Annotated in this window: 40 protein-coding genes, 1 tRNA gene and 1 rRNA gene (1 of these 42 cut by a window edge); 23 read left to right on the top strand and 19 right to left on the bottom strand. The window is 37.6% G+C overall.

Annotated elements, in window-relative coordinates; translation table 11 throughout:
• Positions 1 to 75 (top strand): 5S ribosomal RNA (gene rrf, locus HCH28_RS25560); the annotation flags it as partial.
• A gap of 44 nt (positions 76 to 119) precedes the next feature.
• Here rrf and HCH28_RS21630 read toward each other — a convergent pair.
• The 5 genes from HCH28_RS21630 to HCH28_RS21610 all read right to left on the bottom strand — a co-directional run bounded on the left by HCH28_RS21630 (position 120) and on the right by HCH28_RS21610 (position 5534).
• Positions 120 to 1574 carry an alanine/glycine:cation symporter family protein gene (locus HCH28_RS21630; protein ID WP_216486224.1) on the bottom strand — a complete coding sequence of 485 codons (1455 nt, stop codon included), beginning with the start codon at positions 1572 to 1574 and terminating at the stop codon, positions 120 to 122.
• A 282-nt stretch (positions 1575 to 1856) separates the two neighbouring features.
• A complete protein-coding gene (locus HCH28_RS21625; RefSeq protein WP_221683033.1) occupies positions 1857 to 3074 on the bottom strand; it encodes an NAD(P)/FAD-dependent oxidoreductase in 1218 nt (405 codons plus the stop codon).
• Entirely contained in the window at positions 3064 to 3405 is a 342-nt protein-coding gene (locus HCH28_RS21620) for a (2Fe-2S)-binding protein (RefSeq protein ID WP_221683032.1), read from the bottom strand. The genes HCH28_RS21625 and HCH28_RS21620 overlap by 11 nt, the downstream gene beginning before the upstream one ends.
• The gene (locus HCH28_RS21615; protein WP_004224294.1) at positions 3402 to 3671 is read right to left on the bottom strand and encodes a (2Fe-2S)-binding protein; all 270 of its coding nucleotides are present in this window, start codon (positions 3669 to 3671) and stop codon (positions 3402 to 3404) included. The genes HCH28_RS21620 and HCH28_RS21615 overlap by 4 nt, the downstream gene beginning before the upstream one ends.
• Before the next feature lie 150 nt (positions 3672 to 3821).
• Entirely contained in the window at positions 3822 to 5534 is a 1713-nt protein-coding gene (locus HCH28_RS21610; RefSeq protein WP_255601719.1) for a sigma-54 interaction domain-containing protein, read from the bottom strand.
• Between the two features lie 154 nt (positions 5535 to 5688).
• Here HCH28_RS21610 and HCH28_RS21605 point away from each other — a divergent pair, with 154 nt between their 5' ends.
• From HCH28_RS21605 to HCH28_RS21585, 5 genes are read left to right on the top strand one after another with little or no spacing between them, the layout of a single operon-like run.
• Positions 5689 to 6870 (top strand): NAD(P)/FAD-dependent oxidoreductase, encoded by a 1182-nt coding sequence (locus HCH28_RS21605; RefSeq protein WP_202342874.1) that lies wholly within the window; start codon positions 5689 to 5691, stop codon positions 6868 to 6870.
• A complete protein-coding gene (locus tag HCH28_RS21600) occupies positions 6867 to 7886 on the top strand; it encodes a proline racemase family protein (protein ID WP_004224302.1) in 1020 nt (339 codons plus the stop codon). The genes HCH28_RS21605 and HCH28_RS21600 overlap by 4 nt, the downstream gene beginning before the upstream one ends.
• 12 nt (positions 7887 to 7898) lie before the next feature.
• Complete coding sequence (locus HCH28_RS21595) at positions 7899 to 8771, top strand: proline racemase family protein (protein ID WP_221683031.1); 873 nt, start codon at positions 7899 to 7901, stop codon at positions 8769 to 8771.
• A gap of 26 nt (positions 8772 to 8797) precedes the next feature.
• Positions 8798 to 9700, top strand: a complete 903-nt coding sequence (gene dapA / locus HCH28_RS21590; protein WP_202342876.1) for a 4-hydroxy-tetrahydrodipicolinate synthase — start codon at positions 8798 to 8800, stop codon at positions 9698 to 9700.
• 17 nt (positions 9701 to 9717) lie between these two features.
• Complete coding sequence (locus HCH28_RS21585) at positions 9718 to 11202, top strand: aldehyde dehydrogenase family protein (RefSeq protein ID WP_221683030.1); 1485 nt, start codon at positions 9718 to 9720, stop codon at positions 11200 to 11202.
• Positions 11203 to 11269: 67 nt separating this feature from the next.
• On the opposite strand, the gene rpoN is transcribed toward HCH28_RS21585, so the two are convergent.
• Together rpoN and HCH28_RS21575 are read right to left on the bottom strand one after the other, a co-directional pair.
• On the bottom strand, positions 11270 to 12556 hold the full coding sequence (gene rpoN, locus HCH28_RS21580; protein ID WP_221683029.1) for an RNA polymerase factor sigma-54: 1287 nt from the start codon (positions 12554 to 12556) through the stop codon (positions 11270 to 11272).
• Positions 12557 to 12802: 246 nt separating this feature from the next.
• Positions 12803 to 13867 (bottom strand): M24 family metallopeptidase, encoded by a 1065-nt coding sequence (locus tag HCH28_RS21575; protein WP_221683028.1) that lies wholly within the window; start codon positions 13865 to 13867, stop codon positions 12803 to 12805.
• A 138-nt stretch (positions 13868 to 14005) separates the two neighbouring features.
• Between HCH28_RS21575 and HCH28_RS21570 the strand changes: the two genes are divergently transcribed.
• Positions 14006 to 15688, top strand: coding sequence for a peptide ABC transporter substrate-binding protein (locus HCH28_RS21570; protein WP_221683027.1), 1683 nt, complete (start codon positions 14006 to 14008; stop codon positions 15686 to 15688).
• Between the two features lie 512 nt (positions 15689 to 16200).
• Here the strand turns inward: HCH28_RS21570 and HCH28_RS21565 are convergent.
• The 5 genes from HCH28_RS21565 to HCH28_RS21545 form a co-directional block, all read right to left on the bottom strand.
• Positions 16201 to 16563 (bottom strand): DUF3899 domain-containing protein, encoded by a 363-nt coding sequence (locus HCH28_RS21565; protein WP_009374130.1) that lies wholly within the window; start codon positions 16561 to 16563, stop codon positions 16201 to 16203.
• Positions 16560 to 18548 (bottom strand): ABC transporter ATP-binding protein, encoded by a 1989-nt coding sequence (locus HCH28_RS21560; protein ID WP_221683026.1) that lies wholly within the window; start codon positions 18546 to 18548, stop codon positions 16560 to 16562. The genes HCH28_RS21565 and HCH28_RS21560 overlap by 4 nt, the downstream gene beginning before the upstream one ends.
• Before the next feature lie 13 nt (positions 18549 to 18561).
• Positions 18562 to 19590: an oligopeptide ABC transporter permease gene (gene opp3C, locus HCH28_RS21555; RefSeq protein WP_221683025.1), complete on the bottom strand. Its 1029-nt coding sequence runs from the start codon at positions 19588 to 19590 to the stop codon at positions 18562 to 18564.
• Positions 19591 to 19593: 3 nt separating this feature from the next.
• Positions 19594 to 20517, bottom strand: a complete 924-nt coding sequence (gene opp3b / locus HCH28_RS21550; RefSeq protein WP_004224327.1) for an oligopeptide ABC transporter permease — start codon at positions 20515 to 20517, stop codon at positions 19594 to 19596.
• Positions 20518 to 20632: 115 nt separating this feature from the next.
• Complete coding sequence (locus HCH28_RS21545; RefSeq protein ID WP_004224330.1) at positions 20633 to 21724, bottom strand: aminopeptidase P family protein; 1092 nt, start codon at positions 21722 to 21724, stop codon at positions 20633 to 20635.
• Positions 21725 to 21867: 143 nt separating this feature from the next.
• Here HCH28_RS21545 and HCH28_RS21540 point away from each other — a divergent pair.
• From HCH28_RS21540 to tsaD, 6 genes are all read left to right on the top strand, one after another.
• A tRNA-Asp gene (locus HCH28_RS21540) sits at positions 21868 to 21943 on the top strand.
• A gap of 468 nt (positions 21944 to 22411) precedes the next feature.
• A complete protein-coding gene (locus HCH28_RS21535) occupies positions 22412 to 22750 on the top strand; it encodes a hypothetical protein (protein WP_221683024.1) in 339 nt (112 codons plus the stop codon).
• Positions 22751 to 22924: 174 nt separating this feature from the next.
• On the top strand, positions 22925 to 23374 hold the full coding sequence (gene tsaE, locus HCH28_RS21530; protein ID WP_221683023.1) for a tRNA (adenosine(37)-N6)-threonylcarbamoyltransferase complex ATPase subunit type 1 TsaE: 450 nt from the start codon (positions 22925 to 22927) through the stop codon (positions 23372 to 23374).
• Positions 23371 to 24078: a tRNA (adenosine(37)-N6)-threonylcarbamoyltransferase complex dimerization subunit type 1 TsaB gene (gene tsaB, locus HCH28_RS21525; protein WP_221683022.1), complete on the top strand. Its 708-nt coding sequence runs from the start codon at positions 23371 to 23373 to the stop codon at positions 24076 to 24078. The genes tsaE and tsaB overlap by 4 nt, the downstream gene beginning before the upstream one ends.
• Positions 24071 to 24523, top strand: a complete 453-nt coding sequence (gene rimI, locus HCH28_RS21520; protein ID WP_202342881.1) for a ribosomal protein S18-alanine N-acetyltransferase — start codon at positions 24071 to 24073, stop codon at positions 24521 to 24523. Before tsaB ends, rimI begins: the two co-directional genes overlap by 8 nt.
• Positions 24523 to 25539, top strand: coding sequence for a tRNA (adenosine(37)-N6)-threonylcarbamoyltransferase complex transferase subunit TsaD (gene tsaD / locus HCH28_RS21515; protein WP_221683021.1), 1017 nt, complete (start codon positions 24523 to 24525; stop codon positions 25537 to 25539). Before rimI ends, tsaD begins: the two co-directional genes overlap by 1 nt.
• Before the next feature lie 434 nt (positions 25540 to 25973).
• Here tsaD and HCH28_RS21510 read toward each other — a convergent pair whose 3' ends face one another.
• Complete coding sequence (locus HCH28_RS21510) at positions 25974 to 27917, bottom strand: ABC transporter ATP-binding protein (RefSeq protein ID WP_221683020.1); 1944 nt, start codon at positions 27915 to 27917, stop codon at positions 25974 to 25976.
• Between the two features lie 253 nt (positions 27918 to 28170).
• Here HCH28_RS21510 and HCH28_RS21505 point away from each other — a divergent pair, with 253 nt between their 5' ends.
• The 3 genes from HCH28_RS21505 (at position 28171) to tatC (ending at position 29971) form a co-directional block, all read left to right on the top strand.
• Positions 28171 to 28806, top strand: coding sequence for a redox-sensing transcriptional repressor Rex (locus HCH28_RS21505; RefSeq protein WP_004224350.1), 636 nt, complete (start codon positions 28171 to 28173; stop codon positions 28804 to 28806).
• Positions 28807 to 28931: 125 nt separating this feature from the next.
• Positions 28932 to 29126 carry a twin-arginine translocase TatA/TatE family subunit gene (tatA, locus tag HCH28_RS21500; protein ID WP_004224351.1) on the top strand — a complete coding sequence of 65 codons (195 nt, stop codon included), beginning with the start codon at positions 28932 to 28934 and terminating at the stop codon, positions 29124 to 29126.
• A 20-nt stretch (positions 29127 to 29146) separates the two neighbouring features.
• Positions 29147 to 29971 carry a twin-arginine translocase subunit TatC gene (gene tatC / locus HCH28_RS21495; protein ID WP_221683019.1) on the top strand — a complete coding sequence of 275 codons (825 nt, stop codon included), beginning with the start codon at positions 29147 to 29149 and terminating at the stop codon, positions 29969 to 29971.
• Between the two features lie 77 nt (positions 29972 to 30048).
• Here tatC and HCH28_RS21490 read toward each other — a convergent pair whose 3' ends face one another.
• Positions 30049 to 30813: a CPBP family intramembrane glutamic endopeptidase gene (locus HCH28_RS21490; protein WP_221683018.1), complete on the bottom strand. Its 765-nt coding sequence runs from the start codon at positions 30811 to 30813 to the stop codon at positions 30049 to 30051.
• A 171-nt stretch (positions 30814 to 30984) separates the two neighbouring features.
• On the opposite strand from HCH28_RS21490, the gene groES reads away from it, so the two are divergent.
• The 5 genes from groES (at position 30985) to HCH28_RS21465 (ending at position 36208) form a co-directional block, all read left to right on the top strand.
• A complete protein-coding gene (gene groES / locus HCH28_RS21485) occupies positions 30985 to 31269 on the top strand; it encodes a co-chaperone GroES (RefSeq protein ID WP_004224358.1) in 285 nt (94 codons plus the stop codon).
• Between the two features lie 129 nt (positions 31270 to 31398).
• A complete protein-coding gene (gene groL, locus HCH28_RS21480) occupies positions 31399 to 33030 on the top strand; it encodes a chaperonin GroEL (protein WP_004224361.1) in 1632 nt (543 codons plus the stop codon).
• A gap of 311 nt (positions 33031 to 33341) precedes the next feature.
• Positions 33342 to 34421 (top strand): FecCD family ABC transporter permease, encoded by a 1080-nt coding sequence (locus HCH28_RS21475; protein ID WP_221683017.1) that lies wholly within the window; start codon positions 33342 to 33344, stop codon positions 34419 to 34421.
• Positions 34422 to 34425: 4 nt separating this feature from the next.
• A complete protein-coding gene (locus HCH28_RS21470; RefSeq protein ID WP_221683016.1) occupies positions 34426 to 35187 on the top strand; it encodes an ABC transporter ATP-binding protein in 762 nt (253 codons plus the stop codon).
• Positions 35188 to 35197: 10 nt separating this feature from the next.
• Positions 35198 to 36208, top strand: a complete 1011-nt coding sequence (locus HCH28_RS21465) for an ABC transporter substrate-binding protein (protein ID WP_221683015.1) — start codon at positions 35198 to 35200, stop codon at positions 36206 to 36208.
• Between the two features lie 78 nt (positions 36209 to 36286).
• Here HCH28_RS21465 and HCH28_RS21460 read toward each other — a convergent pair whose 3' ends face one another.
• The 4 genes from HCH28_RS21460 to HCH28_RS21445 all read right to left on the bottom strand — a co-directional run bounded on the left by HCH28_RS21460 (position 36287) and on the right by HCH28_RS21445 (position 42937).
• Positions 36287 to 36943 carry a 4'-phosphopantetheinyl transferase family protein gene (locus tag HCH28_RS21460; protein WP_221683014.1) on the bottom strand — a complete coding sequence of 219 codons (657 nt, stop codon included), beginning with the start codon at positions 36941 to 36943 and terminating at the stop codon, positions 36287 to 36289.
• Positions 36940 to 40110, bottom strand: coding sequence for a non-ribosomal peptide synthetase family protein (locus HCH28_RS21455; protein WP_221683013.1), 3171 nt, complete (start codon positions 40108 to 40110; stop codon positions 36940 to 36942). Before HCH28_RS21455 ends, HCH28_RS21460 begins: the two co-directional genes overlap by 4 nt.
• A gap of 136 nt (positions 40111 to 40246) precedes the next feature.
• On the bottom strand, positions 40247 to 41995 hold the full coding sequence (locus HCH28_RS21450) for a methyl-accepting chemotaxis protein (RefSeq protein WP_004224372.1): 1749 nt from the start codon (positions 41993 to 41995) through the stop codon (positions 40247 to 40249).
• 525 nt (positions 41996 to 42520) lie between these two features.
• The gene (locus HCH28_RS21445; RefSeq protein ID WP_221683012.1) at positions 42521 to 42937 is read right to left on the bottom strand and encodes a hypothetical protein; all 417 of its coding nucleotides are present in this window, start codon (positions 42935 to 42937) and stop codon (positions 42521 to 42523) included.
• Between the two features lie 149 nt (positions 42938 to 43086).
• Between HCH28_RS21445 and HCH28_RS21440 the strand changes: the two genes are divergently transcribed.
• Positions 43087 to 44424 (top strand): AAA family ATPase, encoded by a 1338-nt coding sequence (locus HCH28_RS21440; RefSeq protein ID WP_221683011.1) that lies wholly within the window; start codon positions 43087 to 43089, stop codon positions 44422 to 44424.
• Entirely contained in the window at positions 44417 to 45148 is a 732-nt protein-coding gene (locus HCH28_RS21435; protein WP_221683010.1) for a hypothetical protein, read from the top strand. The genes HCH28_RS21440 and HCH28_RS21435 overlap by 8 nt, the downstream gene beginning before the upstream one ends.
• Positions 45149 to 45191: 43 nt before the next feature.
• On the opposite strand, the gene HCH28_RS21430 is transcribed toward HCH28_RS21435, so the two are convergent.
• Positions 45192 to 48684: the 3' portion of a DUF4132 domain-containing protein gene (locus tag HCH28_RS21430; protein WP_221683009.1), read on the bottom strand. 1601 nt of this gene lie beyond the right edge of the window; only the last 3493 of its 5094 coding nucleotides appear in the window; the start codon falls outside the window, past its right edge; its stop codon occupies positions 45192 to 45194.

The following is a 48684-nucleotide window of genomic DNA, read 5'->3' as shown; positions in this document are numbered from 1 at the left end:
GAACACGGAAGTTAAGCTCTTTAGCGCCGATGGTAGTTGGGGGCTTCCCCCTGTGAGAGTAGGACGTCGCTAGGCAACAAAAACAGTCAGCTGAGTGCTGACTGTTTTTTATTTCATACTTATTTCTTCTTTTTAAATCTATCACTGTATGCAATCCAAAAATCGGCGTTTTCAATGCCAACCTCACGTGGATCGAAAATAGGATCCAGGCCTGCCTTCTTTTGACGATCATAATCACGCAAAACTTTAATAGCAGGTTTTGATAATAAAACGATTACAATAAAGTTTAAATAGCTCATACTTCCGAATCCAATATCCCCCAATCCCCACATAAGGCTCACAGATTGAATGCTTCCGATGTAAACGACTATTAAAAAAACTATTTTTAAAACGAATTTTAATATTGGATATTGTAATTTCTTATCTAGATATACAATTGTCGTTTCTGCTATATAATAGTATGCCATTAAAGTTGTAAAGGCAAAAAGGAAAATGGCAATGGCTACAAAACTACTTCCAAGATTATGAAATACAGTAGATACAGCGGCTTGCGTATAAGCAGTACCTGCAACAAGGCCTGGAACGTTCTCTACAAGCGGTGTTGTAGCGCCAGGAGGTGTTACATTATACATACCTGTTATTAAAATCATTAAAGCCGTTGCTGTGCAAACGATTATCGTATCAATATAAATCGAGAAACCTTGGACTAAACCTTGTTTAGCTGGGTGTGTTACTTCAGCGGCAGCTGAACTGAATGTTGCTTCACCTGCACCAGCCACATTTGAAAATACTGAACGTCTTACACCCCAGGCAATAGCCGCTCCAACGATACCTCCGAATATTTCATTTGTACCAAATGCGCTTGTAACGATTAATTTAAGCATTCCAGGAATTTCACTTAAATTAGCTCCTAAAATAATGATTGTTAATAGAACATAAGCAAGCGCCATAATTGGGACAACTTTATCTGCTACTCGTGCAATCCGCTTAATGCCACCAAAAATGATTAATGCTAAAAGTACAACAATAATTATACCTGTTACAAATGGTGGAAAATGAAATGCTGTATCAAATGAAGCAGCTATTGTGTTTGCTTGAATCCCTGGCACTAAAATTCCATACGAAATACAAATTACGATTGCTACAAAGATGGCAAATCCTTTTAATTTTAACCCTTTTTCAATATAATAGGGAGATCCACCACGATATTGATTATCCGCCTTTTCTTTGTATACTTGTGCTAAAGTTGATTCGATGAATGCACTTGCTCCACCGAGGAAGGCCATAACTCCCATCCAAAATACTGCACCGGGTCCCCCAGCAGCAATAGCAGTTGCCACCCCAGCAATATTACCAACCCCGACACGTCCAGACAACGCCATACAGAAAGCTTGAAAAGAAGAGATGCCTTCGTTCGTTTCCCCTCGTTGACGCAATAACCGTATCATCTCAGGAATATAACGAAATTGAACAGCTTTTGTAATAACAGTGAAATATAAGCCTACACCTAATGCTAAGTAAACGAGTGCATTTCCCCAAATGTAATCAACTAAAGTATTTACGATTGCTTCCATTTATTCTCCCCCTTAAAGAATCATTTCACAGCCCACATCCTTGTTTCTTCCTCTATCGTTCTATAGAAACCCTCCTTTCAACTTTTATTTCTACTAATGGATAATGCATTTTTTATGCCAATAATTGAGCTTCATGTTTTTTCGACAACGAAACGAATGGGTTAAGGCTATAAAAAAATAAAAAATCTTTCTCTTAAAAAGCTAGAGAAAGATTTTTTATAGGAACAATTGATTTAAAAACTGTATACACTTTTTTACTTTTGTCTAAAAAAATGGACATAATTAACTTAGCGTATGTGACAAAGTTTGTGACCATATTTCCTTCATTTTTTGACGACCTACTAAAACTTCCGGATGGAATTGGATATGGGCATTAGCCCTTGTTGTTTCTACATCTTCAATTGCTTGTTGAATGTCTAGTTGCGTAACGCTAGCACCTAACTTGGATGCAATAGTGAGGGCAGCAACTTTTCCTTGTGCGAATGCTACTTTTGCGCCTTCAATTCCTGTAATATTGCCCGCAACATGTAAGCCTGTTAAGTTCGTCTCCATTTGTTCATTATGTAGAGGGACGAATCCGCCTAATTGTTCAATATAATGGAAGGGGCAACCTGCTAAAGAGGCCAATTCTGCTAACGGATATAATCCTCCTGCGATACAAACAAAATCTACATCAATGCGTTTCTCACTGCCTGGAACAATAGAACCATCTATATTGACTGTTGCAAGAACAACACCTTCAACTTGGTCTTTACCCACAATTTCAATAACAGCTTTTCGCAACATAATTGGAATCCCCCACATTCTAACCCCATCTTTAGGATAGAATGTAATCCCAAGTTTCTTTAGGAATTCATTTTTCATAAACTTACTACCAATTTTTATAAGTGGAGAAGGGGCCATATGAGAAACATGCAATAAAGAATTCATTACCTCTAATGGATTACTACTATTAATTGTTAATAAATTGGCTGCAGGTAATGTGATAGCTGCCACTTGCACGTCAGCGATTTGCAACTCCATAGCAATTGCAGAAGAAAGCACATTAACACCAATAATAACGCCGCGCTTGCCGGGCTTTACCCGATGCACATTTGTCATGACTTGCGCAGCCCCTACAGACATCACACCAGGCAACGTCCATCCTGGAATAGGGAACGGTGATTCAGCGGCACCTGTAGCTAAGAGCAACTGCTTTGTATGGAAAACACCTTTATTCGTATGGAGTACCCAATCTTGATCTATTTTTTCTAAATCTGAAACTGACGTTTGTAAAGAAAACTCGACATTCAATTCTTTAGCACGAGCTAATAATCGTTCGGATTCTACTATGCCATTCCACCATTTATTTGGGCTTTCTTCGTAAAGTTGTCCAAGTAAACGTCCGCCTGCATAAAGGTACTCATCTATAACAACAACGCCAATATTTTTTTCAGCCAAAGTAATAGCTGCAGAAAGACCAGCAGGACCAGCACCGATAATAATTACTTTATTTCCCATGATGTTTCCTCCAATCACGTACCGTCGTTGGAAGTACTTTGCCACTCTTTACAACCATACCTTCAGTGACTGGCGTAATACATGCACGTTCTCCATCTAAGCCGTTGATATTTACACGGCATTCAAAGCAATGACCAATATTACAATAAATACCACGTGGATGACCGGTTTCCTCATGCACGCGTAATGTGCGGATATCTTGGGAAAGTAATGCAGCTGCTAATGATTCGCCTTTATATGCTTCGTATAATTGATCATCAAAAGTAAAAGATACTTTTTCCTTGTGTGGCAGATCTCCCAAAATAGGATGACTCATAATACGTTCTGTCATGATTTAACCTCCCCTAAATCCGCAAAACGCACCGGACGAATGGGCGCTTGGTATTTTAATGATATGTCATTATTGCTTCTTGGCTGATAGATATGTGCGATTTGGTCTACCATTGTACGACAAGTACGACCACCACAGTAGCCCATTCCCGCACGCGTACGTAATTTTAGTTCTCGTGCAGAACAATTATATTCAGATGCTGTTTTGACTAGTTCATCGAAGCTAACTTCTTCACAACGACATACCATCATAGTTTTATTTTGCATAGCCTACACCCCTAATACGCAATTTTTATTTACATATATAGTTACTGCAAAAACTATGCCAGATAATTTCTTTTATTATTTTAATCAGCATCCAACGAATGTATAAAGTATCAAACAATACGTGTATAAAAAATGGACAGTTTAAAAAAATTAGACATCTATATTTAGCCTTTTTAATCGGTTGTATAAAGTGGCGCGTGTAATGCCTAATTTTTTTGCACACATCTTTTTATTGCCATTCACAGAAATCAGTTGTTGCAAAATAATTTCTCGCTCATAATGTTCAAGCTGTTCACTTAATTGGGAGCCATTGCTATGTGGCAAGTCTTTTGGTACCTCTAGTAGTTCTGCTTTAGGAACAGCCGCCAAAATATCGGCTGGTAAATCTTCTACATGAATGGCTCCCTCATTTGAAAAAACAACGAGCCGTTCTATAACATTACTAAGTTCACGTACATTTCCTGGCCACTGATAGTGTAATAGAATATTGACAATCTCAGGAGGAATTCCTTGAATAGGGCGGTTGTATTTAATCGATTTTTCATATAAAAAATAGTTGCTAATTTCTAAAATATCTGATGCACGCTCTCGTAATGGGGGAACAGTGAAATTTACAACATTTAAACGATAATATAAATCTTCTCTAAATTTTCCTTCTGCTACTAATTGTTTTAAGTCCCTATTCGTAGCAGCAACTAAATTAAAATCAACATCCATTTCTTTTGTGCCACCGACAGCATAAAATGTTTTTTCTTGTAGCAATCGCAAAATTTTCACTTGCATGTCTAAAGGCATTTCCCCAATTTCATCTAGAAACAAGGTGCCGCCACGTGCTAACTCAACTTTCCCCTTTTTTCCTTTTTGATGGGCACCAGAAAAGGCCCCTTTTTCATAACCGAAAATCTCACTTTCAAATAAGCCACTTGGAATGGCCCCACAGTTGATTGCTACAAAGGGCGCTTCAGGTTTTTCTCGAATGGCATGGACGGCTCGAGCGAAAAGCTCTTTGCCGACCCCGCTTTCACCATATATTAAAATATTGGCTTCTGTTTCAGCGACTTTTTTTACTTTTTCAAGCACATTTTTAAGCTGTGGGCTATTGCCACGGATTAATGTAAAAGGATCATACGCTAAGCCATTCGTATTCATCTGTTTCTCTAAATTCAGTAATTTTTCCGATGTAATATGGAGCTCCTCGTTTAATTTTTTTACATGCGTAATATCTGTCTCTGCCACCACTGCGCCAATCGTTTTATCATTTAACATAACAGGATTTGAATTAATCATCACGACAAGATCTTCACGAGGAAAATGTTGTTGCTGATAAACGGATTTCCCATGCTGTAATGTATGTAATATTTCAAGTTGGTCTTCTTTAAAGAAATTCGTGATGGGTTGTCCAATAATATGATTGCCAGATACAGAAAAAATACTTTCGGCACCTTTTGTCCAATAAATGACGTTTTGATTACCATCAATGACAGTACATGATTCATTAATGGTTTCTAAAATAGTGTTTAAGTAAGCGTTAGTACACTCTAATTCATAGGCAAGATCATGCATTAAGGATTCTTTCCATAAATAACCTATATATTTTTTTTCTTCGTCACGCACAAGTAAATACTCATATTCCTCTAAATAATCAAGCGCTGTTTTGAGCGGACAATCCATACGAACAATTTGACAGGCGATATAGTTAATATCACTTTTTCGTTTGCCTCTTTTAACGGCATAAGGTTTGTCATTTTCAATAACAAAATACTGTATTTTATCATTATTCATTTTAGTAATGACTTCTTCTATAGGGATAAAAGCGAAATTTCGTTTTAGCATTTTATTCATAATTAAATGGTATGGATGCAATGTAAGTCCCCCTTCGTAACCGTGTGTCAAATTTTTTAGAATATTAAAATTTATTTTGACATATAGTGGCTTCTTAATCAAACAAATTTCAGATGTTTAGATTGGCATAGTTTTTGCACAATGTTAAGTGCTAGTTAAAAAAGGGGGGAGAACCTTGGGGACATCTCATCATGATATCGTTATTATTGGCGGAGGCATTATTGGAGCGGCAATTGCTTATTATTGTGCAAAGGCGGGACTTGAAATAACGGTACTCGAAAAAAATGAATTAGCGAGTGGTACATCTTCTCGTTGTGATGGCAATATTTTAGCCATTGATAAGGACCCGGGCTTTGATAGCCAAATGTCATTAGTAAGCCAACAATTAGTACATGACTTAGATAAAGACTTGGAAATTAAATTTGAATATCGTAACCCAGGAAGTATTCTTGTTTGTGAAAGTGAAGTAGAAATAGAAGCTGCACAGCAATGGGTGACACGGCAAAAACAAGCGGGTCTAGATTTTAAAATGTTAGACCGCGCAGATTTAAGAAATGAATCAAAGTTTTTTGCAGACGATTTATATGGTGGGCTTGAGTGTAAAACCGACTCAACAGTGAATCCGTATATGCTGACGTTTTCCATGTTCCATTCAGCAGAAAAATTAGGCGCAAACATAAGAAAACATACCGAAGTCAGAATGATTAAGAAGCAGTCAGATGGCACATTTTTAATCGATACAAATGTGGAGACGATGACGGCTAACAAAGTAATTAATGCTTGTGGTATTTGGGCTCCAAGCATTGGCCAGATGTTAGGCATCGATATTCCAATACAGCCGCGTAAAGGACACCTTATTGTGGCGTCTCGTCAAGAGCCAGTAGGTCTTCGCAAAGTGATGGAATTTGGCTATTTAATTTCTAAATTTGGTGGAGAGCGGATGGTGGATGCGGATATTGAAAAATACGGTGTGGCATTAGTTTTTGAACCAACCGAAGCACAAAATTTTTTAATCGGGAGTAGTCGTCAATTTGTTGGGTTTGATACAAAAGTCAATCATGATGTTGTCAAAATGATTGCAAGGCGTGCTATGCGCTTTTATCCGAAAATCGCCGATATGTCGATTATTCGTACATATTGTGGGTTAAGACCATGGACGGAGGATCATTTACCAATTATTTGTGAAGTAGAGCAAGTACCTGGCTTCTATATAGCGGCAGGTCATGAAGGGGACGGTATAAGCTTAGCTGCCGTTACAGGAAAACTCGTGCAAGAATTGCTGCAACATAAAAATACGTGTATTCCGACGGAGCCAGTTAATATGAATCGATTTCAGAAGGGAGTACTTCACACATGAAATTCCAAAAGCTATTTACCACAATTGATACCCATACAGGGGGCAATCCAACAAGGTCACTTATTAGTGGTATGCCGAAACTAAAAGGGGAAACGATGTCAGACAAAATGTTATATATGCAAAAACATTACGACTGGATACGCAAGTTTTTGATGAACGAACCCCGCGGCCATAGTGTTATGTCAGGTGCGATTATTACTGACCCTTGCCATCCAGATGCCGATCTTGGTGTTATTTATATCGAAACGGGTGGCTACTTACCAATGTGTGGACACGATACGATTGGTGTATGTACAGCACTTGTCGAAGCAAAATTAATAGACATTCAAACACCGTATACAAATATTACATTAGACACGCCAGCAGGTTTAATCGATGTACAAATTAAAGTAGAAGAAGGAATTGCGAAAGAAGTGACATTTAAAAATGTACCTTCATTTCTATTAAAAAAAGTGGATATTGAGGATCCAGAGCTAGGGACAGTTGAATGTGAAATAGCCTATGGGGGCAATTTTTATGGTATTGTCGATGCTCGTAAAATAGGTCTTGATTTATCAGTAGAAAATGCGACAGCAATCATTAATACAGGTATTCGTCTCCGAAATGCTGTCAATGCCAAAGAAAAGATTGTCCATCCTGAGTTTTCATTTATTGAGGGACTCACACATATGGAGTTTTATACGGATGCTACCAATGAATTAGCACATTTAAAAAATACAGTCGTTGTACCACCAGGTGGGATAGACCGGTCACCATGTGGTACAGGAACGTCAGCTAAAATTGCTACGCTTTATACGAAAAATGAGCTGGCAGTCAATGAACCATTTGTTTATGAAAGTATCGTAGGAACATTATTTACAGCACGTGTACTAGAGGAAGTAACAGTAGGTGATGGGGTGGCCGTTATCCCTGAAGTAACAGGGTCTGCATGGGTAATGGGCATGCATAAATTCTTTTACAATGAGCAAGATCCATTAAAAGAAGGCTATTTAATGATTCCACCGATGGATCACTAAAGGAGGATATAGATGAACTATAACAAATCTTTTCAAACAATTGATACACAAGTAGTGGGGGAAGCCTTTCGTATAGTGGTGCAATCACCTATTGCCATTTATCAAGAACAAATAGCAGAAGCGGCTACTGCATTAAATACACAATTTGAAAATACGAAAAACCTTTTATTAAATGAGCCACGAGGACATCGTGGTATGCATGGCTGCGTAATATTGCCATCTGCCGTTGCTTCATTTCGGTTATTATTTTTCCAACATGCGGCATCGACAGATTATAAGTATGAGGCACTTGTAGCAACGACAACGGCATTACTAGAATGCGGCACAATTGAATTATCAGACGACAACATCTATTCGATTGAAACGGTAAAAGGTATCCACCAAGTATATGTAAAACTTTCGGAATCAAAAGACGAAGTACTGTCAGTTCATTTGACAGTGAAGCCAGCAAGGATAGCCGGTGAGCGAGTTGTAGTGGACGATGAACGACACTATATTGTGATGGAAAAACCGCATCATATAAAGGCACTCGTGCTAGATGAATTAGCTTATATTAGCACTTGGGGAATAACTGAAAGTGCCAAATATCATGATGCTGATGGTGTAATTGTGTATGAAAAATTAGACAGTATGGTACGTTCAGTAACATTTGAACGAGATGGCTATATTTTACGTTCGCCAAGTGTTGATAGTACATTAGCTTTAACTGCTATATTAGGCGATCAAGCAGTTCAAATAAATAATAGTATTTTCGGCAGCAGTATCGAGTTGACACGAAAACATGAAGTTGGCTACGAAATTGCATTAAAAGGATATATCACAGGAATCCATCAATTTGTAGTAGATAGCGAAGATCCATTACAACAAGGATTCATCATTGTGTAATAACTAAAACTGAGGAGGAAAGAATGATGAAAAAATTAGAAGGTGTATTTCCAGTATTAGTAACGCCGATGTTAAATCAAACAGACATTGATTGGGATGGTTTCCGTCAAAATATTGAACATTTTATTGAAGCAGGTGTAACAGGCATTGCAATTAACGGTAGTACAGGGGAATTTGTAAGTTTGTCAAAAGAAGAACGTATGAAAGCGGTAGAAGTAGCAGTCGATCAAATTAAAGGTCGTATTACGTTAATCGTAGGGACAGCTGCAGAGACTACAGCGGATGCTGTTGCCTATACACAACAAGCTGAACAGGCTGGAGCAGACGCTGCATTACTTATTAACTCCTATTATGCACATCCGAAAGACGAGGAAATATATTTACACTTTAAAACAGTAGCAGAATCGGTTAGCTTTCCAATTATGATTTATAACAATCCGTTCACATCAGGTGTGGATATTGGTTTGGACACGATATTAAAAGTAGGCAGAGAAGTACCAAACATCACACATATCAAAGAATCGAGTGGTAGTATCGGCAAAGCACGTGATATTGTACGCCAAGGACAAGACGATATTAAAGTATTTTGTGGATCAGAAGATTTAGCAATTGAATCATTCCTTGTCGGTGCGGTCGGTTGGATTTCTGTATCAGGGAACATCGTGCCTGAACTTGTAACTGAACTATACAACAATGTACAAGAGGGTAATCTAGAAAAGGCGTGGTCCATTTACGATCGACTTTTACCATTATGTGCGTTTTTAGAAGGCTCAGGTAAATATGTACAAATTGCTAAACGTGCAATGGAACTAAAAGGTTGGGCAGGTGGACCATGCCGTTTACCACGTTTGCCACTGACGGCAGAAGAAGATGCGCAATTAAAAGCTATTTTGGCTGACTTAGATGTGTTGGTTACTGAACTTCATTAACAAAAGGGGTGTCAAATATGGAGGCTTTATTAACGCTGAAACCAAAAGTACTAGAATTTTTACAATCACCGATTGGGTTATACATTAACGGTGAATACGTGGCATCTCAATCAGGTAAAAGCTTTGACGTTTTAAATCCAGCGAATGAAGAAGTCATTGCAACTGTAAGTGAGGCACAAGCTGAAGATATCAACGTCGCAGTGTTAGCAGCACAAAAAGCATTTGACGGTGAGTGGTCTTTCATGGAGGCAGCTGAACGTTCACGTATTATTTATAAATTTGCGGATTTAATAGAGGAACACCGTGAGGAATTAGCACAGTTAGAATCATTAGATAATGGGAAGCCTTACGAAACAGCATTAGCTGATGATGTAGATGGTACTGTGCAACATTTCCGTTATTATGCAGGTTGGGCAACAAAAATAACAGGGCAAAATGTACAAGTATCTAAAAATTATTTAAACTATACGGTTCATGAGCCGGTAGGTGTTGTTGGACAAATTATTCCGTGGAATTTCCCGCTTGCCATGGCTGCATGGAAATTAGGCGCTGCATTAGCAGTTGGTTGTACCGTTGTGATTAAACCAGCAGCGGAAACACCGTTGTCATTATTATATGTAGGGAAATTAATGAAACAAGCCGGTTTGCCTGATGGTGTTGTGAACATTGTTCCTGGAACAGGAGAGGCAGGAGAGGCCATTGTCACACATAAAGGTGTCGCAAAGGTTGCATTTACTGGCTCAACAAAAACAGGTATTCATGTTATGAAAAAAGCAGCAGATGATGTGAAAAGTGTGACGTTAGAACTCGGTGGTAAATCGCCAGCAATTGTGTTGGCAGATGCAGATATTGAAACTGCAATCGAAGGTACATTTGCAGGAACAATGTATAATCATGGTCAAAACTGTAGCGCTTGTACTCGTGTATTTGTGCACAGTAGTTTGTACAATCAATTCGTGGAAAAGCTTGCTGAGAATGCACAAGAAGTAAAACTAGGACCTGGATTAGATCCACAGACAGAAATGGGTCCACTCGTTTCGCAAAAACAATTGAATACAGTACTTGGTTTTATCGAAAAAGGAAAAGCAGAAGGTGCACGGCTTGTAGCAGGTGGTGGGCGTGCATTTAACAAAGGTTACTTTGTGCAACCTACTGTATTTGCAGATGTACAAGATCATATGACAATTGCCCGAGAAGAAATTTTTGGGCCAGTCATGTCCATCTTTTCGTTTGAAACAATAGAAGAAGTCATTGCACGTGCAAATGATAGTAAGTATGGATTAGCTGCAAGTATCTGGACGGAAAATGTGAAAAAAGCTCACTATATCTCTAGTAAACTACAAGCAGGAACCGTATGGATCAATGATTTTGGTTTAGAATGGGAAACAATGCCGTTTGGTGGCTATAAGCAATCAGGTATAGGTCGCGAAATGGGTGGCGAATACGGCCTGTCCAACTATACAGAAATAAAAAGCGTCTTTGTTAATATGAAACAAAATTGAATGTGTAACCCCCCTTAAAATAGACAGGAAAGGAGCTATCGACAATGCGATAGCTCCTTTCAAATGCTTAACTAAATTGAATTTCCTTGCGTCGTGAAGATGATGGGATATTCATCTCCTCACGATATTTTGTAATCGTACGACGTGAAATTTCGATACCATGACTCATTTTGAAATAGTTAGCAATTTTTTGATCTGACAACGGTTTATTTTTATTTTCGTTCTTAATATAGTCAGTCAGCAGTGATTTCACCTTTACTTGGGACACGCTGTCACCTGTAGTTGTTTGTAATTTTGAAGTAAATAAATCCCGAAGCTCATACGTACCATATGGTGTTTGAACATATTTATTTGTTGTAACACGACTAACGGTTGATTCATGTACACCAATTTGCTCAGCAACTTCACGCAATGTGAGAGGCTGTAAAGCAGCAAAGCCATGTGTAAAAAAGGCTTTTTGCTTGTCAATAAGAGCCGTCATAATTTTGATAATGGTAAGGCGCCGTTGTTCAATACTGTTAACGAGCCATTGATAATCTGATAAATGCTTTTTAAAATAACCCTTGTCAGAAGAATTGCTCGTAATATATGGAACGTAGTCAGGGTGAAGTTTAAGTTTAGGCAAATAAAAGTCATTTAAAGAAAATGTAATAACATTATCCTTAACTTGTACAATAATGTCCGGCGTATTGTGTTGAATGGCTTCTTGATGGAACAGTGAACTTAGTTTAGGCTGTAAAGTTAGAATAAATTGATAAATGGCTTGCATATCGCAAAGCGAGATATGTAACTCATTCGCGATTTGTTGCCATTTTTTATTTGCAAATGCTTCTAAATGATTGGCAATCACTTCATCAGTATGTTTTGGACTATCATGACGATAAATTGTTTGTAACAGTAAACACTCTTGTAAACTGCGTGCCCCAACACCAAGAGGTCCAATTGTTTGTAATAAGTGAATACCTTTATGAATTTCATGCTCCTTATAAATAGGCACAATAGGTGGTTCATAGTAACCGTTGTCATCTAAATGATAAATAATATGTTTAAGTAATTTTATATCTGTGTCTTTAGAGAATGTTAACTTCACTTGTTCAAATAACTCATCGCGAATATTTTGTTCATATGTAGATAAAGTATCTACCATGTTTGTTTGACCAGTTATAGTTTTTGAAGTAGGCATACGTTCTGGGACTGTTGGCTCAGTCAATGCTATTAATGGATTCATCAATTCTTGTTCACGGATAAACTGCTCTAGTTCTTGAGTAGAATACTGTAGCAATTCAATGGCTTGGCGAAGTTGCACGGTCATCACTAAATTCAAATCTTGTGTTTGTTTCATTGATAGATGCATAATAAAACCTCGATTCTCTATTTAATTACCAGAAAACGATAGAAAATGATGTTCATAATTAAAATAGCGTGTCGGTAGTATTTCTTATCAGCCGGTGACTAGAAACTTTGACATATCTAATGTAATGTACATGTAATTACTTAAAAATTGCTGTTAGCAAAAGATGCGACGAATGTGTCTAAAATCTAAACATGCCGACACTAAGTGTATAAAATATAGAAATATTCTTCTCACAGTATGAAGCGCTTATAAAATAATAAGCTCCTTTGGTGAGTGCGTAATGATTTCAATGCCATCTTTTGTGATAATGACATCATCTTCTATTCGGACACCACCTAAATCGGCTATATAAATACCAGGTTCCACTGTAAGTACCATATTCTCTTCTAGCAGATCTTCGCAAACAGTAGACATAAAAATATTTTCGTGAATATCTAAGCCAATCCCATGCCCAGAACCGTGTCCATAATGTTCCCCATAACCTTTGCTTGTAATAAAGTCGCGGCTATAACTATCGGCTTCTTTCCCTGTTATACCAGCTTTCATATGCATGAGCGCATGCTGCAATGAGTTGTATACGATTTGATAGATTTCTTTTAATTTTTCTGGTGGCTCACCTACAGCGATTGTTCGCGTCATATCTGAACGATAACCTTGATAATAAGCACCAAAGTCGAGTGTTAGCATATCGCCTTGTTCTACGATTTTGTCAGTTGCAACACCATGTGGTAGGGCGGAGCGCTTACCAGAAGCGATAATCATATCGAATGCAGCCCCAGTAGCACCATTTTTACGCATATGCGCTTCTAATTCATTGGCAATGTCAATCTCTGAAACACCAGGTTTAATAAATGTTAAAATATGTTGGAACGCTTCGTCTGAAATCCACGCTGCTTTTTTTATTAGTTCTATTTCCTTAGGTGTTTTAATCATTCGCAAATCTTCCACAATATTTGATAGCGGTTTTAATGTAGCTGTTAGTTTACTAGCCATTAATTGATACGTATAGTAACTCACATGCTGTTGTTCAAATCCAACTGTTTGGATAGATTCGGCATCGAAAATCTCTTGAATCGTTTCATATAAATGTGCGCGTTCTATTTGACGTACCTCAAAAGCACGGCTTTGTTTCGTTGCCTGTTCGGTATAACGAAAATCCACAAGTAACATTGACTTTGTTGGTGTAATCACTACTGTACCAGCACTCCCTGTAAATCCAGTTAAATAACGACGGTTTTGATTGTTTGTGATGATAAGCGCCTCTGTTTGTTGTTTTTGTAATGCTCCTCGTACTTTTTGTAGTTGTGACATGCTGTAATTCCCCCTTTCTAGAATATATTGCAAATTCTATGCCAGTTTTATAAGTCTAGAAAAGTATCGGCATGATTATTGCATATTAGTTAATCAGTACGGTATCCATCGTGCAATAAAATCAAAGGGGTTTTGAGTATGGCTAAAAAGACGAAATGGCTCGTTGTATTGTTAGGTCTTATGCTCGTTGTATTAGTGGGCTGCTATGGTAAAGAAGACAATTCAGCCGGTAGCTCAACTGGGGGAAATAGCACGGACAAAGAAGCTACTGATGGGGGAGAGTCTGCTGTTACACAAGAACTTCATTTAGTTGCAGGCGGAGATTTAACGACGATGAGTTCTTTAGGAAGTGTAGATGCACTCGCTGTAACGGCGATGAATTCAGTATTTGAGGGGTTATATCGCATTGGACCAGAGAATACGCCTGTGCCAGGTATGGCAGCGTCATATGAAGTATCAGAAGATGGTACGGTGTATACGTTCAAGTTACGTGAAGACGCACTGTGGAGCAATGGCACTCCGGTTACGGCGCATGACTTTGTCTACGCTTGGAAAAGAGCAATTAATCCTGAAACACAAGCAATTTATTCTTATTTAATGCTCGATATTAAAAATGCTGCAAATGTGCAAACAGAAGGAGATCCACTGTTTGGTAAGGTAGATAAAATCGGCATAAAAGCGCTAAATGATTTTACGCTTGAAGTGCAACTAAATGCACCAATTCCATATTTTTTAAGCTTAACAACTTACGCGCCATTTTTCCCGTTAAATGAAGAATTTACAGAGGCGCAAGGTGATCAATACGCGTTAGAAGCAGCAAACATGATTTATAATGGTCCATTTATTATGGAGTCTTGGCAGCACGGACAAGGATGGACTTTTGCAAAAAATGAAAACTATTGGGACAAAGATGTTGTTAAGCTAACGAAAATAACGCAAAAAATTGTAAAAGATACTGCTACAGCAGTTAACTTATATGAGGCAGGGGAAATTGATACGACTGAGTTATCAAGTGAGTATGTAGCGCAATACAAAGATAGCCCAGAATATTCAACATTTTTAAAACCAAATACGTATTTTATTCGTATGAATCATGAAAACAAGTTTTTAGGGAATAAAAACATTCGTAAAGCGATTGATATGGCTTGGGATAAACAAGGATTTGCGGATGTCATTTTACAGGACGGTTCTATTCCTGCTTACTACTTAGTCCCTCAAGGGTTATCAACGGATGAGAATGGCGTTGATTTCCGCGAAGCGAATGGTGATATGAATAAAACAGATATTGAAGCGGCGAAAAAAGCGTGGGCTACTGGTTTACAAGAACTAGGAGTTGATAAAGTAACTCTAGAATTTTTAACATATGACCGAGCAGAATCAAAAAAAGCAGCTGAATTTATTAAAAACCAATTAGAAACCAATCTTGCTGGCTTAGAGCTAACGATTAATATGCAGCCGAATAAACAAAAACTAGCATTAGAAGGCGCAGTTGACTACGATTTAGACTATGGTGGCTGGGGTCCGGACTTTCAAGATCCGATGACATATATTGATTTATTTGAATCAACTGCTTACTATAACCAATCCCATTATAAAAATGCAGAAGTGGACGCGTTAATTAAGCAAGCAAAAACGACTGCTGATATTAAGGAGCGTTGGCAATTAATGCAACAAGCTGAAAAGCTGATGATGGAAGATGTGGCATTTGCTCCAACATTCCAAAAAGGTGTAAGTCGTTTAAAGAAGCCTTATGTGAAAAATTTATATGAACATCCATTCTCAGCGGATATTAGCTACAAATGGGTTGAAATCGATAAGTAAAAAAACGAATTAGGGATAAAAGGGAAAGTGGCTGGGACATAAGCTTAAAATCTTAAATAGCGGTACATTGGTATTGATAAATTTTCACTAAGGAACATGCATAAAATATGAACTGATCTTTCTTTTGCAATGAATAATAAATTAGAAGAAAAAACTAGTTGTTGGTAGCGGAGGCGGTGACTCCTGCGGGAACGCACACAGCGTAAGACGCAACAAACCTGCGCGTAAGCGAGGGTTGCGGCTTACGTGTGTGCCTGCGGAAAGCACCGCCGAAGCGGACAACAACGGCGCAGCAAAAAAAGTGTTAGATTGATGGCAGTCAATCTAACACTTTTTCTATCACATGAATGTCCATTATGGAGATTTCTACACAGCATCCTAAAGCGCAATTAATGAATATTACGAGGTAAGCCCCACCACGAAAGTAGTGGTAGGACTTGTTGTAGTGAAGATCTATCCTTTATCTCTACAGTCTCATGCTTTTCCGTATAATGGGAAATCATTTTGGTTTTTCAATACAACACAACAGATAAAATCGTTGTGATAAGACAACCGAGCGTTCCAGCTAGTAGAAGAGGATAAGTAAAGGAATATGTAGGTGCTTGGATAAATTCCAGATTACCATCTAATTCATAAGCGTACGCTCCATTTTTTGAAACGCGAGCAAAAAAACGTTTAAAGCTATAACCAATGCCATTGAAAAAACCACCTTGCACAACAAATAACGAGCCTCCAACAATTGTACAAGCAAGCGATAACATAAACGTGTAGTTAATCATTGTTAGTAGTGCGACAGTGTGGCTTGATAATAACGAATAACACAAGGAACATAAAAAAATGCAAACAGTCACCAGCATCACCTTAGATAACTTCATTGCAATATACCTTTAGCATTTGTTTGGTGATATTGCATTAATTCATCCTCCGTAAGCATGACAAAATGACCTGGACGGACTTCTATAAACTTTTCATTTGCTCGATCATTGGCGTTGTATTTGGTTTCATCAAAAATAATCCTTTGTCGTTCACGCTCTAGTTTAGGATCAGGCAGAGGAATAGCCGATAATAATGATTTTGTATAAGGATGGATAGGGTGGTCATAAAGTTCCTGACTTTCCGCTAACTCAACAATTTTACCTCGATGCATGACCCCGATACGATTGCTTATATATTTTACCATCGACAAATCGTGTGCAATAAATAAATACGTTAACCCTCGTTCCTTCTGGAGCTTTTTTAGCAAATTAACGATTTGCGCTTGAATCGACACGTCCAATGCAGAAATTGGTTCATCGGCAATAATTAATTTCGGCTCTACAGCAAGCGCACGTGCAATACCAATGCGCTGACGTTGTCCACCACTTAGTTCATGTGGATAACGATTCGCATATTCCTTGGTTAAGCCTACAATGTCTAAAAGCTCATAAATGTTTGTTTTCCATTCACTTTTCGGTACGCCATGAATTGCAAGACCTTCCGCAATAATGTCTGCTATTTTCATCCGTGGATTCAGAGAAGAATAAGGGTCTTGGAAAATCATTTGTACTTTGCGATGAAAGGCAAGCTTCTCTTGTTTTGTCTGTGCATCATAAATGGATTGCCCATCAATTTGGATGGTGCCATCTGTTATCGTATTGAGTCCGATAATAGAGCGTCCCGTAGTAGATTTGCCGCAGCCGGATTCGCCAACTAAACCGAAAATTTCCCCTTTATAAATATCAAAAGTAATACCATCTATCGCTTTGTTAATTGTATTTTTCCCTAATTTAAAATATTGCTTCACTTCCTTTAAGGATAAAAACGGATGGTTTGTATCAAATAGAGGTGTCTCCTCACGTTCTTTTTGCTTTTCCTGCGCTAGCTGTTGATGAACAGGTATCATTGTAGGTGCCTGCTTGTGCAATAGCCAAGTTGCAGCATAATGCGTATCGCTTACTTTAAACATAGGTGGTTCTTCTAGAAAGTCAATTTTAAGTGCCTGCTTATTGCGAGCCGCAAAGGCATCTCCCACAGGTGGTTGCAATAGGTTAGGCGGTGTCCCTGGAATGGCATATAATGATTCCGCATCGATATCTGGATTCGGCATCGCAGCGAGTAGCCCTTGTGTATAAGGATGTTGACAGTGGTAAAAAATTTCATCGGCTAAGCCAATTTCTATAATTTTACCTGCATACATCACGGCAACACGGTCAGCCATTTTTGCGACAACCCCTAAATCATGGGTAATAAATATTATCGAGAGATTCATCTTTTTTTGGATGTTTTTAAGCAATTCTAATATTTGGGCTTGAATCGAAACATCCAATGCTGTAGTCGGTTCATCTGCAATAATAATGCGCGGCTCACAAGCAAGTGCCATTGCAATGACAATTCGTTGACGCATGCCACCTGAAAATTGATGTGGGTATTGCTTATAGCGTTTATCTGCTTCTTTAATGCCAACGAGTTGTAATAATTCAATAACCCGCTCTATTATTTGCTTGCCACGTAAAGACGTATGTTTTTTAATGCTTTCTGCAATTTGACTGCCAATCGTCATCGTAGGGTTTAATGCAGTCATAGGATCTTGGAAAATCATTGAGATTTCAGCCCCGCGAAGCCCACGCATTTGCTGTTCACTGTAATCTAAAATGTTTTTGTTATGATATAAGATTTGGCCATTTTTAATCATTGTTGTTTCACGAGGATTTAAGCGTAATAGGCTTTTCGAAGTAACGGACTTCCCTGACCCTGATTCGCCAACGATTGCTAATGTTTCGCCTTCATATAAGTCAAACGAAACATTGCGTACAGCCTGTACTTCGCCACTATACGTGTTGAAGGAAACGCTAAGATTTTTGACTTCTAAAATGGTTTTCATTGTGAACACCTCCTTATTTACGTACTTTTGGATCGAATGCATCGCGCAGTCCATCTCCAAGTAAATTGAAGCTAATCATAATTAAGCTAATAATAATAGAAGAAACAATCATGCCATGTGGGTAAATGCGCAATAGTTTATATGAGTCATTCACAATTGTTCCTAAGGAAGCGGTAGGTGGTTGTAGCCCTAATCCGATAAAACTAAGTAAGGCTTCTGTGAATATCGCGCCAGGTATAGTAAAAGTAGTAGCGACAATAATTGGGCCAAGTGTATTAGGAATTAAATGCTTCCAAATTAATCGTTGGTTACTCGCTCCGAGTGTTCGGGAGGCCAGTACATATTCATATGATTTGAGCTTTAATATTTGTGCGCGAACGATACGGGCCATGCTAATCCAGCCAACGATAACCATTGCGAGAGTAATAGAAATGATGCCGGGCTTCAAAATCAGAATAAGAAGAATATTGACTATTAACCCTGGAATACCAACTAATACTTCAATAATACGTTGCATGACATTATCAGTACGTCCCCCATAAAAGGCTGAGATAGCACCATAAGCAACACCGATAATTAAATCAATCGTGGCTGCGAGAAAGGCGATATAAAGTGAAATACGCGTGCCTTGCCAAATTCGTGTCCATAAATCTCGTCCTAATTCATCTGTACCGAACCAAAAATATTCGGTTATACCCTTTTTTTCGTATTGGTCCACGCCACGCCCATCGACACCATTCAAACCTAAGAAAGGCAAATATTCCAGAACGGGAACTTTTGGTGGTAGATTGGTGCGCGCAATGTTTTGTTCATCGTAGCCATGGCTATTCATAAATGGGCCGAAAACAGCTAATAAAATAACGAAAATAATAATACATAAGCCGACAATAGCTGCTTTATTTTTACGTAAACCACGCCATGCATCTTGCCAAAATGATTGCTCAGGTCGATGCACAATATCTGAGACCTTATCTGCTTGAGAGGCAGGTTCAAATAAATCGGCTGGATAATGCTTTGTGCCTTCAGTGATTTTGGTTGTCATAAATTATTCGCCTCCCGCTACACGAATACGAGGATCAATGAACCCGTATAAAATATCAATAATTAAAATGACACTGACAAATAAAAAAGCGTAAAAAATCGTTGTGCCCATAATTAGTTGATAATCATTTGTAATAATCGAATTAACAAATTGCTCCCCTAAACCAGGGATACTGAAAATTTTCTCAATAACAAGTGAACCAGTAATCGTATTCACAGTTAACGGTCCGATAATTGTAATGATTGGAATGAGCGCATTGCGAATCCCGTGTTTTGTAATAATATAAGCATTCGATAATCCTTTTGATTGAGCGGTTAAAATATATTCTTGGTTGAGTACCTCTAACATTTCAATGCGAGTAAAGCGGGCAATAGTTGCCACAACGCCAACTGCTAAAGCGATGGTTGGTAAAATCGAGTATTCAAAACCATTCCAAAAAGCAATTGGCAGCCAGCCGAGTTTAACACCAACCCAATATTGTAAAAAGCCTGCAAATACAAATGAAGGAATAGAAATACCGAGTACTGCTAAGACGGTTGCACCGTAATCAATCATGGTGTTATGTTTTAATGCTGCTACGATACCTAACAGTAAGCCGATAATAGTACCGACAAAAACGGCTTGGAATCCGAGAATAGCCGATGCGCCAATGCGTTCTTGAATAATTTTCGTAACCGGGCGATTATCAAAAACAAAAGAAACACCTAAATCCCCTTGAACAAGATTCGACAGGTAAATCCCAAACTGTACAGGTACTGGTTTATCTAGACCGTATTTTTTGTACAGTAATTCTTTTTGCGCTTCAGGTAACCGTTCATCGTTGAATGGAGAACCAGGTAGAGCTTTCATAAGTAAAAATGAAAGCAAGATGATGATAAATAACGTAATCATCATGAAGCCGATTCGGGTGAAAATGTAGCGAATCATGGAAATGACCTCCTACTAATTTAGTTTGTTGAATCTATTATTTTATTTGCAAGATTAGTGCCAAAAAAAGAGTAAACTCGAAAAATTCGAATTTACTTCCTTTGTGCTAGGCAGGTTATAAAATTTGTAATTCGCGTGGAAAAGTAGTCAACACTTCTGCTTTGCCAAGTTCATTGATGTAAACATTGTCCTCGATACGAACGCCTCCGTAATGGGGTATATAAATACCTGGTTCAATTGTAAATACCATACCAGTTGTAATTAAATCATTGTTTCCTGCATGGACAGAAGGTTCTTCATGAACTTCAATGCCAAGTCCGTGACCAACGCGGTTGTTGAAATAGTCGCCATAGCCCTTCTTTTCAATAACTGCTCTTGCAGCCAAATCTACTTGTTTTAATGGAATGTTAGCTTTTGCTGCTTTAATACCAGCTAGTGTCGAAGCTAGTACGGTCTCATATATTTCTCGTTGTTTTTCTGTCGCTTCGCCAATGACAAATGTTCTTGTAATATCAGAGCAGTAGCCATCTTTAATCACACCCATGTCAATCAGCACAAAATCTCCATGCTCGATTTTTCGCATACTAGGTTGACCATGCGGCAAGGCAGCATTTCCACCAGACAAAATAATCGAGGCAAAGGACTGGCCATCCGCTCCAAATTTACGCATTAAATATTCTAGCTCGGCAACAAGGTCTAATTCGGTCATGCCAATATGAATTTTTTTGATGCCCTCTGTCATCACCTGTTCAATAATATCAATGGCCACTTTCAGTTGATTGAGTTCATCTCGCGTTTTATGCAAGCGTTGCCTATTGACTAGTTGTTGAATATCTTTGACTTGTACATCTAAGGTACTTGTAAGCTCCAAATAGCGTGAAAGATTAAGTGCCTTTGCTTCCACACCAGCTGTTTGACCAAGGTTTCCTATGGTGCTTTTGACAACCTCAAATGGCATTTGCTCATCACTTATTGGTACAATGTGTTGAATATCAGTAACTTGTACTGCTGCTTCTAAATCTAAGGCAGGAACATATAATATTTCTTCATTTGTTTTGCTATTGAAAATAAGTGCCATAAAGCGCTCATGAGGATTAGATAAAAAACCAGTGTAATAAAAAATATTAGCTGGCGATGTAATGAAAGCTATATCCTCCTCAAGCTTTGATTTGAAAATTGCTCTACGAGTTTCGTAAATAGTAGACATATATTACCTCCTGATATATATTTTGTAGGTAATAATAGCATATAAACAAAAAAATAAAATATTATTGTAGAATTGTTCAAATTCTATTAAAAAAGTATTGCATTGTAGTATTTCTTATGATACATTTATAAATGTCTTAAAGAGGTCCCGTGGTGTAGCGGTTAACATGCCTGCCTGTCACGCAGGAGATCGCCGGTTCGATCCCGGTCGGGACCGCCATTTAAATTAATATTCCAGTCCTTATGATTTTACATCATAAGGACTTTTTTGTATGTGATTGGCGTATGGATCCAATTCATCTTTTAGGAGCTTATCAGTAAAATTAAATAGAAATAACATGACAAATGAATAACGTCGAAAGGATCATCACTGCCTAGTAGAAACACAGAGGCTAAAAGCATAACATTCTGTGAAGTATTTGAGACCAACTTCCCTTTATTATTCAATAAACAACATCTATTTCCCTAAAACATATCAATGCTGTCTAAAAAATGGCTTAAATCGCTTTGAAATGATCGATAGTATTGCCTTAAACATAACGAATTTCATATATTTAACATTATCTAAAAATAGTAAAAATTACCGATAAATGATAGCGTTTCTATAAGGTAAAATTAGAGGTGTTTCTGATATAAAGATTAGGGGTAAAAATGTAGAAGTAATCGGATTGGCTACGGAGGTGTTTAGATGAGCAAAGATTATTTTTTTAAAAGTATTTATTTACCTTTGCTTATTGGTTCCATGATAATGATGGTAGGCTGTGGAGATCCTATTATGGAGATTGAAGAATCAAATGCGTATCACTGGCAAAAAAATATGAGCGAAGTAGAATTTGAGAAATTAAAAAATGATATGTCATATATTGAGGTAGTAGAAGCAGCAGGCGGCGCAGGTAAAAAAATCAAAAATAATGAATATCGTTGGAATGATGAAATTTTGATGACACAGGCCTATATAGTGAAATTTAAGGATGATAAACTAATTGGCAAAGAAATCATAGCAGTGAAAGGTCATTCAAACAGATAAATAATTGTCACGTCTTTGTAAAAGAAGGCGTGTTTTTTTTATTTAAATGAGCTACCTGAATTAGGCTTTTTAACGAAGATAATCTAAGTAGGATATAATGATATGGGATGCTTTGAACATTTTCGCTAGTTTAGGTAAACTAGAGATAATGTAGTGATGAGAGGAAAAATGAGAATGTATGAAATAATCATGAATTCAGTTGATGATACAGAGCGGTTTGCCCTGGCACTTGCCAATTTACTAGAAGCTCAAGATACGATTACATTAGAAGGAGATTTGGGTGCAGGCAAGACAACGTTTACGAAGGCCTTAGCAAAAGGGCTTGGTGTGAAAAGAACGGTCAACAGTCCAACATTTACAATCATTAAACAGTATGAAGGACGTTTACCCTTCAATCATTTAGATGTTTATCGTTTGGCTGAAAGTGACGAGGACCTTGGTTGGGATGAATTATTTTATGGAGATGCCGTATCAGTGGTAGAGTGGGCGCATTTAATTGAACAGGATTTGCCACAGAATCGATTAGCGATAGAGATTTATCGAATCGGAGACAATGAACGACGATTCGTGTTCATACCTAGTGGGGAACGTTATGAGGCACTATGTGAGGAGCTAATGAAATGATTTGGTTAGGAATAGAAACAGCAAATACACCACTTTCCGTTGCTGTGGTGATGGATGGAAAAGTGGTAGCGGAGCTGGTACAAAATATAAAATTAACACATTCAGCAGGCGCAATGCCCGCTATTGAAGAGGTATTAGCAAGAGCAGGTTTGAAGGCAGGTGACTTGGATGTCATTGCAGTGTCTGAAGGGCCAGGATCGTATACAGGGGTCCGTATAGGTGTAACATTAGCGAAAACCCTAGCATGGACATTACAGATACCCTTAGTCGGTGTCTCTAGCTTAAAAGCATTAGCTGCAAATGCTGCCCTTTATAATGGATTAATTTGTCCAATTTTTGATGCAAGAAGAGACAATGTTTATACAGCAGTTTATCAAGGAGTGACACTAGAGGCTCTTGTGGAGGATCATCATACACATATCACTGATTTGTTAGAGCGTTTAAGGGCATTAGATGCACCTATTTTATTTGTAGGAACAGATGTGGGCATATTTTGGGATAACATTGTAGAGAAGCTTGGCGATAACGCTTTTCGTGCACCTTTTAGTCTTGACTTGCCACGTGCAACGGAAGTTATTCGTTTAGGAACTAAAGTGGAATTACCAAGTGTTGAAGCTACTCATCACTTTGTCCCACAATATAAACGAATTGCAGAGGCTGAAGCAAATTGGCTGAAAGAACAGAAGGAGAAAGAACATGAGTAGTGATGTAACTTATCGTAAAATGGTTTCTGATGATGTACCAGCAGTTTATGAAATTGAAGTCGCTTCATTTCCTGTACCTTGGACGTTGGATTCCTTTTACTATGAAGTGCATGAAAATCAGTATGCCCATTATGTGCTGGCTGTTGATGCAAGTGGAAGTATTATTGGTTTTTGCGGGATGTGGATGGTTATAGATGCAGCCCAAATTACGAATGTAGCTGTTATTGAGGCAGCGCGTGGACGAGGTATAGGCGAGGGATTAATGCGTGAGGCGCTGCAAATAGCTCGTTTACATGGAATGGAGGTTATGACATTGGAGGTACGAGTAACGAACACGGTTGCACAAAATCTTTATCGTAAGCTTCAATTCCAAGATGGTGGTATACGGAAAGGCTATTATACTGATAACGGGGAGGATGCCCTTGTCATGTGGGTGAATTTATAATGAATAATGGATTGATATTAGCAATAGAATCAAGCTGTGATGAAACAGCTGCAGCGATTATTCGAAATGGTCATGAAATCGTGTCGAATGTTGTTGCTTCTCAAATAGAGAGTCATAAGCGATTTGGTGGCGTTGTCCCTGAAATTGCATCACGCCATCACGTTGAACAAATTACGATGGTAATTGAAGAAGCATTAGCCCAAGCAAAATTAAAGCCGACAGATTTAGATGCGATTGCTGTTACAGAGGGTCCGGGTCTTGTAGGTGCATTGTTGATTGGCATTAATGCGGCGAAGGCTTTTGCCTTTGCAAACAACTTACCAATTGTAGGTGTACATCATATTGCAGGGCATATTTATGCCAATGCGCTTGTTCAGCCAATGGAGTTCCCTTTATTAGCACTAGTCGTTTCAGGCGGTCATACAGAGCTTGTCTATATGAAGGAACATGGCTCTTTTGAGGTCATTGGTGAAACACGAGATGATGCAGCTGGTGAGGCTTATGATAAAGTGGCGCGTGTTTTAAATTTACCTTATCCTGGTGGGCCACATATTGATCGTCTTGCTCATGAGGAAGGAGAGGCTGTTCCTTTTCCAAGAGTATGGTTGGAAGAGGATTCGTATGATTTCAGCTTTAGCGGTTTAAAATCAGCTGTCATCAATTATAAACATAATATGGACCAACGAGGTGAAGCTATTTCACCAACAGCTGTTGCCAAGGGCTTTCAAGAAAGTGTTGTTGAAGTACTGACTGCTAAAACATTACGTGCTGCTCGCGAATATCAGGTGAAGCAGGTTATTGCAGCTGGAGGTGTAGCAGCAAATAAAGGTTTGCGAATTTCTTTGGAGACTGTATTTGAAGAGGAAGGTATCCCGTTTTTTGTACCCCCGCTTAAATTGTGTACTGATAATGCGGCAATGATTGGCGCAGCAGCTATGCCGATGTTTGAGGCTGGTATTCGAGGAAACTTAATGATGAATGGACGTCCAGGAATGGAGTTAAAATCCTGGGTATAGTATAGGAAAGAGGTATCTATATTTTTAGATATCTCTTTTTTTAATTGTCGAATCATTGTTGATAAAAAAGAACCGTGCTAAGGGAATAGTCAATAGAAGCATCGCAATTGACAAATTTTTCAGAAAATTATCCACAGGTAAAGGAGGGAATTAAATGGCGAACACGCGTACTTATGCACAAATTGTTGATAACTTGTGTATAACTTGTGATTATTCAATATATAGTAGCTGGTTTTATACGATAGAATGTGGATAAAATAAATTTCTATTGTGGACAATGTGGAAAACTCTGTTGATATGTTGGTATTACTAGATTTATAGTGTGAATAAAACTGTGGGCATTTTTTGTCGAAAAATAGCACTTGACCAATATATATGAAAAATGAAGACAAGTAAAGAAAAAGCCATGTGACCTTTCACATGGCTTACATCCTTTACATACTAATATTTTCAAGTTCTTCATTTAACTCAAGCCATTCTAATTCTAATAGCTCATGCTGCTCTTTAGCAGTTGCTAATTCTGCTTGAAGCATTGAAATTTTTTCATGGTCGGTGAAAATGGCAGAGTCACAAAGAGCCTCTTCTAGTCTTGCAACAATAGCAGATGTTTCTTGCATCTTGCTTTCTAAATCTTCGATCGTACGTCTAATTTGACGTTCACGTTTTTTTGCTTCTTTATCAATTTTTGATGTAGTCGTTTTATCAGGCAGGTCTTGCTGTACTTGTGGTTGGGAGGCAGCCTTCATTTGTGCTAGCTCCAATAGTTCCTGCTTTTTCTCAACGTAATAATCGTAGTCACCTAAATATTCAAATGAACCCGTTCCAGATAACTCCACCACTTTCGTTGCGATACGATTAATGAAGTAGCGGTCATGTGAGACAAATAGAAGCGTACCAGGATAATCAATCAAGGCATTTTCTAATACCTCTTTGCTATCTAAGTCTAAATGATTGGTAGGCTCATCCAGAATTAGGAAATTAGCCTTTTGCATCATTAGCTTTGCGAGTGCAAGGCGTGCTTTTTCACCGCCCGATAAAGAGGATACAGCTTTATCCACATCTTCACCACTAAAAAGAAAACGCCCTAATACAGTACGAATATCTTTTTCGTTCATGAGTGGCCATTCATCCCATAATTCTTTCAGGACACTCTTATTGCTCGATAGCTTTGCTTGCTCTTGATCATAGTAGCCGATTTGTACATTCGTACCATAACGAATACTACCTGCAAGAGGGGATAAATCTTTTACAATTGTTTTTAATAGTGTCGATTTACCAACTCCGTTTGGTCCAACAAGGGCAATGCGATCCTCACGAAAAGTGCGAAGGTTTATCCCCCTAGAAATGGTACGATCGTTATAACCAATCGTTAATTCATCAACAGATAACACGTCATTTCCACTTTGACGTTCAATCGTGAAACCGAAACTAGCGGATTTCTCATCACCATCCGGCGATTCCATCCACTCTGTACGTTCAAGCATTTTACGTCGACTTTGTGCCATTTTTGTTGTAGAAGCACGTGCAATATTTTTTTGGATAAAATCCTCTAGCTTAGCCTTTTCATCTTGCTGACGTTCATAGAGTTTGACATCACGCTCATAATTTTTAGCTTTTTCATCTAAATATGCACTATAATTACCAGGGTATTTGGTAACGCGATGTCGGGATACTTCGTAGACAATAGAAACGACTTGGTCTAAGAAGTAGCGGTCATGGGAAACAATTAAAATAGCGCCTTCATAGCCCTTTAAATAGGATTCCAACCAAGATAGTGTTTCGATATCTAAATGGTTCGTTGGCTCATCGAGAATTAAAAGATCTGGTTTACTAAGTAAGAGCTTAGCAAGTGCTAAACGTGTGCGCTGTCCACCAGATAAGGAACTGATGGGTTTGTCATAGTCTTCAGAATAAAATTGCATACCATGAAGGACTGAGCGTATGTCTGATTCATATTGATAGCCACCTGCATCTTTAAACGTATGCTGTAATTGATCATATTCCGACATAACCTTCGCATACATAGTAGGGTTTTCATAGACAGTAGGATCAGCCATTTGTTGTTCAAGTGAGCGTAGCAGCTGTTCTTGGGCTAAAAGAGATTCAAATATAGTCATCATTTCATTCCAAATTGTTAGCGTAGAGTTTAATCCTGCATGTTGCTCTAAATAGCCTATTTGAATATCCTTTGGGATAATGATATCACCTGAATCATAAGACATTTGACCAGCAATTATTTTTAATAAAGTAGATTTACCTGCACCGTTTCGTCCTACTAAGGCAACACGGTCACGGTGTTGAACTTCTAATTTAACACCACTTAAAATTTCATCTGCAAGAAAGGATTTAGTTAGTTGATTGACCTGTAAAACAATCATTCTTGACACCTCAATTCTACCTTAGTGTAATGGATGAACGATTTGCATGCAATGTCCGTGCTTTACTTATTCCTAGCAGTCATGTAAGATTGAAACGATTTCTTTTTAGTTAGCTGCGTATAAGGCGCCATTAACTAAAGAGAAATACAGCAGGGGATTGCAAAAATGTTGTATATTGTTAAGGATGAATGTATTAAAATTAGTAGTTAAAGACAGTAAAATTGATGGAGGTACATCATAAGGAGGAAAAAGTTTGAAACAAGAATTAAAAATTCCACAAGCCACTACAAAAAGACTTCCTCTTTACTATCGATTTATTCAAAACTTTGCACAAGAAGGTATGGAACGTATTTCGTCGAAGGAATTGAGTGAAGCGATGAAAATAGATTCTGCAACTATTCGCCGTGATTTTTCTTATTTTGGTGCACTTGGGAAAAAAGGTTATGGCTACGATGTGCAGCATCTATTACAATTTTTTAGCCAGACGCTTGATCAACATGAAACGACAAAAGTAGCGTTAATTGGTGTGGGGAATTTAGGCAGTGCATTATTAAAATATAATTTTCAAAAAAACCATAATACACATATTGTGGTAGCATTCGATTCAAAAGCACCGAAGGATGGCAAAATGATCAGTAACATTCCGGTTTTTCATCCAGATTTATTGGAAGAAAAATATGCAGAATACGGTGCAGAGCTTGCTATTTTAACCGTTTCACCACGCTCCGCTCAAAAAATGGCGGATCGCTTAGCTGCCATGAATGCAAAGGGAATTTTAAACTTTACGCCAGAGCGATTAACAGTACCTGATAGAATGCAGCTTTTAACCATCGATTTATCGGTAGAGTTGCAAGCGCTTATTTATTTAATTCGTAATCAGGAAGAGTGATTCTTTACATAGCGTGTTTAGGCTGTTGTGGTGAATAGCAAGACGTAAAACTTTCACATAATATTAGTTAGCCAAATTATCGAAAGTGAGTTAAAATGTAAAATATATAAGAGGAGGTGGCTGTAATGGGTATCGGTCCTATGAGCCTTATCATTATTGGAATTGTAGCAATTTTAATATTTGGCCCTAAAAAGTTACCAGAGTTAGGGAAAGCTATGGGTTCTACACTGCGTGAATTTAAAAATGCTACTAAAGGGTTAGCAGATGATGATGATAATGATAAAAAGAAAGTCATCGAAGTAAAAAACGATGATAAGTAACTGAAGGATGTCTTTCTAATATGAATGCAAACAACCAAACTGTCATTGAGCATATAGAAGAATTAAGGAAACGACTTTACTTTGCAGTCGTTTTCTTTGTTATTGCGGTGGCTGGAGCGTTTTTTTTGGCGGAGCCGCTTATTCATTTTTTACAAAGCAGTGAAACCGCACAGAGTTTCTCTTTAAACGCGTTCAGAATAACAGACTCTATAAAAATTTATTTTCAAATGATTTTTTATATAGCCTTATTGTTGACGTCTCCTATTATTCTATATCAGCTATGGGCCTTTATTTCACCAGGACTATATGAAAAGGAACGTCGGGTAACATTAAGCTATATACCCTTTACATTTATCTTATTTGTAGCTGGAATTGTTTTTTCATACTTTATTTTATTTCCATATGTATTGAACTTTATGATTGATTTATCTGACCGTCTAGGTGTACAACTAACAATTGGAATTAATGAGTATTTCTCGTTTTTATTTCAAATCACCTTACCTTTTGGATTTGTTTTCCAATTACCAATTGTACTCCTATTCTTTGCACGTTTGGGTATTCTAAATCCACAAGTTATGACAAAGAACAGAAAATATGCTTATTTCGGACTTTTTGTCATTGCGGCTATGATTACACCACCAGATTTAATGAGTCATTTAATCGTAACAGTACCAATGTTTTTACTCTATGAGTTTAGTGTTTGGGTAGCGAAAATAGGCTATCGCAAATATTTAAAATCTGAAGAGATCCGTTTAAAAGAAGAGCAGGAAGCAGAACAAAAGCGTCAGATTGAAGAGGCACTTGAGCAGCAACGACGACAAATAGAAGAATTGAATCAACAGTAATAAATAAAGCTCGGTGCCCTAAATGGGACACCGAGCTTTTGTGTTATTTTTGCAGCTTACAATCGCTTTACAAAAATTTATTGCATTTTTTCGAGTTCTTGAAGAAACTTTTGCAATGGTTCCGCATAGAATTGTACAAGTGTCACAAATCCATTAAGCATGACGTGTGCAATAATAGACGTCCAAATGCGTTTTGTTTTGTGATATAAAAAGGCGAAGATTAAACCACAAATGGTATAAAGTAAGATATGAGAGAAGTCGAAGTGGATAATCGCAAAGAAAATGGCACTTACAATTGCTGCCACCCAGAAATTTGTTTTTTGGACAAGCGAGCCAAAGATTACTCTACGGAAGACGAATTCTTCTAAAATTGGCCCGAATACAACAATTGCTAATATGGCAATGGGAGCACCTTTAGCTATTGCGACAATATCAGCAGTATTTTGTGAGCCTCCTTCAATACCGAAAACAGCCATCTCAATAGCTGCACCAATCATTTGTCCAAAGAACACTAGAAAGAAGCCGATGATTCCCCACACAATTGTTAGAGGTATCGTTTCTTTTTTTCCTTGATAAATGTTCCAAAATGCTTTATCTCGAGATGTAAGGATTAAGCTTAAAATGAGCGCTACCGCAAAACTTAGGGCAATATACCAACCTTGAGTAATAGGAGCCGCTTGTTCAGAAGCTAAACCAGTTACCTTCATGATGAGCTTATGGAACGGTAAGAGCAACCATCTGCTAGAGATTTGCATCAAGATATAAATCAGCAAAACATACAGGGCTGTTTTTTTATGTTTCGTTACTTTTTGAGAATTAGTCACAATCAAAATCCTTTCCATTCATATGCTTCCTTTCTATTGTAGAGGAATATGGAAAGAAAACAAAATTTTTTGAAGTTCTGACTTGCAAAAAAAAGAGTGATTGATTATCATAATAATTGTGTTAGCACTCATTGATATAGAGTGCTAATAAATATCAACAATTATTTAATTATTAGGAGGTTGTTTCACTTGTTAAGACCACTAGGAGATCGTATTGTAATTGAACTAATCGAGGTAGAAGAAAAATCTGCATTCGGTATTGTACTACCTGACTCTGCAAAAGAAAAACCACAAGAAGGTAAAGTAGTAGCAGTTGGGACAGGTCGTGTATTAGAGAACGGGCAACGTGTAGAGCTTGACGTTAAAGTTGACGACCGCATTATTTTCTCTAAATACGCTGGCACAGAAGTTAAATTTGAAGGTAATGAATACCTAATTTTACGCGAAAGCGATATTCTTGCAATTATTGAATAAGAACATTAAAGGCACCTTACGTAAGGTGGATGCTTATTGTTTGCATAACAAATGTGACAATAAGGTGAAATTGTTATAAATATATTGAAGAAGCTTAACGAATATTCCATTTCAGGAGGGTAAATTCTCATGGCAAAAGATATTAAATTCTCAGAAGACGCTCGTTCATTAATGTTACAAGGTGTAGATAAATTAGCAAATGCAGTAAAAGTAACATTAGGACCAAAAGGACGTAATGTTGTTTTAGAAAAAAAATTCGGTTCACCACTTATTACAAATGATGGTGTGACAATTGCTAAAGAAATCGAACTAGAAAACCCATACGAAAACATGGGAGCAAAATTAGTAGCAGAAGTTGCTTCTAAGACAAACGAAATCGCTGGTGATGGTACAACTACAGCAACAGTATTAGCCCAAGCAATTATTCGTGAAGGCTTGAAAAACGTTACAGCTGGCGCAAATCCTGTAGGTATCCGTAAAGGTATCGATAAAGCAGTTGCTGCAGCACTTACTGAATTACATGCTATTTCTCGCCCTGTAAGCAATAAGGAAGAAATTGCACAAGTTGCTGCCATTTCTGCTGCAGATGATGAAGTTGGACAACTAATCGCTGAAGCAATGGAACGCGTTGGTAACGATGGAGTTATTACAATTGAAGAATCAAAAGGCTTCACAACAGAGCTAGATGTAGTTGAGGGTATGCAGTTTGATCGTGGTTATGCTTCTCACTACATGGTAACGGACACAGATAAAATGGAAGCGGTTCTTGATAACCCGTACATTTTAATTACTGATAAAAAAATTACAAACATTCAAGAAGTATTGCCATTATTAGAGCAAGTGGTACAACAAGGTCGTCCACTTTTAATGATTGCTGAAGATGTAGAAGGTGAAGCTCTTGCAACACTTGTTGTGAACAAACTTCGTGGTACATTCAATGCTGTAGCAGTAAAAGCACCAGGTTTCGGTGATCGACGTAAAGCAATGCTTGAAGATATTGCTATCCTGACAGGTGGACAAGTGATTACAGAAGAATTAGGCTTAGATCTAAAATCAGCTGATATTTCTGCACTTGGTCGTGCAGCAAAAGTTGTTGTAACTAAAGACAACACAACAATCGTTGAAGGTGTAGGTGGAGCAGACGCAATTGAATCACGCATTGGTCAAATCCGTGCACAACTTGCAGAAACTACATCAGAGTTCGATAAAGAAAAATTACAAGAACGTCTTGCAAAATTAGCAGGTGGTGTAGCAGTTATCAAAGTTGGCGCTGCAACAGAAACAGAGCTAAAAGAGCGTAAACTTCGTATTGAGGATGCTTTAAACTCGACTCGTGCGGCTGTTGAAGAAGGTATCGTATCAGGTGGTGGTACTGCTCTTCTAAACGTCTATGCAGCAGTAGAAAAAGCGGCTGAAGCAGTAGAAGGCGACGTATCCACAGGTGTGAAAATCGTTCTACGTGCTTTAGAAGAACCAGTTCGTCAAATTGCTAATAATGCAGGTCTTGAAGGCTCAATTATCGTAGATCGTCTAAAACGTGAAGAAGTTGGCATTGGTTTCAATGCAGCAACTGGCGAATGGGTAAACATGATGGAAGCAGGCGTAGTAGACCCAGCAAAAGTAACTCGCTCAGCTTTACAAAATGCAGCATCAGTTGCAGCTCTATTCTTAACAACAGAAGCGGTTGTAGCAGATATCCCTGAAGCAGCACCAGCAATGCCAGATATGAGCGGCATGGGCGGTATGCCAGGAATGATGTAAGATTTAGCTTAGCCTATAAGCACAATTTAGCAAGTAAATATAACCACTTTCCATAATTTTATGGAAAGTGGTTTTTTATTTGGATTTCTTATTAGAACAAAGTTTAATTGAAAATCCCTAAATTTTCTCTTTTGAAACAATAATCTTGGTGAATCAAAACCCGCCATTAGTGGAATGTTCATCTACTAAATGTATGCATAATCTATAATTAAAAATTTTCCTGTTGTTTTTCAGTGGATTATCACTTACAATACAAAATGAAAATGATAATCGTTATCATTAACAAAAGTTTAATAGATAGAGGTGAAATTTTGGATAGACAGGAAGCTAACAGAATAGGAATGGGCAATATTTATTATGTTATTATCTTGCTTTTAATAGTCTCTATTTTAATATCTGCCGTTTTTTCTGTATCAATAGGACAAGTCAGCATACCTTTTAAGCAATCGATGGATATTTTGCTACATACTATATCCAATGGAAAACTTGGAACACTTGATAGTGTGGAAAGTGAATCCTATTTGAATATTATTCTACAGGTTAGAATGCCGCGTGTGGTTTTTGCCTTATTAATTGGTGTCGGACTTGCTATGTGTGGGGCTGTCATGCAGGCGGTTGTCCAAAACCCGCTTGCTGATCCATACATACTTGGTATTTCTTCAGGAGCGTCATTAGGTGCAACCTTTGCTATTCTAGTTGGTTTTGGGAGTAGTGCATTGTTAGCACAATTTGGAGTAGCCTTTGGTGCATTTGTAGGGGCGATGATTACCTCTATGGCAGTGCTTATCTTATCCAGCATTGGAGGTAAAGCAACCTCTGTAAAATTGGTTTTATCAGGGGTTGTTATCGGTGCATTATGTAGCTCGTTTTCAAGCCTTATCATCTTTTTCGCCAATAATGCAGAGGGTATCAAAACTGTTACGTTCTGGTCTATGGGAAGTTTAGCATCTGCCAGCTGGGACAAAACACCAATTTTAACAATCGTGATTGTACTAGGAGCTGCATTATTCCTTTTCCAACATCGTGTGCTAAATACAATGCTACTTGGGGATGAATCAGCTATCACCTTAGGGATCAACTTAAGTGCGTATCGTAAATTGTATATGATTCTTACCTCGCTTATTACAGGAACGATGGTCGCTTATGCAGGTATGATCGGCTTTGTTGGTTTAATTATTCCACATATCACGAGGGGTATTTTTGGGGCAGATCACAAACGATTAATGTTAGGAACATTGCTCTTAGGAGGCCTTTTCATGATTTGGGCGGATATTCTGTCTAGAACATTAATCCAAAATGTAGAATTACCGATTGGTATTATTACTTCTGTCATAGGATCACCATTATTTATCTATATGATTGTAAAAAAAGGTTACAACTTCGGAGGGTAGAACAATGGAATTAGTAGCAAAGGAAATAGAAGTAAAAATCGGCAAAAAGGAAATTGTAAAAAACATATCCATTCATGTGAATAAGCAACAATTTGTGGGCTTAATCGGACCAAACGGATGCGGAAAATCAACTTTACTGAAAAGCATTTATAAAAGTCTAGTACCTCAAAAAGGGATGGTCTTCTTAGATGATTTAGATGTTTTAAAAAGCCCCGAAAAAAAGATTTCTCAGCACTTAGGTGTAGTTGGACAATTCAATGAAATGCACTTTGATTTAACCGTTCAACAAATGGTGATGTTAGGAAGAACACCTCATAAAAAAATGCTAGAGTCAGATAACCAAAAGGATTTTGACATCGTAGAAGAGGCACTGACAAGAACAAACTTACAATCTTATAGAGAGCGCAGTTTTCTTTCACTATCTGGGGGCGAAAAGCAACGGGTTATTTTAGCAAGAACGATCGCCCAGCAGCCTAAATTTATGATTTTGGATGAACCAACAAATCATTTAGATATTCGTTATCAAATTGAAATACTATCCTGTGTAAGAAGTTTAAAAATCGGTGTTTTAGCAGCTCTTCATGATCTAGAAATGGCAGCACATTACTGTGATTATCTTTATGCAGTAAAAGATGGTGAAATCTATGCACATGGTACACCCCAAGAAGTTTTAACACCAGAAACAATCGAAGCTTTATATCATATAAAATGTAAAACATTTACTAATCCAGTGACGAATGGATTAGGCTTTGCATATGGACTGTAGGAGGAAAAACATGAAGAAAAAATTATTATTAGGAATTGGTTTAGCGGCTTTGTTAACATTAACAGCCTGCGGTAACACATCAAAAGATACATCTAAGGAAACACAAACAAAAGAGCATTATCCACTGACAATTGAGAACTTTACAAAGGCTGAAGGTGGATCAACATGGGAAAAGAAAGATCAAGTATTTGATAAAGCACCTGAAAGAATTATGGCAAATACACGCCCAGCTGCAGAATTATTATTACATCTAGGATTAGGCGATAAAATCGTTGGTGTTGGTGCAAACTTTGGCGCAGTTGATAAATCTGTTGAAGAAGAGTATGCTAAGCTAAATATTTTAAGTGATGAATATGTTGGGAAAGAGGTTACATTAGGTACTGATCCTGATTTAGTATTTGGTCGTGGTGGCTTATTTGATAATGCTGAATGGGGAGTAGGGACAGTAGACTCTCTTAATGAAATGGGTGTAAAAACATATGTTTTAGAGTCATCCGTAACAGGCGGCACGTATGATTCTATTTATAAAGATATAAAAAATATTGGTGAAATTTTTAATGTTCAAGACAAAGCAGATAGCTTTATTAAAGAATTAAAAGGTCGACAACAAGATATTTCCTCAAAATTAGAAAGTATAAAAGAAGAAAAAACATTTGCCTATCTGCATACAAATGATCCAAAAGAGCTTTTTGTTTATCCAGCACACGATGAAACATTCTTTAATGATGCATTCAAAATGGTTAAATTAGATAATATTTTCAAAGATGAAACAGGCGATGTAAGTGTTGAAACATTAATTGCAGCAGATCCAGATGTATTAATTCTACCAAACTGGGATGGTTCTGATTTGACAAAAGTACGTGAAGATATTTATGCGAACCCTAAACTTTCCAGCATGAAGGCTATTAAAAATAAACAAATGTATATTGTAGATTACAATTATATGTTTGGCTATGGCTATAACACGATTGATGGAATGGAAGCATTAGCAAAAGAAATGTATCCAGACTTATTTAAATAAAACAAAAAGCGCTGTCCTAGCGGGTCGAATAAATGACACGTTAGGGCAGCGTTTTCTTATTACGGATGATAATTATTGTTATGACTGTAGAAGCTGCTCTTTATTTAATATTGTGGTTATTAACTTAGAATTTTTATTGTTCCAGCAGACGCATACAGGATGTTGCGGATCGAGATAGAATAAATGAGTAAAAAGGTCTTTCCTTGTTTTTTTTATGTTGGTGGTATCAAGCAAATATGGCGATAAGTTTGGCAATAAGCCTGTTTTAAAAAGAGCCTCTTTTAAAGTCCAAAACTCATAAAAAACATGTAAAGGCTGATGAAAGACCAATTGACGCTCTGTCTCAGATAGCGCATATACCATCACATCTTCACTCACTGGCTTTATTTCTTCAACATCAATGCCCACTCGTCCGATAGTGGTGACTGCTAACACGATCCAATTCCCAGAATGAGAGAGATTAAAATCTCCCTGCCAATGAGGGTGTCCTGCAATATATGGGCGCCCAAATTCATTTTGAGCTAGATATAACAGAACTTCATCTATATAGGGAATGAGTGCCCATCTAATAAGAATGCTACCTAGCAACGCTCTTTGCTGATCCTGCCAGTGCTTGTATTGCTGAACTTTTCTTTGCACCTCACAAGGGAGTACTTTAAGGAAAGCATCCCGTTCTGACGGTGCTAACTGTACTCCTAGAGGAAGTGCAAATAACTGTATAGTTTGTTTTATCATCTTATATTGACTTGTTTTGGTTCTGGAAAGTAGCCTGTATCAATGCCATATTGAATCATTCTGTGAATAAAGGCTTTATTTGGTGCCGCACATTCAATCTTGGTATGAGCTAAAAATTCTATCGTTTTTTTGCAATTGAAGATAAATGGGGAGTCACTTGCTCCATCACCTTCAAGCTGCGCAATGGCTAACGATAAATACTCCTGTACACCTTTTGAATGATCACCATTTAATAGCCAATCTGTATACTCTTGTGTTGAAACAATTGTTAAGTCATAACCAACTTCCTTAAGCATATCGATTAATTCTAAATAAGTAAGCGATACAGGGTTACATAAATGGAAGACATGGCCGTTGGTTGCTGGCTGGCTGGCCAAAGAAACCAGTGCCTGACTAGCATAATTGATTGGTGTGAAGTCAACATGCCATTGTGCAGTAGGTGTTTTACCTAAATAAAGCATTGATTTAATCATACGGTAAAAGGCATTGTCATCGATATTACGTTGGAATTTACCTGTTTCAGAATGACAGCTTAAATTTCCTACACGATAAATGGAGACAGGGATTGCATCCTGTACAGCGTTTCGAACAAGGTTTTCTGCTTCTAGCTTACTTTGAGTATAAACATTATCAAGCTTTACATTGTAATTGAAGTTACCTTTTGCTTCATTTGGTCCCCATTGTATGGCGGCTAGCTCCTCTGGAATGCCAATTGTCGATACATAATGGAAATGCACACCTGGTTTCTGTTTGGCTATTTCAAGCAAGTAGCGAGTTCCATTCACATTGACATTATTAAAATGATCAGCTGCACCGAAATGACGTACGTCTGCACCACAATGAATGATGGCATTAATTTCTTTCATAATGATTTGTTCATCTTTATCAGATAAATGAAGACGTTGCTTGCCTAAGTCACCTTGGATAACAGTAATACGATCCTTCATCTGCTGAGCAATGGTATTGCCAAAGTAAAATTGCATACTCTCTCTTAGTTTGTCTTCAATCGTAGTTTGGGTACTTGGTCGAATAAGGCAATATATGTGCGCAGTTGTTGTTGCTAATAGCTCATATAATACATGACTACCTAAATAACCTGTAGCTCCTGTTAGTAATACCGATGTCATTGGCAAGGGCTTCACGTTTTGGGAGACTTGTAGAGGACTAGGCTCCATTAAGTCCTTGAATATAATGTTTTTGGCGGGTTCTTTTTGATCTTCAATCGCTTCTGGTTGATAATTGCGAATATAATGATCCAGTTCAGCAATCGTTTGATATTGGAAGAAATCCTGAATCTTTAAGAATGGTATATGTTTTTTCACTTGTACAAGAATCTCGAGCACTTTTAGCGAATGCCCTCCGATATGAAAGAAGTTATCGTGAATGCCAATTGGCTCAATACCGAGTACAAATTCCCATGCAGTAGCAAGCATACGCTGTGTATCATTTTCTGGGGCAATATATGTAGTATTGCGTGATAAAGTTAGTTCCAATGAAGCTAAGTGTTTTCGATCAATTTTTCCTGTAGGGGATAACGGCATTTCTTGCAATTCGATAAATTGCTCTGGCACCATATAATCTGGTAAAAGATTTGCTAAGTAATCCCTTAAAAGACTCTCCTCAAGCTGCATTCCACTTGCCACCGTATAGTAGGCAAATAAATGATTATTTCCATCAGCCATTTTCTTCGCAATGATCACAGCTTCCTGAATGCTCGTATGATTGCTCAATACTGTTTCGATTTCGCCAAGTTCAATACGGAAGCCTCTTACTTTAATTTGAGAGTCTTTACGTCCAACAAATTCAATGACACCTGTTGGCAATAGTCGAACTAAATCACCTGTTCGATACATTTTTTGATCTGGCTTTAAGAGATGAGGTACAAATACTTCAGCCGTTTTTTCAGGCTGATGTAAATAACCTGCTGCTAAACCAGCACCAGCAATACATAATTCTCCGATTTCATTAACGGGACATAGCTGATCGTCCGTATTAATAACATACATTTCATAATTGGCGATTGGTCTACCAATGGGGATACTAGATTGCATGTCTGTTATCTGACTTTTCACCTTAAAATAGGAGGACAAGACTGTACACTCAGTTGGTCCATACACGTTAATAATTTCGGTAGAAAGTCCAAATTTGTCTTGCCATTTTTGAACAATGGCAGGCAATAGGGCTTCACCACCTACAGATAAATAATTTAATGTCGAAAGCTTTTTTCTATAGCTTACTGGTAAATGTGTAGCTAGCTGTGTAAAGAAAGCATTTGGAACAGTAGCGGTCGTTACTTGCTCACGGTCGATCATATCAGCAAATGCCTCAATGGACACACGCTCTATACTTGTAAGCATATGAAGTCTTGCCCCTGAAAATAAAGCAGTAAAAGTTTCTGTTATAGAAGGATCAAAGCTAAAAGAAATAAACTGGGAATAAACATCTTCTTTAGTTGAATGGTAGATTCGTTGATTATCTGTTATTAAATTAATGACAGCTTCATGCTTAAGCATGACGCCTTTTGGCTTACCTGTTGAACCAGATGTATAAATAATATAGGCTAAATCGGAGGGAAGAAGTTCACATTGGATATTTTCCTGTGAATACCCTTGCTCCATTTGGTTGATTGTAAACACTGTGCGTGTTTGGGAATCATTATGTATAAAATCATTCAGTAGAGCTGTATGTTCGTTTTTCGTTATGATAAATGGAGCACCTGTATCGTTTAATAGGTACTGACAACGTTCTTTTGGATAGCTCGGATCAATGGGAACATAAACTCCACCAGCTTTCAGGATACCTAACAAACTAATGACGGTTTCTTTACTACGTTCCATAACTATCGCTACATAGTTTCCTTTTTGCAGACCGTTGGCAACTAACATATGAGCAACTTGGTTGGATTGTTCATTTAGCTGACGGTAGGTAAGTCTTCCACCTTCATAGGATAATGCAATTCGTTCCGCAAATTTTTGTGCTGCCTGATAAAATACGTCAGGTATTGTGGTGTTTTGATTATAGTCAGCTATTGTACGGTTTAACGTTTGATATGCGAGTAAGTCTTCTCCGTTTAATAATTGTGTACGATTGGATGGTAGCGTTTGTTGGTCAAAAGAATACGTATTATTCTGTGATGGGTGTACATCAAATTCTTGTTTATTATTCAATTATGACAACTCCTATTTTAGAAAAGGGCCGACACCTATGAAGGAGTGATTAGCGTCATTAGGTCCACAGTAGTGAATCGATCTGTGAGAAACTAACGGACATAACTCTCCTTTATAAGGGCAGCCCTTTCATTTTTTATTTCACTACAAAGGTATTAACAACATTCATTAATTCATCAGATAGCTCGGATAATACTTGAGCTTCTTCAGAAACTCGTTGTACTGTATTCAATTGAGAGGCGGAAGTTGCTGCTACTGCTCTTGTATTGTCCTTTGAATTGACTGAAAAATCTTCCATATCTTTTACAGCAGATGTTACTTCTTCCATACCAGCTGCCATTTCTTCAATTGTTGCAGAAAGCTCTTGAATTTGCCCTGTCACATGGTGAATGGAAGTTAAAATCTGGCTAAATGATTTTTCCGAATCATTGATCATGACAATACCATGATCTACTTCTTCTACAGCGTGAACCATGATATTTACAGATTCGTTTGTATCATGCTGGATATGAGAAATAAGTGTAGAAATTTCTCTTGCAGATGCCTCAGATTGCTCTGCAAGTTTACGTACCTCATCAGCTACCACTGCAAAGCCACTACCAGCCTCCCCAGCACGTGCAGCTTCGATAGCCGCATTCAATGCAAGTAAATTGGTTTGTGAAGCAATCCCTGTAATGATTCCTACGATTTCTTCGATTTTATTGGAATGTTCGCCAAGTAATTTAACAGAAGCTGCAGATTGATTAACTGCTTTGCTAATAGCATTCATTTGTGCAACAGATTTATTTGTCGATTCATTTCCTCTTTCAGCTTCCTCTGATGCTAAAATCGAGGATTCTGAAATTTGATTGGATGTCATGGCAATACGTTGAATACCAATATTCATTTCTTCAATGGTAATTGTACTTTCTTTTGCCTTTTGTACTTGAAGATCAGCGCCACTTGCAATCTCCTGCATAGAAGATGCTACATTATTATATGAATCGGAAGCTTCTTGCATATTTACAGATAAAACATTGGCTGTGTTTGAAACACGCTCAGAAACATTTGTTGTACTCTTAATAACTTTTTTTAAGTTATCAATCATTGAATTAAAATTTTGTGTGAGCATTCCTACTTCGTCTGTTGAAGTAACTGGTAATGGTTCAAGCTCTAAATTACCTTCTGCGACTTTTTTAGATTGTAAGGAAAGTTGTTGAATTGGTGTTAATTTTTTTCTTAAAAGAGTGTAAACAGCAATGGATGAACCAATTAAGAAAATAACTGTTACTAATAACGTCCATAGGGCTTCAGACATCGCTTTTCCTGTTACCATTGATACGTCATAGTCAATGGCATAAGCAGCCAGCATGTCCCCATTCTCATCCAAGATTGGTGTAAGGCCTGTTTTATAGCTACCATATTCATCGCTATAAATATCTGTTGCTGTTGCTTTTTTTGTATCAAAAACTTCTTTAATTCTTGCTAGGAAATCCGGAGATAAACCCATAGCAATCATATCTTGGTTATACTCTGCCCCTAGTTCAAGTATACTAGATGATAGAACAGGTGCATTAATATTTTCACCGTTAACTGTAATTAAAAATAGATTGGTAATGCTATCAGAATTATCATTGATTGCATCCATTTCACTAGTTAATCGTAGAGCATCGGGGTTACTATTTGTAGGATTCTCTAATATCGATTTTAGTGTAGTAATATCAATGGTTTTGGCTAGGATCATGCCTTTGTCAGAAAGAGATTGATTCATGTCTGTTAAATTACTATTTCTTACTATATAATAAGAAAGACCTAAAGTAACTAATCCGAATAATAATAAAATACTCACTACTATTGCAGTTAATTTCTTACTAATAGACATTTGCTGCTTCTTGCGTGTTTTCATGCTTTTCCTCCTAATATGATATAGCAAATATTTCAAGCTAAGGACTATAAATGGATAATTTAGTCAATGTACTACACATTGAAGATGGTGATGTTATTCGTAGAAGTCCAGATGCGTGTAAACTATTTATAGATGCAAAATAATCTATTTATCCCCTATCATTTAACTACTATACTGCCAAAAAAATTGATTCACAACCCAGAAAACTTACTATTTCAAGGCATGATTTCTATAAATAAACGATAATATATAGTTTTTTAGTCTATATAATTTTTAGGTTAGGTTAAATTTTTACAAAAAGCGACATATTTCCTGGTATAAAAAAGAAGTATGCTCAAATCTTACTTATTTTCGGTTGATTAAAAAATTGGCCGAAATATCAATTTCCAATTCCTCGTTAGGGCTTTTTACTTATTTTGTCATGTCTTTTGTGTAAAGGAATTTGATGATTTTTGTTATGGGAATAAAATGAAAAAAGGTTATTTCTTTATTCTTAAATAAAGAAATAACCTTTTCTAGTTGTTGCTACGGTCGTGGATTTCCAAATATACCCGGTAGAATATTAGGGAGTCCTGGTATTAATGGTGGTGGGAAACCAGGATATTGCCCCCCTGGACGTGGCGGATAAGGTTGAGGCGGATAAGGCTGTGGTGGGTATGGACGCGGTGGATAAGGTTGAGGCGGATATGGCGGATATGGTGGTGGGTATGGCGGCGGATAGGAACTACCAGGAGGTGTTCCTGTACCTGCAGCAGTGATTTGACTAACATCCACAGTCACTATTTGACCATTATCTAACTGAATTTCAGCAGTTCTTCCTCCAGTTCCGAATGTTCGAATTAATGTACCTGAATAAGTACCAGTAGGGAGTGTTACCCATATTTTCATACCTGGGCGAAATTGACTGTTAAAATCATCAGGGGCTAATCTAGGATAAACCAATGAAACACACCTTTCTTCATTTTTTCTAACATATGCCTATTGCAATTTTTGTCATAGGCTATAGGCTATGGATGCTTAAGTTCGAATTTGTTATAAAATAAAACGAATTTCATTATAATAAGGGAAAAAGCTAAAAGGATGTTTAGCATATGGCAATTATTAAGATAAAAAAAATAAACTTACAAAATTTACGAAATGTACGACAGGGTGAAATTGTACTCGCAGTAAATTTTGAGACATTTCTACAAGCGAATGTTGTTGGCCTATATGGACAAAATGGTTCTGGGAAGACAACCATTGTAGATGCATTTAGTTTATTGAAAACACTTCTATCAGGATGGCTTGCTGAAGTGAAGTTGCCCTCTCAAAAGAAAAGACTTATATTGGCAGGAGAGCAAACAGCTAGCTTGGATGTAGAATTTCTAGTTCAGAATCAATTCGGTACATTTTTTGTGAATTACTATGTTGAACTACAGGAGGATCAGCATCGACTATATACTACGTTGGAGCGCCTTACCTATCGAGAAAACACGAAAGGGAAGCGATCAAAGATTTTAGTGGCTGTGACGGAGAGGGATGTACAAATCCGTCAATCGAAACTGGATGATTTGAGTGAACAAGCACGAATTCAATTACTGGTTATTCAACAGTTAGCAAGAAAACAATATATGTCATTTCTATTCCATAAGGATATAAAGGCATTATTACATGAACGACTTTCTGAGCTAGAAATGCAGTTGCTACAAAATATTGCTGTTGATTTTAGTCGAGACTTACATGTTGTTAATACTCAAAATATTGTTCCACTATTTGAAGAACGGATGATGCCATTCAGTATTCATTTAGAGAAAACAAGAGGTCTTATTCCTTATGATTTAAATGGACCAGCTTTATTACCAGAGGATGGATTCTATGCTTTATGTGAGGTTATTGAACAAAGTAATCAAGTGCTCTCAGCCATTATTCCTGGTCTGACGATTAAAATTAATATCATTACAAAGCAAATGATGGACAGTGGCGAACAAGGAATCCGTTTCGAATTTTTGTCTCAGCGTGGGGAGCAGGAATTACCGCTACGAACAGAGTCAGAGGGAATTTTAAAGATCATTTCTATTCTTAGTGTATTAATTGCTGTATATAATAATCCGAATGCATGCGTGGTTATTGATGAATTAGATTCAGGTGTATTTGAATATTTGTTAGGTGAGTTGTTAACAGTGATAGATGAGGATGGAAAAGGGCAACTTATTTTTACTTCCCATAATCTACGTGTGTTAGAGGTGCTAGCTATTAAAAATTTATGGTTTACAACAACAAATGAACATCACCGTTATATGCAGCTAAAAGGTATGAAAGAAGTGAATAACGCTAGAGATGTCTATTTACGTGCTATCCAGCTTGGCGGGCAAGAGGAAGAGATATATAAGGAAACTAAAACATTTAAAATAAAGCGGGCTTTTCGTAAAGCGGGTGTTCAACATGACTAAAAAAGTACTTTTAATTATTGTGGAAGGGCAGACGGAGCAAATTATTTTAGAGGATTATTTAGATGCTCATTTTGCGAACTCCGCAATACGCTTTGATGTACAACGAGAAGATATCTTAACAAAGTGGGATGCGCACAAACGCATACCGAATATTAAAAACAGTGTTGTACGAGTGATTCAAAGCTATCTTGAAAAATATAAATTTTTAGCCAATGATTTAACAGCGGTTGTTCATATTACAGATGCAGATGGATGCTTTATCGCACCAGAGTGCGTCAAGGTAGATGAGCGTATCGAGCAAAACTTATTTTATACAGAGGATGCTATTTTAGTGAAGTCGGATAAACGCAAAGAACAAATAGAACAACGCAATGATATGAAGGCTAAGAATGCTAGAATTTTGATTGCCAACGACCACTTTAGCATTAACCGTATGAAAGTACCTTATCAATTATTTTATTTTTCTACGAATTTAGAGCATGTCTTATGGAATGAGCGCAATGAAATCCCTACAGAAAAAATACAAAAAGCAGATGAATTTATGGACAATCTGACATGCACGATTGAGGAATATTTAAGCACCTATCTCCCAGTCAGTTCAGAGTTGTCATATAGGGAAAAAATAAAGAAAAGTTGGTCATTTTTAATGGAAGGCTGTCATTCATTGCATCGTGGCACGAATGTACCGCTATTATTTGAAATGATTAAAACAGATGTACAGTAAAAACAGGTGACGAATGGAGTCACCTGTTTTTATCTAGAGTACGTTAGTGCATTTGCTCATAGCTTCGAATATGAGTTAATATAGCTGGATCTTTAATTTTTGTATCTTCACATAGTAATAAGAGCTTGGACATGATCTCAGCCGTCCGTGGATCATCATCCACCATCGGTAAGAAAATTCGTCCACGATGCTGAGATGGGACAGCAATAATTGGGATCATGGAACCGCCTATTTGATGCACCACACCACTTCCTAAATGTAAGGAGTAACTTGCTAGCTTACCTTCTACGAGGGCATGTTGCTTTTTCACTTCCACATTGTTTAGCTTCAATAATTTAGCCAATTCTTCTACGATAATACTGCGCATTTCAACAGTAGAATGACTTGCCTCAGGGTCTACACCACCGACATGAGCTACGCTGACAACGAGATCAATATCTCGCATAACCTCAGAGAATATCGCAGCTGGAATATCATCTAAAACGATATCTTTGCCTGTTAGTCGATCATAGAAGTAAACACCTTCGATTGCAGGTGCTTCAATTTCTGCTGGCGTAAACCAATCTGCCTGTGCATACAAGGATGCCACAATATTTTCCTTATAATATACTTTACGTGGTCCTGTTTCATAGCTGATTTGCCAGCCACGTGTTTTCAACAGGGCTACTGTTTGTGAAGGATTTACTTGATGCCCTGCATAGCGCAATGATTGTTTCTGTGCTTTTTCATCAGCATTGATGAGATATAACTCACGGAACACTTGCTTAAATGGCTGTTTAATTTTGTGCTCGAACATATAGGATTGCCATTGTCTCCATTGACCACTTTCTAGAAGGTGGTAAGGATGAGCAATCTTTATAGAGGACGTAGGAGCAAGGTCCACAATGTCAGCCGATAGAAGCTGTAAACCTTCTGGTGTAAGCATTCCGACGTAATTATCGCTAATAAATAGTAGTTTTTGTAAAAGCGGAGCTAGAATCGGATGGGCTAATAAATGAATAAGCTCCTCGACCGAAAATACTGTTTCTAATTCCATTGCTTGCTCAAGCGCTGGGCGGGCTCGTTTATATTGCTCTTGTAAGTCTTTTCGGGCTTCCTGCAAGGTTACAATATCAGCATGCTTTTTTAAGGCAGCAGGAACGTTCTTTAGACGTTTACCATCCTTTTCAACAATAATAGCTACAGAGGCATCATCTTCTATTTGTAGATGGGCTGTAATTTGCTCGATTTGTTGTGCTTTAAATAAATGCTTCATATCGTTAAAGGCAGATAATTCCATACGCCATGTGAAGCGAGTGGCTTCTCCATCGCCTGCATTGCGCGCTAAATTTTCTAGAGCGATACTTGCTGCTCGAGCCTCACTTGCGCGGCGTTGAGCACCAAATTGCTTACTTTCCTTTAAAAACTGTTGAATAAATTGGTAGCGTGTTAAGGCATCTTTATCATCTGATTTTTTTAGTGGGATAAGGCCTAATGCACGTAGTTTATCTTTATTACGCTTGTCTTGGATTTCTTGCATTAATGGTTTAGGACTAAGCTTACCAATGGCAGTATCTGCATAAAGCTGTGCCCTACGATGATTAGCTCCTTCTGAAGCATATTTTGCTGCATCATAGACAATTTTGAAATTTTTTGCACCGAGTGTTTGGTAAGCACTTTGGAACCAAGCTAAATCGAATGCCCCATCACGGAAATCCTCAGCAGTGATGCTAGAGAAAAGGGCAATTTGATCCTTGGCATAGTCGGACAAGGAATCTGTTGTGTGAGCAATAAAATACCAAGCTGATTCTTTTAGTCCATCCCAACCAATTACTTCACTGACAAGGTCTATCCAATGCTGGTTATACATCATTGCTTCAATTAAACGCTCTTTAGAAATGTCTGTTTTCTGCCATGCTTCTTTTAATTGCTGCGCTGTTTCTTCTTTTTTGGGGTAACAGTTGGTTAGCAATCGGGAGAATACATCCTTTTTCGTTTCTGCCTGCCAAATATAGCCTCGCGCAAGCTTTTCTCCGTCAAGTGCCTGTAGAATCTGTAAGAAATAATCAATACCCTCAAAATAAGAAATGCTACTAGCAAGCTTTGTTACAGCAGTAGGCGTATCACCACGTTTTAGTTCTATGGCTAAAATACGATCAATCGCTTGTTCACGAATAGTAAAGAAATCTGTTAAATCTTCAAACGACTGTTGATAGCGTTCTAGTAACTTAGTTGGCTCATTAAATATTTCTGAAGCGAGCGTGTTGGTAAATATGGCTTCAAATAAGTGATCTTGCGTAAATAAACCAACTTTCATGGCGTCTAAATATTGGAATAAAGACAAATTGTAGACGTTTGGGCTATAGCTAGCATTTTTCATACGCTTTGTTAGCTCTTCATTGATAGCTAGCATTTTGACATATTCACCATAGGTTGAGTAATCAGACCAGCATCGATCAACAAATGACTCAACGACATCTAAATCGATAATAGTAGAAGTGGAACGATAGTAATAATAGCTCTTCTCTCGAACGTCAAGTTGCCACTGATCCACAGGAATTTGTTCGAGTAGCTGTAGCATAATGCCTATTGCCTGTTCAAAGCGATTAAATTCGGGTGCATGCTTTTGTAGTAACGAAAGAGCTTCCTGATGTAGTATTTTGTCACCTGAGATTTTGTCGATATCTTGGGTTAATACTGTGAATATCTGTTGAATTGTATCGTCATATTTCAAGGAATTCAATTGAGTAACACGTTCTTTTAATTCTTTGTATTGGAAGAACGGTTTAATTAGTGTATGAGCTGCTTCGGAAAGATCATGAGCAGAAGGGTATTCTGATAGACTATGATAAAAATTAAAATAGGCTAAGTCCTCATTACTAAATAATGTTGACTTCATCCATTGAATAATTTCTTCAGGGATAGGATAAGCATCAAGACTAGCATGTCGTTGATTATCTGATTTAGTTGCCATTACACTATATTCTTGCCCTAATGTAGTGGTAATGGGTGTGTCATTCCAATGATATGTTTCATACTCTAGTTCAGCATGTTTATCTAAAACCCGAATAAGCTGTTCAAGCTTAGATAATAACTTATCAATATCGTATTGAAAGAATTTTTCAAAAGGTGTAGGTGTCTGTACATAAAGTGGAGCAAGCTGTTGCCAAGGCTCTACACCATTCATTTGAATGGCTCCATCAGAAATACAGCCATATTGAATAGGGGGATGTGGCGTATACAAGCCAAAGCCATTACTCTCGTTATACTCAGGGACATCCCTTGTAATTAATTGCTCTAACAAAACTTGCTCGTTTTTAGTTACTTTTGGTAATAAGGAGCATAAAGATGTAATTTGCTCGCTTGCTAAGTTGTGTTGCTTAGAGGCTTCTAATAGTAATTCAAGCCCTCCAAGTCTCTTTAACTGCTTACTATCTTTTAACAGCCTTTCAGCACTTTGTAACAGATTATTCTGTGGCTGAACTTTTAAGAGTGAAATAGCCTCTTTTCGAAGTGCACCTGATTTATTTGCTAAAAGATCTTCAATCTTTGCTATT

The organism is Lysinibacillus sp. K60 (assembly GCF_019731275.1).
In the GTDB taxonomy this organism is placed as follows: domain Bacteria; phylum Bacillota; class Bacilli; order Bacillales_A; family Planococcaceae; genus Lysinibacillus; species Lysinibacillus capsici.
The sequence above is the reverse complement of the archived record's forward strand: the minus strand, read 5'-3'. Positions and strand labels throughout refer to the sequence as shown.

What these genes read in the sequence shown, in the direction of transcription:
- HCH28_RS21630 (WP_216486224.1), bottom strand. Translation starts at nt 1,574, where the DNA reads ATGGAAGCAATCGTAAATACTTTAGTTGATTACATTTGGGGAAATGCA.
- HCH28_RS21625 (WP_221683033.1), bottom strand. Translation starts at nt 3,074, where the DNA reads ATGGGAAATAAAGTAATTATTATCGGTGCTGGTCCTGCTGGTCTTTCT.
- HCH28_RS21620 (WP_221683032.1), bottom strand. Translation starts at nt 3,405, where the DNA reads ATGACAGAACGTATTATGAGTCATCCTATTTTGGGAGATCTGCCACAC.
- HCH28_RS21615 (WP_004224294.1), bottom strand. Translation starts at nt 3,671, where the DNA reads ATGCAAAATAAAACTATGATGGTATGTCGTTGTGAAGAAGTTAGCTTC.
- HCH28_RS21600 (WP_004224302.1), top strand. Translation starts at nt 6,867, where the DNA reads ATGAAATTCCAAAAGCTATTTACCACAATTGATACCCATACAGGGGGC.
- HCH28_RS21595 (WP_221683031.1), top strand. Translation starts at nt 7,899, where the DNA reads ATGAACTATAACAAATCTTTTCAAACAATTGATACACAAGTAGTGGGG.
- dapA (WP_202342876.1), top strand. Translation starts at nt 8,798, where the DNA reads ATGAAAAAATTAGAAGGTGTATTTCCAGTATTAGTAACGCCGATGTTA.
- HCH28_RS21585 (WP_221683030.1), top strand. Translation starts at nt 9,718, where the DNA reads ATGGAGGCTTTATTAACGCTGAAACCAAAAGTACTAGAATTTTTACAA.
- rpoN (WP_221683029.1), bottom strand. Translation starts at nt 12,556, where the DNA reads ATGCATCTATCAATGAAACAAACACAAGATTTGAATTTAGTGATGACC.
- HCH28_RS21575 (WP_221683028.1), bottom strand. Translation starts at nt 13,867, where the DNA reads ATGTCACAACTACAAAAAGTACGAGGAGCATTACAAAAACAACAAACA.
- HCH28_RS21570 (WP_221683027.1), top strand. Translation starts at nt 14,006, where the DNA reads ATGGCTAAAAAGACGAAATGGCTCGTTGTATTGTTAGGTCTTATGCTC.
- HCH28_RS21565 (WP_009374130.1), bottom strand. Translation starts at nt 16,563, where the DNA reads ATGAAGTTATCTAAGGTGATGCTGGTGACTGTTTGCATTTTTTTATGT.
- HCH28_RS21560 (WP_221683026.1), bottom strand. Translation starts at nt 18,548, where the DNA reads ATGAAAACCATTTTAGAAGTCAAAAATCTTAGCGTTTCCTTCAACACG.
- opp3C (WP_221683025.1), bottom strand. Translation starts at nt 19,590, where the DNA reads ATGACAACCAAAATCACTGAAGGCACAAAGCATTATCCAGCCGATTTA.
- opp3b (WP_004224327.1), bottom strand. Translation starts at nt 20,517, where the DNA reads ATGATTCGCTACATTTTCACCCGAATCGGCTTCATGATGATTACGTTA.
- HCH28_RS21545 (WP_004224330.1), bottom strand. Translation starts at nt 21,724, where the DNA reads ATGTCTACTATTTACGAAACTCGTAGAGCAATTTTCAAATCAAAGCTT.
- HCH28_RS21535 (WP_221683024.1), top strand. Translation starts at nt 22,412, where the DNA reads ATGAGCAAAGATTATTTTTTTAAAAGTATTTATTTACCTTTGCTTATT.
- tsaE (WP_221683023.1), top strand. Translation starts at nt 22,925, where the DNA reads ATGTATGAAATAATCATGAATTCAGTTGATGATACAGAGCGGTTTGCC.
- tsaB (WP_221683022.1), top strand. Translation starts at nt 23,371, where the DNA reads ATGATTTGGTTAGGAATAGAAACAGCAAATACACCACTTTCCGTTGCT.
- rimI (WP_202342881.1), top strand. Translation starts at nt 24,071, where the DNA reads ATGAGTAGTGATGTAACTTATCGTAAAATGGTTTCTGATGATGTACCA.
- tsaD (WP_221683021.1), top strand. Translation starts at nt 24,523, where the DNA reads ATGAATAATGGATTGATATTAGCAATAGAATCAAGCTGTGATGAAACA.
- HCH28_RS21510 (WP_221683020.1), bottom strand. Translation starts at nt 27,917, where the DNA reads ATGATTGTTTTACAGGTCAATCAACTAACTAAATCCTTTCTTGCAGAT.
- tatA (WP_004224351.1), top strand. Translation starts at nt 28,932, where the DNA reads ATGGGTATCGGTCCTATGAGCCTTATCATTATTGGAATTGTAGCAATT.
- tatC (WP_221683019.1), top strand. Translation starts at nt 29,147, where the DNA reads ATGAATGCAAACAACCAAACTGTCATTGAGCATATAGAAGAATTAAGG.
- HCH28_RS21490 (WP_221683018.1), bottom strand. Translation starts at nt 30,813, where the DNA reads ATGGAAAGGATTTTGATTGTGACTAATTCTCAAAAAGTAACGAAACAT.
- groL (WP_004224361.1), top strand. Translation starts at nt 31,399, where the DNA reads ATGGCAAAAGATATTAAATTCTCAGAAGACGCTCGTTCATTAATGTTA.
- HCH28_RS21470 (WP_221683016.1), top strand. Translation starts at nt 34,426, where the DNA reads ATGGAATTAGTAGCAAAGGAAATAGAAGTAAAAATCGGCAAAAAGGAA.
- HCH28_RS21465 (WP_221683015.1), top strand. Translation starts at nt 35,198, where the DNA reads ATGAAGAAAAAATTATTATTAGGAATTGGTTTAGCGGCTTTGTTAACA.
- HCH28_RS21460 (WP_221683014.1), bottom strand. Translation starts at nt 36,943, where the DNA reads ATGATAAAACAAACTATACAGTTATTTGCACTTCCTCTAGGAGTACAG.
- HCH28_RS21450 (WP_004224372.1), bottom strand. Translation starts at nt 41,995, where the DNA reads ATGAAAACACGCAAGAAGCAGCAAATGTCTATTAGTAAGAAATTAACT.
- HCH28_RS21440 (WP_221683011.1), top strand. Translation starts at nt 43,087, where the DNA reads ATGGCAATTATTAAGATAAAAAAAATAAACTTACAAAATTTACGAAAT.
- HCH28_RS21435 (WP_221683010.1), top strand. Translation starts at nt 44,417, where the DNA reads ATGACTAAAAAAGTACTTTTAATTATTGTGGAAGGGCAGACGGAGCAA.